Annotated in this window: 50 protein-coding genes, 2 pseudogenes and 1 riboswitch (2 of these 53 cut by a window edge); of the genes and pseudogenes, 38 read left to right on the top strand and 14 right to left on the bottom strand. The window is 63.8% G+C overall.

The genetic code is table 11. The features are described from left to right. The 6 genes from AC0ZZU_RS02660 to AC0ZZU_RS02685 all read left to right on the top strand — a co-directional run. On the top strand, nt 1-177 hold the final stretch of the coding sequence (locus AC0ZZU_RS02660; RefSeq protein WP_476338840.1) for a glycosyltransferase. The gene continues 954 nt to the left of window position 1, outside the view; the window shows 177 of its 1131 coding nt (coding positions 955-1131); the start codon falls outside the window, past its left edge; the stop codon is at nt 175-177. Next, nucleotides 177-1073, top strand: a complete 897-nt coding sequence (locus tag AC0ZZU_RS02665) for an antimicrobial resistance protein Mig-14 (RefSeq protein WP_476338841.1) — start codon at nt 177-179, stop codon at nt 1071-1073. Before AC0ZZU_RS02660 ends, AC0ZZU_RS02665 begins: the two co-directional genes overlap by 1 nt. Next, nucleotides 1070-2479 (top strand): PIG-L family deacetylase, encoded by a 1410-nt coding sequence (locus tag AC0ZZU_RS02670; RefSeq protein ID WP_476338843.1) that lies wholly within the window; start codon nt 1070-1072, stop codon nt 2477-2479. Before AC0ZZU_RS02665 ends, AC0ZZU_RS02670 begins: the two co-directional genes overlap by 4 nt. A gap of 48 nt (nt 2480-2527) precedes the next feature. Continuing rightward, nucleotides 2528-3484, top strand: a complete 957-nt coding sequence (locus AC0ZZU_RS02675; RefSeq protein ID WP_476338845.1) for a glycosyltransferase family protein — start codon at nt 2528-2530, stop codon at nt 3482-3484. A 65-nt stretch (nt 3485-3549) separates the two neighbouring features. Further along, on the top strand, nt 3550-4323 hold the full coding sequence (locus tag AC0ZZU_RS02680) for a glycosyltransferase family 2 protein (RefSeq protein WP_476338847.1): 774 nt from the start codon (nt 3550-3552) through the stop codon (nt 4321-4323). A gap of 47 nt (nt 4324-4370) precedes the next feature. Next, on the top strand, nt 4371-5510 hold the full coding sequence (locus tag AC0ZZU_RS02685) for a glycosyltransferase (RefSeq protein ID WP_476338849.1): 1140 nt from the start codon (nt 4371-4373) through the stop codon (nt 5508-5510). Here the strand turns inward: AC0ZZU_RS02685 and AC0ZZU_RS02690 are convergent. Further along, nucleotides 5465-6070: a toluene tolerance protein gene (locus tag AC0ZZU_RS02690; protein WP_476338850.1), complete on the bottom strand. Its 606-nt coding sequence runs from the start codon at nt 6068-6070 to the stop codon at nt 5465-5467. The two genes, AC0ZZU_RS02685 and AC0ZZU_RS02690, sit on opposite strands and share 46 nt — an antisense overlap. Before the next feature lie 619 nt (nt 6071-6689). Here AC0ZZU_RS02690 and AC0ZZU_RS02695 point away from each other — a divergent pair. From AC0ZZU_RS02695 to hldE, 3 genes and pseudogenes are all read left to right on the top strand, one after another. Continuing rightward, nucleotides 6690-7100: pseudogene (locus tag AC0ZZU_RS02695) on the top strand (O-antigen ligase family protein); the annotation flags it as partial. 264 nt (nt 7101-7364) lie between these two features. Continuing rightward, complete coding sequence (msbA, locus tag AC0ZZU_RS02700; protein WP_476339117.1) at nt 7365-9173, top strand: lipid A export permease/ATP-binding protein MsbA; 1809 nt, start codon at nt 7365-7367, stop codon at nt 9171-9173. A gap of 129 nt (nt 9174-9302) precedes the next feature. Next, nucleotides 9303-10724, top strand: coding sequence for a bifunctional D-glycero-beta-D-manno-heptose-7-phosphate kinase/D-glycero-beta-D-manno-heptose 1-phosphate adenylyltransferase HldE (gene hldE / locus AC0ZZU_RS02705; protein ID WP_476338852.1), 1422 nt, complete (start codon nt 9303-9305; stop codon nt 10722-10724). A gap of 72 nt (nt 10725-10796) precedes the next feature. Here the strand turns inward: hldE and AC0ZZU_RS02710 are convergent, their stop codons facing one another. Genes AC0ZZU_RS02710 through AC0ZZU_RS02725 form a run of 4 tightly spaced genes read right to left on the bottom strand, consistent with a single transcriptional unit; the run spans nt 10797 to nt 14160 of the window. Next, on the bottom strand, nt 10797-11750 hold the full coding sequence (locus tag AC0ZZU_RS02710) for a metal ABC transporter ATPase (protein WP_476338854.1): 954 nt from the start codon (nt 11748-11750) through the stop codon (nt 10797-10799). Nucleotides 11751-11789: 39 nt separating this feature from the next. Continuing rightward, on the bottom strand, nt 11790-12602 hold the full coding sequence (locus tag AC0ZZU_RS02715; RefSeq protein WP_476338856.1) for an aldo/keto reductase: 813 nt from the start codon (nt 12600-12602) through the stop codon (nt 11790-11792). Then, the gene (locus AC0ZZU_RS02720; protein ID WP_476338857.1) at nt 12599-13774 is read right to left on the bottom strand and encodes an NAD(P)/FAD-dependent oxidoreductase; all 1176 of its coding nucleotides are present in this window, start codon (nt 13772-13774) and stop codon (nt 12599-12601) included. Before AC0ZZU_RS02720 ends, AC0ZZU_RS02715 begins: the two co-directional genes overlap by 4 nt. A gap of 53 nt (nt 13775-13827) precedes the next feature. After that, nucleotides 13828-14160, bottom strand: coding sequence for an SMR family transporter (locus AC0ZZU_RS02725; protein WP_158458550.1), 333 nt, complete (start codon nt 14158-14160; stop codon nt 13828-13830). A gap of 80 nt (nt 14161-14240) precedes the next feature. On the opposite strand from AC0ZZU_RS02725, the gene waaA reads away from it, so the two are divergent. Beyond that, nucleotides 14241-15521 carry a lipid IV(A) 3-deoxy-D-manno-octulosonic acid transferase gene (waaA, locus tag AC0ZZU_RS02730; RefSeq protein ID WP_476338858.1) on the top strand — a complete coding sequence of 427 codons (1281 nt, stop codon included), beginning with the start codon at nt 14241-14243 and terminating at the stop codon, nt 15519-15521. A 30-nt stretch (nt 15522-15551) separates the two neighbouring features. Here waaA and AC0ZZU_RS02735 read toward each other — a convergent pair whose 3' ends face one another. Continuing rightward, complete coding sequence (locus AC0ZZU_RS02735) at nt 15552-16988, bottom strand: TolC family outer membrane protein (protein WP_476338859.1); 1437 nt, start codon at nt 16986-16988, stop codon at nt 15552-15554. 157 nt (nt 16989-17145) lie between these two features. Next, nucleotides 17146-17252: riboswitch (TPP riboswitch) on the top strand. 155 nt (nt 17253-17407) lie between these two features. On the opposite strand from AC0ZZU_RS02735, the gene thiC reads away from it, so the two are divergent. Continuing rightward, a complete protein-coding gene (gene thiC / locus AC0ZZU_RS02740) occupies nt 17408-19294 on the top strand; it encodes a phosphomethylpyrimidine synthase ThiC (RefSeq protein WP_476338861.1) in 1887 nt (628 codons plus the stop codon). Between the two features lie 184 nt (nt 19295-19478). Continuing rightward, nucleotides 19479-20762: a putative hydroxymethylpyrimidine transporter CytX gene (cytX, locus tag AC0ZZU_RS02745; protein ID WP_476338863.1), complete on the top strand. Its 1284-nt coding sequence runs from the start codon at nt 19479-19481 to the stop codon at nt 20760-20762. Here cytX and AC0ZZU_RS02750 read toward each other — a convergent pair. Beyond that, complete coding sequence (locus AC0ZZU_RS02750) at nt 20731-21477, bottom strand: RsiV family protein (RefSeq protein ID WP_476338864.1); 747 nt, start codon at nt 21475-21477, stop codon at nt 20731-20733. The two genes, cytX and AC0ZZU_RS02750, sit on opposite strands and share 32 nt — an antisense overlap. 183 nt (nt 21478-21660) lie before the next feature. Here AC0ZZU_RS02750 and AC0ZZU_RS02755 point away from each other — a divergent pair, with 183 nt between their 5' ends. The 9 genes from AC0ZZU_RS02755 to AC0ZZU_RS02795 all read left to right on the top strand — a co-directional run bounded on the left by AC0ZZU_RS02755 (nt 21661) and on the right by AC0ZZU_RS02795 (nt 30884). Continuing rightward, nucleotides 21661-22278: an NUDIX domain-containing protein gene (locus tag AC0ZZU_RS02755; RefSeq protein WP_476338866.1), complete on the top strand. Its 618-nt coding sequence runs from the start codon at nt 21661-21663 to the stop codon at nt 22276-22278. Further along, nucleotides 22269-22721, top strand: a complete 453-nt coding sequence (locus tag AC0ZZU_RS02760) for a DUF1249 domain-containing protein (RefSeq protein WP_476338868.1) — start codon at nt 22269-22271, stop codon at nt 22719-22721. The genes AC0ZZU_RS02755 and AC0ZZU_RS02760 overlap by 10 nt, the downstream gene beginning before the upstream one ends. Nucleotides 22722-22755: 34 nt before the next feature. Beyond that, the gene (gene cpdA, locus AC0ZZU_RS02765; RefSeq protein WP_476339119.1) at nt 22756-23559 is read left to right on the top strand and encodes a 3',5'-cyclic-AMP phosphodiesterase; all 804 of its coding nucleotides are present in this window, start codon (nt 22756-22758) and stop codon (nt 23557-23559) included. A gap of 128 nt (nt 23560-23687) precedes the next feature. Next, nucleotides 23688-24296, top strand: coding sequence for a YqiA/YcfP family alpha/beta fold hydrolase (locus AC0ZZU_RS02770; RefSeq protein WP_476338870.1), 609 nt, complete (start codon nt 23688-23690; stop codon nt 24294-24296). 35 nt (nt 24297-24331) lie between these two features. Then, on the top strand, nt 24332-26236 hold the full coding sequence (parE, locus tag AC0ZZU_RS02775; RefSeq protein WP_158458539.1) for a DNA topoisomerase IV subunit B: 1905 nt from the start codon (nt 24332-24334) through the stop codon (nt 26234-26236). Further along, nucleotides 26233-27219, top strand: coding sequence for an esterase-like activity of phytase family protein (locus tag AC0ZZU_RS02780; RefSeq protein WP_476338872.1), 987 nt, complete (start codon nt 26233-26235; stop codon nt 27217-27219). The genes parE and AC0ZZU_RS02780 overlap by 4 nt, the downstream gene beginning before the upstream one ends. Continuing rightward, entirely contained in the window at nt 27216-27734 is a 519-nt protein-coding gene (locus AC0ZZU_RS02785; RefSeq protein WP_476338874.1) for a retropepsin-like aspartic protease family protein, read from the top strand. The genes AC0ZZU_RS02780 and AC0ZZU_RS02785 overlap by 4 nt, the downstream gene beginning before the upstream one ends. 10 nt (nt 27735-27744) lie before the next feature. Continuing rightward, nucleotides 27745-30003: a DNA topoisomerase IV subunit A gene (gene parC / locus AC0ZZU_RS02790; RefSeq protein WP_476338875.1), complete on the top strand. Its 2259-nt coding sequence runs from the start codon at nt 27745-27747 to the stop codon at nt 30001-30003. Between the two features lie 173 nt (nt 30004-30176). Beyond that, nucleotides 30177-30884: a PqiC family protein gene (locus tag AC0ZZU_RS02795; protein WP_476338877.1), complete on the top strand. Its 708-nt coding sequence runs from the start codon at nt 30177-30179 to the stop codon at nt 30882-30884. Nucleotides 30885-30980: 96 nt separating this feature from the next. On the opposite strand, the gene AC0ZZU_RS02800 is transcribed toward AC0ZZU_RS02795, so the two are convergent. Next, on the bottom strand, nt 30981-32465 hold the full coding sequence (locus tag AC0ZZU_RS02800) for a histidine kinase (RefSeq protein ID WP_476338879.1): 1485 nt from the start codon (nt 32463-32465) through the stop codon (nt 30981-30983). Between the two features lie 133 nt (nt 32466-32598). Here AC0ZZU_RS02800 and serB point away from each other — a divergent pair, with 133 nt between their 5' ends. Beyond that, a complete protein-coding gene (serB, locus tag AC0ZZU_RS02805; RefSeq protein ID WP_476338881.1) occupies nt 32599-33822 on the top strand; it encodes a phosphoserine phosphatase SerB in 1224 nt (407 codons plus the stop codon). A 69-nt stretch (nt 33823-33891) separates the two neighbouring features. Here the strand turns inward: serB and asd are convergent, their stop codons facing one another. The 3 genes from asd to AC0ZZU_RS02820 are packed head-to-tail and all read right to left on the bottom strand — an operon-like array spanning nt 33892 to nt 37160. Further along, the gene (asd, locus tag AC0ZZU_RS02810; protein WP_476338883.1) at nt 33892-34755 is read right to left on the bottom strand and encodes an archaetidylserine decarboxylase; all 864 of its coding nucleotides are present in this window, start codon (nt 34753-34755) and stop codon (nt 33892-33894) included. A 13-nt stretch (nt 34756-34768) separates the two neighbouring features. Continuing rightward, the gene (locus tag AC0ZZU_RS02815) at nt 34769-35578 is read right to left on the bottom strand and encodes a rhodanese-like domain-containing protein (protein ID WP_476338885.1); all 810 of its coding nucleotides are present in this window, start codon (nt 35576-35578) and stop codon (nt 34769-34771) included. A 46-nt stretch (nt 35579-35624) separates the two neighbouring features. Beyond that, nucleotides 35625-37160 carry an HDOD domain-containing protein gene (locus AC0ZZU_RS02820; protein ID WP_476339120.1) on the bottom strand — a complete coding sequence of 512 codons (1536 nt, stop codon included), beginning with the start codon at nt 37158-37160 and terminating at the stop codon, nt 35625-35627. Nucleotides 37161-37291: 131 nt separating this feature from the next. Between AC0ZZU_RS02820 and motA the strand changes: the two genes are divergently transcribed. Then, a complete protein-coding gene (motA, locus tag AC0ZZU_RS02825; RefSeq protein ID WP_476338887.1) occupies nt 37292-38143 on the top strand; it encodes a flagellar motor stator protein MotA in 852 nt (283 codons plus the stop codon). A gap of 3 nt (nt 38144-38146) precedes the next feature. After that, entirely contained in the window at nt 38147-39172 is a 1026-nt protein-coding gene (gene motB / locus AC0ZZU_RS02830) for a flagellar motor protein MotB (RefSeq protein ID WP_476338889.1), read from the top strand. Between the two features lie 219 nt (nt 39173-39391). Here the strand turns inward: motB and AC0ZZU_RS02835 are convergent, their stop codons facing one another. Further along, the gene (locus tag AC0ZZU_RS02835; protein ID WP_476338891.1) at nt 39392-39874 is read right to left on the bottom strand and encodes a molecular chaperone Tir; all 483 of its coding nucleotides are present in this window, start codon (nt 39872-39874) and stop codon (nt 39392-39394) included. A gap of 139 nt (nt 39875-40013) precedes the next feature. After that, complete coding sequence (gene rsgA, locus AC0ZZU_RS02840; protein ID WP_476338892.1) at nt 40014-41045, bottom strand: small ribosomal subunit biogenesis GTPase RsgA; 1032 nt, start codon at nt 41043-41045, stop codon at nt 40014-40016. Nucleotides 41046-41129: 84 nt separating this feature from the next. On the opposite strand from rsgA, the gene orn reads away from it, so the two are divergent. Beyond that, nucleotides 41130-41672 carry an oligoribonuclease gene (gene orn / locus AC0ZZU_RS02845; protein ID WP_476338894.1) on the top strand — a complete coding sequence of 181 codons (543 nt, stop codon included), beginning with the start codon at nt 41130-41132 and terminating at the stop codon, nt 41670-41672. A 93-nt stretch (nt 41673-41765) separates the two neighbouring features. Continuing rightward, nucleotides 41766-42377, top strand: a complete 612-nt coding sequence (locus AC0ZZU_RS02850; RefSeq protein WP_476338896.1) for a trimeric intracellular cation channel family protein — start codon at nt 41766-41768, stop codon at nt 42375-42377. Nucleotides 42378-42382: 5 nt separating this feature from the next. Here the strand turns inward: AC0ZZU_RS02850 and queG are convergent, their stop codons facing one another. Further along, on the bottom strand, nt 42383-43441 hold the full coding sequence (queG, locus tag AC0ZZU_RS02855) for a tRNA epoxyqueuosine(34) reductase QueG (RefSeq protein ID WP_476339121.1): 1059 nt from the start codon (nt 43439-43441) through the stop codon (nt 42383-42385). A 65-nt stretch (nt 43442-43506) separates the two neighbouring features. On the opposite strand from queG, the gene AC0ZZU_RS02860 reads away from it, so the two are divergent. The 12 genes and pseudogenes from AC0ZZU_RS02860 to AC0ZZU_RS02915 form a co-directional block, all read left to right on the top strand. Then, nucleotides 43507-44367, top strand: coding sequence for an NAD(P)H-hydrate dehydratase (locus AC0ZZU_RS02860; RefSeq protein ID WP_476338898.1), 861 nt, complete (start codon nt 43507-43509; stop codon nt 44365-44367). Beyond that, entirely contained in the window at nt 44355-44828 is a 474-nt protein-coding gene (gene tsaE, locus AC0ZZU_RS02865) for a tRNA (adenosine(37)-N6)-threonylcarbamoyltransferase complex ATPase subunit type 1 TsaE (RefSeq protein WP_476338900.1), read from the top strand. Before AC0ZZU_RS02860 ends, tsaE begins: the two co-directional genes overlap by 13 nt. After that, entirely contained in the window at nt 44829-46262 is a 1434-nt protein-coding gene (locus AC0ZZU_RS02870) for an N-acetylmuramoyl-L-alanine amidase (protein WP_476338902.1), read from the top strand. Next, nucleotides 46259-48154, top strand: a complete 1896-nt coding sequence (gene mutL / locus AC0ZZU_RS02875; RefSeq protein WP_476338904.1) for a DNA mismatch repair endonuclease MutL — start codon at nt 46259-46261, stop codon at nt 48152-48154. The genes AC0ZZU_RS02870 and mutL overlap by 4 nt, the downstream gene beginning before the upstream one ends. Before the next feature lie 2 nt (nt 48155-48156). After that, nucleotides 48157-49128 (top strand): tRNA (adenosine(37)-N6)-dimethylallyltransferase MiaA, encoded by a 972-nt coding sequence (miaA, locus tag AC0ZZU_RS02880; RefSeq protein ID WP_476338906.1) that lies wholly within the window; start codon nt 48157-48159, stop codon nt 49126-49128. A 94-nt stretch (nt 49129-49222) separates the two neighbouring features. Then, on the top strand, nt 49223-49483 hold the full coding sequence (gene hfq, locus AC0ZZU_RS02885) for an RNA chaperone Hfq (RefSeq protein ID WP_476338908.1): 261 nt from the start codon (nt 49223-49225) through the stop codon (nt 49481-49483). 12 nt (nt 49484-49495) lie between these two features. Beyond that, nucleotides 49496-50797 carry a ribosome rescue GTPase HflX gene (gene hflX / locus AC0ZZU_RS02890; protein WP_476338910.1) on the top strand — a complete coding sequence of 434 codons (1302 nt, stop codon included), beginning with the start codon at nt 49496-49498 and terminating at the stop codon, nt 50795-50797. 96 nt (nt 50798-50893) lie between these two features. Beyond that, nucleotides 50894-52063: an FtsH protease activity modulator HflK gene (gene hflK, locus AC0ZZU_RS02895; protein WP_476338912.1), complete on the top strand. Its 1170-nt coding sequence runs from the start codon at nt 50894-50896 to the stop codon at nt 52061-52063. Beyond that, nucleotides 52063-52932: a protease modulator HflC gene (gene hflC / locus AC0ZZU_RS02900; protein ID WP_476338914.1), complete on the top strand. Its 870-nt coding sequence runs from the start codon at nt 52063-52065 to the stop codon at nt 52930-52932. Before hflK ends, hflC begins: the two co-directional genes overlap by 1 nt. 273 nt (nt 52933-53205) lie before the next feature. Next, nucleotides 53206-54393, top strand: a complete 1188-nt coding sequence (locus AC0ZZU_RS02905; RefSeq protein WP_476338916.1) for an ATP phosphoribosyltransferase regulatory subunit — start codon at nt 53206-53208, stop codon at nt 54391-54393. A gap of 55 nt (nt 54394-54448) precedes the next feature. Further along, on the top strand, nt 54449-55741 hold the full coding sequence (locus AC0ZZU_RS02910) for an adenylosuccinate synthase (RefSeq protein ID WP_476338918.1): 1293 nt from the start codon (nt 54449-54451) through the stop codon (nt 55739-55741). Between the two features lie 991 nt (nt 55742-56732). Then, nucleotides 56733-56943 (top strand): annotated as a pseudogene (locus AC0ZZU_RS02915) (methyl-accepting chemotaxis protein); its annotated part runs 2 nt beyond the window's last position; the annotation flags it as partial.

Raw genomic sequence — 56943 nt, forward strand, 5'->3', positions numbered from 1 at the left:
GGAGACGCCGCGCAGCTTGCCCAGGGCCTGCAGCACATGGCGGGGCTGGATCCGGCCCAGCGCCAGGCCTGCGCCGAACACATGCTTGGCCGCCTGCAGACGCGGTTCTCCGACCAGGCTGTGCGTGTTCACTTCTGGCAATTGCCTCAAGTGCGCGAACTGGTCGCGGAGGCCTGATGCTCAATCATCTCAAGGCCTGGCGCGAGCGGGGCTGGACCGTTATTGATGCGGCCGACTATGCCGGTGCCTGGCAGCAGTTTGGCGGCAGCGTCGCGACCCATCCCCTGGTGGTCGAGCAGTTGGCGGAGCTGGCCGGTATCCCGGTCCGCTACCTGGGCTGGCAGCAGGGCGGCGAGCTCAAGGCCGCAGTCCCGACCTGGGGTCGCCACCTGGCGCTGTCCAAGGACGTGCTCAAGCGCGCGGGCAAGAAAGGCCTGTTCGACCTCGGCAATGCCGAGCTGATCCTGCCGGCCGCGGCCAATGCCGCCGCGCCGTTGCGGCATGCCGGGCGTTACCTGTCCGAACTCAATCAGGGGCGCTTCGGTGGACTCAAGCCCCAGCGCGAGCAGTTGGCGATGGCGCGCGCCCACGAAGACCTGTCCAAGAAATTCCGCTACAACCAGCGCCGCGAACTGCGCCTGCTGGAAGAGGCGGGTGGCCAGGTGCGTGCGGTCAGCGAGTTCTCGGCTGCCGAGATGGCGGCCATGTATTGCGACCTGTTCGAGCGTCGATGGGGCTTCGCAGCGACCGGTGCGCCGCATATGGCCGAGGTGATCGAGCGTCTGCGCGAGCTGCTGATCGGCTCGGTGCTGTTTCTCAACGGCGCGCCTGTTGCCATCCAGCTGGTGTACCGGGTGGAGGCGCCGGAGTGGATCAGCGTCGAATACGTCAACGGTGGCGTCGATCCCCAGACCAAGGACTTCAGTCCAGGCAGCGTGCTGAGCTTCCTGAATACCCAGGCCGCCTGGGAAGATGCGCGTGCGCGCAGCAAGCCGCTGCGGTTCTCGTTTGGCCGTGCCGACCGCGAGTACAAGGACCGCTGGTGTAATCCTGTGCCGGTGTTCCAGGTGTGAGCCGCAAGCAGCAGTTGCTCAAGCGCCACCGGCGCAACAAGCGGCTCGGCTTGCTGGCGGGCTTGCTGCTGCTCGTCGTGCTCGGCCTGGTGGTGCAATGGTGGTTGCCGCTGCTCTTGTTGCCGCTGCTGTGGGCCGCGCATGAGGCCTGGTTCGCCGATCATCTGTTCTACTCCCCTGGCGAAGACTACGCCTACCGTTTTGGCGACGACACCCGCGCGCTGCCCGTGTCGTTGCAAAACGGTGCGCTGCTGCCTGAGGCGCCGATCGCGCTGGAGGGTGGCGAGACCTTGCTCGTGCAGGTCCGGGTTAAGGGCAGTTGGCTGGGTCGCTTCATGGATCCGGTGGTCGAGCTGTCCGACGGTCAACGGCGCGATCGGCAGACCTTCGAACGTGGCGTCGACGGGACTCGATTCCTCAACTTGACCGGCTTTGGCGAATCGCTGATGGCAGGCCGACTGCGCCTGAGCGGGCGCCATTGCCGCCTGGTGGGCGAGGCAACGTTGTGGGTTGCTCCACAGGTCGAGCTGCGCAAGCGCCGCACCATGGTGATCGCACCACACGCCGACGACGCCGAGCTTGCTGCCTATGGCCTCTACAGCCAGGCAGAAGAGGCATGGGTGGTGACCTTGACGGCTGGCGAGATCGAGGCCGAGCACTACCGTCAGATGGGCTTGGGCACCGCCGAGGCCGCTCGCCTGAAGGGCCGTCTGCGCGCCTGGGACAGTATCGCCGTGCCGCGTTGGGCGGGCGTGCCGGAATCACGGTGCGTGCAGTTGGGCTATTTCTGCCTGCAACTCCCTGCCATGCAGGCCGCACCCGGACAGCCAGCGGTTTCGCGCGAAGCCGACATGGCCGACATCCGCCCGTTCCGCTGCTTCAACCCCACACAGTTGCCTGCCGATACCGATGGCGCGCCGACCTGGAACAACCTGCTGGCCGATCTGCGCGCCCTGTTGCTGGAGGCGCGCCCGGAAGTACTGGTGATGCCGCATCCGCGCCTGGACCCGCACCCCGACCATGTCTGCGCTCAGGCAGCGGTGCTCGAAGCGTTGCAGGGCCTGGCCTGGCAGCCGAAGACCCTGCTCTGCTACGCCAACCACCTGCACGACAATGACCGTTGGCCCATGGGCGACAGTGGCGATGGCGTGGCCCTGCCTCCGCAGCTTGACGCGGACGAGGCCTGGACGCCGTGCAGCCTGTTGCTCGACCCGTCCGTCCAGCGCGACAAGGCGATGGCCCTGGGCATGATGCATGACCTGCAACCGCGAGCCCCGTTCAAGCGCCGCATGCGGCGTTGGTTGCAGCGCTGGCTGGCGGGTCGTAGTCCGTCGCCGTATGGTGAGAACGAGTTCTTCCGCAAGGCAATACGGCGTCATGAACTGTTCTGGCGCCGTGAGCTCTGACCGCATGAGTGACCACGCGCTGTGGCGCCATAGGCTCCAAGGAAAGCAATGAAAGTCCTATTTCTGGTGCAGAAGGAACAACGGGCGATTCTCGATCGTCTGTACGAAGGCGTCGCAGCCAATTGCGAATGTGACTTGCGCTGGCTGACCAGCGAGGACCAGCGCAACCTGCGCGGGTATTTCAAGCGCGAAGTGGACGTGCAGAAGTACGACCGGATCATTTTCTTCCTTCGTTTCAAGCAGGAGATCCGCCAGGCCGGGTTCATCCGTACCGTGCCCAACCTGGTGATCCTCGAGCACGACGCCTACCAGAACTACATCCCTTGCAAGTACACCGGCAAGTTCAGTGAGCACTACCGCCGGATGCCGTGGGCGCGGGTCATCAGTTCGGGCTTCCGGGTCAGCGAGCAGCTTCGCGAAGAAGGTTTCGACGCAGTATTCGTGCCCAAGGGCTACGATGAACAATTGCTCAGCGACCAAGGGCGCGAGCGGGACATCGAACTTGCGTTCGTCGGCAGCACCAAAAGTGTCGCCTACAGTGGCCGCAAGGCGCTGCTCGACGAGTTGGGGCGCGTTGAAAGCCTGGTCGTTACCCGCACCAAGTCGGGTGAGGACTACTGCAACACACTTAACCGGATCCGTTTCTTCGTCAGTGCCGACGTTGGCATGGGCGAATACATGATCAAGAATTTCGAGGCCATGGCCTGCGGCTGCGTGCTGCTGGCCTATGACCAGGGCGAGGCGGAAAACCGAGCCCTGGGGCTGGTGGACATGCACAACGTGGTGCTTTACAACAGCATTCCCCAGCTACAGGAAAAACTGCTGGTGCTGCGCGCGGACCCGGCACTGGCTCAGCGCATCGCTGCCAGTGGTCGTGAGCTGGCGGTCTCGGGCTTCAGCTTCGCGCAGGTAGGCCGCAGCATCGTCGAGCACATGCGGGCTCCACTGCGTACCCGTCCGGCCCTGACCGCCTGGCAACGCCTGCGCGCGAGGCTTGGGCTTTGACTCACTCACCTGTGTCCCATGGATGGGGCATGAACAGTTGAACACTTTCAAGCGGAGGGAGCCCGGTGCGCTTCTCTGATAGCAGTGACATTACCCTGGTGGTGACCAGTTGCGGGCGCTTCGACCTGCTCAAGGACACCCTGGAAAGCTTCGACCGGTTCAATACCGCAGCGATTCGCGAGGTCTTCATCACCGAGGACTCGGGCGATGATGCCGTGCACCAGGCGGTTCCAGAGCATTGGAAGCCCCATTGCAAGGTCTTCGTCAACCGGCCGAAGCTGGGCCAGCTGGCCTCGATCGACCTGGCCTACGGGCAGGTAAGGACGCCGTACATCTTCCATTGCGAAGATGACTGGCAGTTCTATCGCCAGGGTTTCGTCGAGGACTCGCAAGCCGTACTCGAAGTCAGTCCGCAACTGCTGCAGGTCTGGCTGCGCAGCCATGCCCACGACCTGGCTATCCACAGCCCCTACATCCACCTGGGCGACCGCCAGGTGATCGCAGGCGTGCCGTGCTATCCATTGCTCTCTGAGAAGGCCGAATGGCAGAGTTTCTCGCTCAACCCCGGCCTGCGGCGGCTGAGTGATTATCAGCGATGCGCACCGTTTAGTGCCTATGCTGGTGAAAAGGCCCTGTCGCGCCGCTATGCGGAACTTGAACTGACCGCTGTCACGCTCGAAGGCGATGCTGTGATGCATACAGGCTTCGGCAGTCACGTGACGTTGCCTGAAGAGCGCCAACGCAAGGAACGTCGGCGTCAGCGGGATAAATTGAAACTGCTCCTGGTGCTGGGACTGGGCGTGGTGATCGGCGCGGTTATCGGCCTGTTAGCAAGTTGAAACACTCTCCCTTTGAGCAAACAGCCGGGAAAAGGGGACAATTCCCCATGAATATCGTCAATGTTATGTGGGCCGGTGGGTCAGCTTATGCGTCTGTCCATAAAGTCCATCAGCTGATTCTTTCCCAGGCCGAGGAAAATTCCTCAATCTCTACTTGGTTGCTCCAAGGAGATGGCTGTTGCAGCTCTTTGGGAAATGTTCTCGAGTGGAAATTGTCCCATCGCGTGTTGAAAGGCAGGCACTTGTGGAAGCTCGCTCAACCTCTGTTGAGGGCGCGTATGCGTGCCGCTCTGCTTGACGGTGATACCCAGGTGCTGCTGCTCGACGGGATCGGTGTCGCGCGCCTGATGCTGCCACTTCTGCGAACCATGCCGCACGCCAGGGCGACCGTACTGTTCCATGGCTCGACCAAACTGCGCAGCAGCGACATCAAGCTGCTGCGCGGCATTCCCGAGCAACAACTCCAATTGACCGCCGTCTCTTCCACGCTCGCTTGTGCGCTTCAGAACGCCTTGGGCAGACCTGTCCAGGCGCTGAGAATCGCGATGGACCCGCAGGCGTTTCGTACCAACCTGCAGTCGATGGCCCAAGCCAGGCAGTCGATCGGGCTTCCTGAGTCCGCCGGGCGGGTGCTGGGTGCTGTCGGTCGTCTGGTCGAGAGCAAGGGCTTCGACTTCCTGCTTGATGCATTTGCCAAGGCCTGCATCACTGAGCCAGGCCTGAGCCTGGTAATCCTGGGCGAAGGTGAGCTGCGTGCGCACCTGGAGACGCGTATCCAGTCGCTTGGATTGACTGGGCGGGTATTGATGCCAGGCCACCTGAAGAACCTTGCGCAGCTGTATCGCGCATTCGATTGCCTGCTGGTGCCATCGCGCTCCGAGGGCCTGGGACTGGTGGTGCAAGAGGCCGTTCTCGCCGATGTGCCGGTGCTGTGCAGCGACTTGCCGGTTTTCCGGGAGCAGCTGGGGGATGTTCCCTGCTACCTCCCGGTCGGTGACGTCGCGGCTTGGTCACGGGCCATAGGGCAGTGCCGGAAGGATACCCTTCACGCGTTGGCTCAAGCCCAGCAGGGGGGATTGGCTCCCGCCTTGTCGTGGGACGCGTTTCGCCGCGGAACGGCCGGCATGCTGGCCGGCCGGGATCAGCCCCCCAGCAGCGAGTGCTCGAGCTCGGCGAGAGGGAACTGATCGCCGAGGCGCTCCCTTTCGATATAACGGGAAAAATGCTGGACGTTGCGGCGGACCATCCTCGGAGGCAAGGGGGCGCGCATGAAGCGCATGTCGGCAACGTCGATAAGCCCGAGCAGGCCTTCGGGGGTCACAACGACATTGCCAAGGTGCAGGGAGCGGAAATAGATCCCGCACTGATGCAAGTGGCGAATCAGCCCGATCAGGTCAGGCAGGTTTTTTTGCCAGCTGAAACCCGGTTCGCGCGAGATCTGCAGCAAGGTTTTGCCAGGAAGAGGGCAGTAGAGCACGGCGGTCTTGCCTGGCTCATCCAGCTTGTGATGACTGATCACGCGCAAGGTGGGAATGCCGAGCTCGGCCAGGCGCTGGGCGTTGTCGATGAAGCGCTGCGAGTACGGTCGGAATAATGCGGAAGAAATCAGGCGCTTGCGACGAAAAACCTTCAGGATATTTCCATCGCCGAGCAGGTAGACTTTGGCGCCGTAGCTGTCCGCCTCAAGAACCTTGGCGCCGTGTGTCAGCTTCTGGAAATCGTCATGGTTCAGTCGGGAATAGTGCATCGAGTGGGCCTTGTGGTCAGCTCAGGCAAAATGACCGGCAATAATGCCGAAAAAATAATCGCTTCACCATGGCAGCGTGTCGTGAAAAGTCGAGGGGATAGCAATGCTTTTTGAGAGGAACTGGGCCAAGGGGTGGCTCGCCATTGGATTTCTATGGTTTCTGGTCGCGGTAGCCCTGGCGCCCAGCAACAAGATCTACCAACAAGGGACGGTGCTTTTCCTGTGGCTGCCAACGCTCGTCCTGGCCTGGTCCGCGCGCAATGTCCTTCTCCAGGCGTGGCGGCGCCAACCCGCGCTGTGGATCTCGCTAGCGCTGCTCATGGCATGGAGCGCACTGACCCTGAAGTGGTCCGGCACCGATGACACTTCCCGCGAGGTCAAGCGCCTGCTCTACGTCGTTGTGTTCCTGCTGTTCTTCCCGCTGCTGGCTCAGCAGGGCCAGGACCGCATGATCCGGTTGTTGCGCTGGGGAGGGGTAGGTCTCGGGCTCGCCGCGCTGGTCTCGATCGTGCGCTACTACCCGATTTTGGGAAACAGCGTTTTCACCCGGCTGGAAGGCATCGGTGAGGTTTCCCATCCGATTCTCGGCGCTTACGTGATAGGCGCGGGGCTTGTCTGGATGTTGCATCTCTGGCCGCGTGAACGTTGGTCGCTGCTGGCCTGGGCAATTGCATTGGGCTGCCTGGGCGCGTTCGTGGCGCTGTGCCAGAGCCGAGGTGCGGGCATGGCGGTGGTGCTCACCGTGCTGGTAACGCCTTTCTGGGCGCGGGACAAACGCAGCATCGCGTTGGCAATGCTGGCGCTGATAGCCAGCATCTGTGCGTTTTTCATCTTCCGCGACCTTATTCTCTCAAGAGGGGTGTCATACCGGCCGGCCATCTTCAGTGCCTCCTTGCACATGGTCGCCGACCATCCCTTTGGAGGACTGGGCCTGGGAGCCCCCTACACGGTGACGGCCACCGGTGTGGAGTTTGATCACACCCACAACATGTTCACGCACGCCGCAGTGATTCTGGGATTGCCTGGAGCCATGCTCTGGATCGCGGTCTGGCTGCTGACCCTGAGCGAGATCTGGAAGCACCGCGCTTCCCAGCTCGGCAAGGCTGCGCTCGGTCTCTGGGTGTTTTCCTCGCTCAGCATGCAATCCGACGCCGCCAGCCTGTTCGGCACTCCACGCGCGGAGTGGTTCGTCAGTTGGCTGCCGATCGGCCTGGCGCTTCTGCTGCCCTGGTCGCAGGGGGCCATTGCGGGGTGTGGTAAAATCGCCCGTCATACCGTCAAAGCGAGTTTTTCAATGGTTGCCCCCTCCGTAAAGTCGGAGCCCAACTCCAGCCTGAAGATCTATTTCCGGCTGTTGAGCTACGTGAAACCCTACCTGGGCATCTTTCTGCTGAGTATCGTGGGTTTCGTCATCTTCGCCTCGACCCAGCCAATGCTGGCCGGGATTCTCAAGTACTTCGTCGACGGCCTGAGCAACCCGCAAGCGGTGCTGTTCCCCTCTGTGCCCTATCTTCGGGACCTGCAACTGCTGCAGGCCGTGCCGCTGCTGATCATTCTGATCGCGGCGTGGCAAGGCCTGGGCTCGTTTCTGGGTAACTACTTCCTGGCCAAGGTTTCCCTCGGCCTGGTGCATGACCTGCGCGTCGAGCTGTTCAACAAGCTGCTGGTACTGCCCAACCGCTATTTCGACAACCACAACTCGGGGCACCTGATCTCGCGGATCACGTTCAACGTGACCATGGTCACCGGCGCCGCCACCGACGCGATCAAGGTTGTCATCCGCGAAGGTCTTACGGTGGTCTTCCTCTTCGCCTACCTGTTGTGGATGAACTGGAAGCTGACCCTGGTGATGCTGGCGATCCTGCCGGTCATCGCCTTGATGGTGGGCACCGCGAGCAAGAAATTCCGCAAGCAGAGCAAGAAGATCCAGGTGGCCATGGGAGACGTCACCCATGTCGCTTCCGAGACTATCCAGGGTTATCGAGTGGTGCGCAGCTTTGGTGGCGAAAGCTACGAAGAACAGCGTTTTCGCGCGGCCAGCCAGGGCAATACCGACAAACAGCTGCGCATGACCAAGACGGGCGCGGTGTACACGCCAATGCTGCAACTGGTGATCTACAGCGCCATGGCGGCGTTGATGTTCCTGGTGCTGTTCCTGCGTGGCGAAGCCTCGGCCGGTGACCTGGTGGCCTATATCACTGCCGCAGGCCTGCTGCCCAAGCCGATCCGCCAGCTGTCCGAAGTCAGCTCGACCATCCAGAAAGGCCTGGCAGGTGCCGAAAGCATCTTCGAGCAGCTGGACGAGCCCGCCGAGGTCGATTCCGGCACCGTCGAGAAGGCGCGTGTCGAAGGCCGCCTGGAAGTGCGCAACCTGAGCTTCACCTATCCCGGCACCGACCGGCAGGTACTCAGCGACATCAGCTTCACTGCCGAGCCCGGGCAGATGATTGCCCTGGTTGGCCGCTCTGGCAGCGGCAAGTCCACGCTTGCGGCGCTGATCCCGCGGTTCTACCACCATAACGAGGGGCAGATCCTTCTCGATGGCGTTGAAATCGAGACGTACCGCCTGCGTAACCTGCGTCGTCATGTCGCCCAGGTCACCCAGCACGTCACGCTGTTCAACGACACGGTAGCCAACAACATCGCCTACGGTGACCTGGCCGGTGCCCCGCGCGAAGCCATCAAGGCTGCGGCCGCCGATGCCTACGCGCTGGACTTCATCGAGCAACTGCCCAAGGGTTTCGACACCGAGGTCGGCGAGAATGGCGTGCTGCTGTCCGGTGGCCAGCGCCAGCGCCTTGCGATCGCCCGGGCACTGCTCAAGAATGCGCCGTTGCTGATTCTCGACGAAGCGACCTCGGCCCTGGACACCGAGTCGGAGCGGCATATCCAGGCTGCGCTGGATCATGTGATGCAAGGACGCACCACCCTGGTGATCGCTCACCGCCTCTCGACCATCGAGAAGGCCGACATGATCCTGGTGATGGACCACGGTCGCCTGGTGGAGCGCGGCACCCACGCCGAGCTGCTTGCGGCCAATGGCTATTATGCCCGGCTGCACGCCATGGGCCTCGACGAGCCGGTCCACGACAACATCACCTGAGATACGGTGGATCGGGGCCCATCGTGCCCCGATCGTTACTGTCGATTGCAAAGGTACAGGTGGCAACAAAGCCGTCGCCTGGCCTGTGCTAATATCCCGCCCTTGTTAATTTTTTCATATGGGTTGCCCATGAAGTTATCCATGCCGCTTTTCAATCAAGCCCCGGTTCTGGTGGTCGGCGATGTCATGCTCGACCGCTACTGGCATGGTGGTACCTCGCGGATTTCACCCGAGGCGCCCGTGCCGGTGGTCAGGGTCGAGCAGATCGAAGACCGTCCGGGCGGCGCCGCCAACGTTGCGCTCAACATCGCAGCGCTGGGCGCGCCCGCTTCACTGGTTGGCGTCACCGGCCAGGACGAGGCGGCCGAAAGCCTGGCCAACAGCTTGCAGGCTGCTGGCGTGCGTTCGATCTTCCAGCGCATCGCGCACCAGCCGACCATCGTCAAGCTGCGGGTCATGAGCCGTCACCAGCAGTTGCTGCGCATCGACTTCGAAGAACCCTTCGCCACCGATGCGTTGTCGCTGGGTGCCGAAGTGGATGCCTTGCTCGACGGTGTAAAGGTGCTAGTCCTGTCGGACTACGGCAAGGGGGCGCTGCGTAATCATCAGGATCTGATCCAGGCTGCCACGGCCAGGGGTATCCCGGTGCTGGCCGATCCCAAGGGCAAGGATTTCTCGGTCTACCGGGGCGCCAGCCTGATCACCCCGAACCTCAGCGAATTCGAGGCCGTTGTCGGCCGCTGCGCCGATGAATCGGAGCTCGTTGCCAAGGGCCTGCAGCTGATGCTGGAACTCGACCTGGGCGCCTTGCTGGTAACCCGGGGCGAGCACGGCATGACCTTGCTGCGTGCCGATCACCCGGCGATGCACCTGCCAGCACGTGCCCGCGAGGTATTCGATGTCACGGGTGCGGGCGATACGGTGATTTCCACCCTGGCTGCGGCGATTGCCGCGGGCGAGGACCTGCCGCAGGCCGTGGGCCTTGCGAATCTCGCGGCGGGTATCGTGGTGGGCAAACTGGGTACGGCCGCGATCAGCGCCCCGGAGCTGCGCCGGGCCATCCAGCGCGAAGAAGGCTCCGAGCGGGGCGTGCTGAGTCTCGACCAGCTGCTGCTGGCTATCGACGATGCCCGTGCGCACAAGGAAAGAATCGTCTTCACCAATGGCTGTTTCGATATCCTTCACGCAGGTCATGTGACCTACCTGGAACAGGCGCGCGCCCAAGGCGATCGCCTGATCGTCGCGGTCAACGACGATGCTTCGGTCAGTCGGCTGAAGGGGCCGGGCCGGCCGATCAACAGCGTCGATCGGCGGATGGCTGTACTGGCTGGGCTTGGCGCGGTGGACTGGGTCATCAGCTTCCCCGAAGGCACCCCTGAAAACCTGCTGAGCCAGGTCAAGCCTGATGTTCTGGTCAAGGGGGGCGATTATGGGATCGATCAGGTGGTTGGTGCCGACATCGTCACCGGCTACGGCGGTACCGTGAAGGTGCTGGGGCTGGTCGAGAACAGCTCGACCACGGCCATTGTCGAGAAGATTCGCAAGAATTGAGAAGGGCTGGTCTGCCTTGTGCTGCCTGTGAGGGCCTCACCGCGACTTGCACGCGATGAGGCCCTCAAGGCGCTACTTGTTCAACGCCATCCGCAACAGATCCCGCGCCTTGCCCTTCAACCGCTGCAACCCTGACGCCCGTTTCGGCGCCACCAGCCCTTGCTGGCGCAGCCAGTCTTTCCAGCGTATCCGCTCCTCCCTGACTACCCACCCGTCCTGCGCCGCGAAGCTTTCGGCCAGGTACAGTCCGCGTGTGCCGGCAGCCTGCAGCTGGCCTTTCCTCAAGGTGTACAGCTCCGCCGTCGGCTCGCCATCGTCCAACGGCATCAGGTACAGGTCCGGACGCTTGCGGTTAAGCCTTGCCACCAGCTGATCGCCTTCCAATCGCTCGTCCACATGAAACAGGCTCAGCGACTTCGCCTCTCTCGGCACTTGTAGCCGCAGGTCATAGATCAGCTGCAACGATGCCGTGGGCAGATGCACATAGGCCCGCGGGCGCTCCAGCAGGGTGAGCGTACCGCAGTGCACCGGCCGCGCGGCGCCCGACTGTGGGGTAAGCACAAACGGCAGGGCTTCGCGGTAATGCAGCGCGGCCGAGTAGGGCGCTGGCAGCCAGGTCTCGTTGAAGCGTCCGCCAAGCCAGCCCTCCGGCGTTTCCAGCAGGCACTCCTCGGCCACTTCCTGGATGGCGGTGTGCAGCGGCAGGTTGAGCTCGCGCGCAGGTACGTAGCCGGATATCAGCTTGAGCACCACGTCGCCACGGTCCTGCCGGCGCTGGCGTACCAGAACCCAGTAGTCACGGTTTTGCCAGGTCAGGGTGAGGCGCACCGAAACACCGAGATTCGCCAGCTCGGCCACGAAACGCTGGGTGTCGGCCACCTGAATCGGCTTGCGCCGCTGCAGGGTCTGGGCAAAGTTCAAGGGCATGCCTACCCCCTGGTAGTGCAAGGCATCGGGGGTGGCTTCGACGTGCAGCGGCAGAGTCTTGAAGTTGCTGGGGTTCTTGCGGATCAGCGTTCGCGCCACGAGGCTCCTCCTTGCGTTGGGGGCGGCCGCGCGGGCGGCTCAGTGCTGGCTGAGGATGCGGGCGACTGTCGCGACGTTGTGCGCCAGGTGCAACGGATTGATGGTGCCGACAATAGCACTGCACACCCCAGGGTGAGCAAACAGCAATTCGAAGCTGGCGCGCACCGGATCGGTGCCCGGCGCCAGGCATACATGACCGCTGGCAAGCGCCTTTTTCACCAGGATTGCCTTGCCATGTTCGGCAGCGTAGTCCAGCACGGGACGCTCCGCCTGCTCCGTCAGGTTGTAGGTGACCATGGCGCAGTCCCCGTGTTCCAAGGCCTTCAGTCCCCCGGCCGCCGTCTTGCCGGAAAACCCGTAGCCCCTGATCTTGCCTTCCTGCTTGAGTGCGGCGAGGGTCTGGTAGACCTCCTGCTCCTCGAGAATTGCCAGATCGTTGCCGTCCGAGTGCACCAGAACAAGATCGATACAATCTGTTTCAAGGCGCTTCAGGCTGCGCTCCACGGACAGGCGCGTGTGGGCGGCGCTGAAGTCGTGATGGGACTGGCCGTCTTCGAATTCCTCGCCGACCTTGCTGACGATCACCCAGTCATGGCGCTGGCCGCGCAACAGCGGGCCGAGGCGCTCTTCACTGTTGCCGTAGGCCGGGGCGGTATCGATCAGGTTGATGCCCAGTTGGCGCGCCTGGGCCAGCAGCATGCGTGCCTGGTCATCGTTCGGGATGGTGAACCCGGCGGGGTACTTGACCCCCTGGTCACGGCCAAGCTTGACGGTGCCCAGGCCCAGGGGAGAAACCTTGAGGCCAGTGCTGCCCAGAGGCCGGTGGAAGTCATGCAGGGTCGGTAGGCTCATGGCAGCAGTTGCTCCCAGGCAGGGATGCCGATGGAGGGTCGGGGGAGGTCGCTCAGGTCTGGGCGCTCTACAGGCCGGATGCCGTCGCGCTCAAGGCTGTTCAGCACACGATCGGCGAAGTCTGGCGCAAGGGCCAATTTGGTCGGCCAGCCCACCAGCAGCCGCTGCTGCTCGGCAAGGAAGGCGTTGTCGGGACGTACAAGCCCCGACTGCGCAGGCTCGGCGCGGTCAATGCGCACGGTAGCCCAGCGCACCTGGCTCAGGTCGACCCAGGGCAGCAGGCCGGCGATTTCCTTCTGTGCCGCAGCAATCTGTGCGGCTGGCTCGCGGGCCACGCCGTCGGCTTCGGCCAGGTCGCCGCCGAGATACCAGACCCACTGGCCATCACTGGCGGGATGGCTGGTCACGGTGACCCTGGGCTTGGGGCCGCCGCCCAGGCAATGGGCATACAGCGGTTTTAGCGCTGCTCCCTTGGCCATGACCATATGCAGCGGGCGGCGCTGCATCGCGGGCTGATCCAGGCCAAGTGCCTGCAGCAGGTCGGCAGTACCGGCGCCGGCGCTGAGCACGATGCGCTGGGCACGGATCTCACGCCCGTCGACCCGCAGGCCGACGAGGGTTTCACCCTGGTGCAGCGGCTCGATCCGCTCACCGGCCAGCAGGCTGTCTCCGGCAAGCCCGGCCAACGCCTTCAACAGGCTCGGGACATCGACCACCAGCTCGGCCAGGCGATATACCTTGCCCTTGAAGCCACGGTCCTGGAGGGCAGGGGGCAGTTGATCACCCTTTACCTGATCGACCCGGCCACGTACCGCCTTGCTGGCGAAAAAGCTGGTCAGGTTGCCAGCCAGGGTACCCGGCGACCACAGGTAATGGGCCTCCGACAGCAGGCGGACAGCAGACAGGTCCAGTTCACCATCGCCCGCCAGCGCCTCGCGCCAGCGGCGCGGCATGTCGGCGATGGCTTCCGAGGCACCGGTCAGCGCCCCATGCAAGGCGTACTTGGCGCCGCCATGGATGATGCCCTGGGACTTGATGGTCTGCTCGCCACCCAGGCTCGCGCGTTCCACCAGTACCGTCGAGTAGCCCAGGCGCCGCAAGCGGGCGTTGAGCCAGAGGCCCGCGACCCCGGCGCCAACGATCAGGACGTCAGTGGAAATGGCAGATGACATGCGCAAACCTCACAAGCAGGGACAGGCGCCCAGTATACAGACTGGGCGAGGGATCAATGCCCGGTGGTTTTCGAGAAGACCTGGATCACCACCACGCCCGCCACGATCATGGCCATGCCGAGCATCGCCGGCATGTCCAGCTTCTGCCCGTAGATCACCAGCGCCGCCACGCTGATCAGCACGATGCCCAGCCCGGACCAGATCGCATACGCGATCCCGACCGGCACGCTGCGCACTACCAGGGTCAGCATCCAGAACGCTACCGCGTAGCCGCAGATCATCAGCATCAGCGGCAGCGGCGTGCTCAGGCCCTTTACCGCCTTCATGGAGGCGGTGGCGATGACTTCGGCGACGATGGCAATGGCCAGGTAGGTGTAGGCGTTCATGAGTCGTTCCTTGAGGGGGCTGGCTGTGCATTCTAGGCATTCGTGCACTTGCGGGCCATGTGCTAGTAAACTTCGCCGCCATGAACAGAACCCTTTATACCCTGCTGTTTCACCTGGGCCTGCCGCTGGTAGCGCTGCGCCTGTTCCTGCGTGGGCGCAAGGCCCCGGCCTACCGCCAGCGGATCGCCGAGCGCTTTGCCTTCAGGCTGCCGGCCCTGCGTCAGGGCGGGTTGTGGGTGCATGCCGTGTCGGTCGGCGAGAGCATCGCCGCAGCGCCCATGGTGCGCGCGCTGCTCCAGGCCTACCCGGACCTGCCGGTCACCATTACCTGCATGACGCCCACAGGTTCCGAGCGTATTCGCGTCCTGTTCGCCGACGAACCCCGTATCCAGCACTGCTATCTCCCCTATGACCTGCCTTGGGCGGCGGGGCGCTTCCTGGATCATGTCCGGCCCCGGCTGGGCATCATCATGGAGACCGAGCTGTGGCCCAACCATATTCACCAGTGCGCGAAACGCGGCATCCCGGTCGCCCTGGCCAATGCACGGCTCTCGGCACGATCGGCGCGGGGCTATGCACGTTTTGCCAGGCTGACCCGGCCAATGCTCGCCGAGATGAGCCTGATCGCCGTGCAGACCGAAACCGAGGCCGAGCGCTTTCGCAGTCTCGGCGCGCGCACCGAGTGCGTGCAGGTCACCGGCTCGATCAAGTTCGACCTTGAGATCGACGAGCAGCTACCCGCCCGCGCCCTGGAGCTGCGCACCCGATGGAACGCCCGGCAGCGACCCGTATGGATCGCCGCCAGCACCCATGAAGGTGAAGACCAGATAATCCTCGATGCTCACCGGCAGTTGCTCGGGGTGCATGGTGACGCACTGCTGATCCTCGTTCCACGTCACCCGGAGCGGTTCAACGCCGTGAACGAGCTATGCAGCGCACAGTTCGCCACGGTGCGGCGCTCCCAGGGCACGCCAGTCGAAGCGCACACCCAGGTGATGATGGGCGACACCATGGGCGAATTGCTGTTTCTCTATGCGCTGGCCGATATCGCCTTCGTGGGCGGCAGCCTGGTCGCCAATGGCGGGCACAATCCGCTCGAGCCTGCGGCACTGTCGCTGCCGGTACTCATGGGACCGCACGTGTTCAACTTCCTGGAGATCAGCGCAATGCTGAGCGAGGCGGGGGCGTTGCAGCAGGTCGATGATGCCCAAGGGCTGAGTGCCGCAGTACAGCGGCTGATCGAACTGCCCCAGGATGCCCGGCGCATGGGTGCGGCGGGCAGGGCGGTCATGGTGGCCAACCAAGGGGCGCTGCAGCGGTTGCTGGATGCGCTGGACCGGCTAACGCGTCAAGACGTCTGACGCGAATCCTCCAGAGAAACTTGCCAGCCCCTACGGCGTGCGCTCGAAATTCTTCGCCGCTGCCGCCGCCAGGTCCGGTGGGAGGAAATCCCGGTCCGGGTTGTAGTCAGCCTTGAGGAAGCGCCCCAGGTCCTGCAGGTCCTGCGGGCTCAAGGTGCCGGCGGACTGCTTGAGGCGCAGGTTGTCGAGGATGTAGTCGTAGCGGCTGTTGTTGTAGTCGCGCACCGAGGTGTACAACTGGCGCTGGGCGTCGAGCACGTCCACGATATTGCGGGTGCCGACCTGGTAGCCGATCTCGGTGGCCTCGAGCGCGCTCTGGTTGGAGATGATCGACTGCTTGCGGGCCTGCACCTGCTCGACGTCGGTGTTCACCGCACGGTGCAGGTTGCGGGTGTTTTCCACGACTTGGCGGCGCAGGCTTTCGCGCTGCTGCTCGGCCTGGTTCAGGCGCTGGTAGGCTTCGCGGACTTGCGAGCTGGTAAGGCCACCGCTGTAGATCGGGATGTTCAGCTGCAGGCCGATACTGGTCTGCTCGACGTCTCCGCCATAGCGCACTCCGGCCTGCGGCGCCGGGTTGGTAAAGCCGAGGCTGTCGTTGTCGCCTTTCTGGTAGCGCGCCACCGCGTCCACCGTCGGCGCATGTCCGGCCTTGCGCTGGCGCAGGGTCTCCTCGGCGGCATCGACGGCGTGGTTGGTGGCCAGCAAATTGAGGTTCTGCCGCGCTGCAGTGTCGACCCAGGTCCTGGCGTCGTTGGGCGTCGGCACCAGTACCGGCAGGGTGTGCACCACGCCCTGCAAGGATCCGTACTCGCGGTTGGTCAGGGTGACCAGCGCTTCGAAAGCGTCCTGCACATCACGCTCGGCAATGATCCGGTTGGCCCGTGCAGTGTCATAGCTGGCCTGGGATTGCAGCACATCGGTCTTGTCCGACAAGCCCACATCAAACCGTTCGTTGGACTGGTCGAGCTGGCGCCGGAAGGCGGCCTCCTCGGCCTTGGTCGCGGCCAGGTTGTCCTGGGCACGCAATACCGCGAAGTAATTCTCGGCGGTCTGCAGGATCAGGTTCTGCTCGGTCGCCGAGAGCTCGAGCGCCGCCTGCTCGTTGACCGCCTCGGCCGCCTGCAGCTGGAACCAGCGGTCGGCGCGGAATACCGGCTGCGACAAGGTCGCGCTCCAGACGTTGCCGCTGCGGTTGGCGGTAATCGCCGGCTCGTCGAGCTTGGTGCGGGTGTTGGCCATCTCGGCACCGGCCGACAGGTTCGGCAGCAAGCCGGCCCGGGCCTGGGGCACGATTTCGCGGCGGGCGCCGTAGTCGGCGCGGGCGGCCGCCAGGTCAGCGTTGTTGCTCGCCGCTTCCTGGTAGACGCTGACCAGGTCGGTCTTCACCGTGGTGGGCACGTCCGCTGCCCAGGCCAGGCCATTCGACGCACAAGACACGGCAATGGCCAGTGAAAGTTTGCGCAGCATAGGGCGATCCTTGAACGTTTGAATTTCTGAACTGTTGAGTATCGGATGCCAGGCAGTGTAGTGGCGTGCGCATTTGGCAACAATCTGCCATTTGCGCCATTTATCCATCCTGTGCATGCAAGCTTGGCTTTGGTGTTCAGACCAGTCTAGACTGGGCGCGTTCTTGTCGGGGTGCCTTGAAGCAGAGGCTGAGATCGGAAGTATCCGGATCCCGTTGAACCTGATCAGGTTAGCGCCTGCGTAGGGAACAAGATTTCTCGCTTTCCCGGCGAGTCTCTTGTGCCAGGTCCGGGATTTGTCGAGCAGCTGCAAAGCGCCGCATACCCGCATCCGGCACTGCACCTTTACAGGGTGCGTCCGCGTCTTTTTCAGGTTCTCCCCGACATTCCACCGCTAGGAAGCTGTCTGGAGAGCCTGTGATGAGCAAACAAGAAAAAACGATCAACCTGAGTGAGTCGGCCCAAGTCGACCAGCAGTCCGTGCAGCCCTTTACCCGGTCGCGCAAGATCCATGTCGAGGGTTCGCGCCCGGACATCCGCGTGCCGATGCGCGAGATCAGCCTCGATGACACCCCCACGGACTTCGGCGGCGAAAGCAACGCGCCAGTGCTGGTCTACGATACCTCCGGCCCCTACACCGACCCCGAGGTCGTCATCGATGTGCGCAAAGGCCTTGGCGATGTGCGCTCGGCCTGGATCGACGACCGTGGTGACACCGAGCGCCTCGACGGCCTGAGCTCGAACTTCGGCCAGCAGCGGCTCAATGACGCCGAACTCGCCAAGCTGCGCTTTGCCCACGTGCGCAACCCGCGCCGCGCCAAGGCCGGCGTCAACGTCAGCCAGATGCACTACGCGCGCAAGGGCATCATCACTGCCGAGATGGAATACGTCGCCATCCGCGAGAACATGAAGCTGCAGGAAGCCCGCGCCGCCGGCCTGCTGGAGCAGCAGCACCCAGGCCACAGCTTTGGGGCCAGCATCCCCAAGGAGATCACCCCTGAGTTCGTGCGCGACGAAGTTGCCCGCGGCCGAGCGATCATCCCCGCCAACATCAACCACACCGAGCTTGAGCCGATGATCATCGGCCGCAACTTCCTGGTGAAGATCAACGGCAATATCGGCAACAGCGCCCTTGGCTCCTCGATCGAGGAAGAAGTGGCCAAGCTGACCTGGGGCATCCGCTGGGGGTCGGACACCGTGATGGACTTGTCCACCGGCAAGCACATCCACGAGACCCGCGAGTGGATCATCCGCAACTCGCCAGTGCCGATCGGCACCGTGCCGATCTACCAGGCGCTGGAAAAGGTCAACGGCGTGGCCGAGGACCTGACCTGGGAGTTGTTCCGCGACACCCTGATCGAACAGGCCGAGCAGGGCGTGGACTACTTCACCATCCACGCAGGCGTGCTGCTGCGCTATGTACCGCTGACGGCCAAGCGGGTCACCGGCATCGTCAGCCGTGGCGGCTCGATCATGGCCAAGTGGTGCCTGGCACATCACAAGGAGAACTTCCTCTACACGCATTTCGACGAGATCTGCGAAATCATGAAGGCCTACGACGTCAGCTTCTCGCTGGGCGATGGGCTGCGTCCGGGCTCGATCGCCGACGCCAACGACGAAGCCCAGTTCGGCGAGCTCGAAACCCTTGGCGAACTGACCAAGATCGCCTGGAAGCACGATGTGCAGTGCATGATCGAAGGCCCTGGCCATGTGCCGATGCAGCTGATCAAGGAGAACATGGACAAGCAGCTGGAGTGCTGCGACGAAGCGCCGTTCTACACCCTTGGCCCGCTGACTACCGACATCGCGCCGGGCTACGACCACATTACCTCCGGGATCGGGGCGGCGATGATCGGCTGGTTCGGTTGCGCCATGCTCTGCTACGTGACGCCCAAGGAACACCTTGGCCTGCCGAACAAGGACGACGTCAAGACCGGCATCATTACCTACAAGATCGCCGCCCACGCCGCCGACCTCGCCAAGGGGCATCCAGGCGCCCAGATCCGCGACAATGCCTTGTCCAAGGCCCGCTTCGAGTTTCGCTGGCAGGACCAGTTCAACCTTGGCCTTGACCCGGACACCGCGCGCGCCTTCCATGACGAGACGCTGCCCAAGGAGTCGGCCAAGGTCGCGCACTTCTGCTCGATGTGCGGACCGAAGTTCTGCTCGATGAAGATCACCCAGGAAGTGCGCGAATACGCCGCCAACCAGCGCATCGCGGCGGTGGACGTGGCGGTGGAGGATGGGATGCGCGAGCAGGCCGAGCGGTTCCGGCAGGAAGGTAGCCAGTTGTATCAGAAAGTTTGAAGGAGGGGAGCGGGGCGGCGCAGCGTGCGCTTGAATGTTGCAGCGCCGCGTGAATCGAGCGCCGCCCGCGCGGCGCATCGCGGCACAAGGCCGCTCCCACATTTGTTGCAACGTGCCATGGCCTGGCGGATTTGGGTTGTCAGCCTTGGTGCATGACTGGGTATTGGATAGGGGCTGTTTTGACATGAGTGGCTTTGACGAGTTTTCGCCTGATCGGCCTGTTCCTGCCGCGCAGCAGGTGTTCGGGGCGCGGGATCTGTTTGTGCTCTGGTTTTCGCTGGGGACGGGATTGATGGTGCTGCAGGTGGGCGCGATGCTGGCGCCTGGACTGGGGCTGGCGGGCGCGATGTTGGCGATCTTCCTCGGCACCGCCGTCGGCGTGCTGCTGCTGGCTGCGGTCGGGGTGATCGGCAGCGATACCGGTCTTTCGGCCATGGCTACCCTGCGCTTGACGCTCGGCGGGCACGGCGTGCGGTTGCCGTCTGTGCTCAACCTGCTGCAACTGATCGGCTGGGGCTCGTTCGAGATCATCGTCATGCGGGATGCCGCGAGCCTGCTGGGTGCGCGCGCATTCGGCGAGGGCGGCGCGCTGACCAGTCCGCTGCTCTGGACACTCTGCTTCGGCGCACTGGCGACCCTGCTGGCAATCTGCGGCCCACTGGCCTTCGTGCGCAAGATCCTGCGCAAGTGGGGCATCTGGCTGCTGATCGGTGCCTGCCTGTGGCTGACCTGGAACCTGTTCGCCAAGGCCGATCTGGCCGCGATCTGGGCCCGCGCCGGAGATGGCTCGATGTCGCTGGCGGTCGGCTTCGACATTGCGATCGCCATGCCGCTGTCATGGTTGCCACTGATTGCCGACTACTCGCGTTTCGCCCGGCGCGCCAACCGGGTGTTCGCCGGCACCGCGCTGGGCTACTTCATCGGCAACACCTGGCTGATGAGCCTGGGCGTGGCCTATACCCTGGCGTTCGCGCCAAGCGGTGAGGCAAACGCGCTATTGCTGGCGCTGGCGGGTGCCGGCCTGGGCATTCCACTCCTGCTGATCCTGCTGGACGAGACCGAGAACGCCTTCGCCGATATCCATTCGGCCGCGGTCACCACCGGGCTGCTGGTGCGCATCAAGATCGAGCATCTGGCCCTCGCGATCGGCGCGCTCTGCACGCTCATCGCCTGCCTGGCGCCGCTGGCGCAGTACGAGAATTTCCTGCTGCTGATCGGCTCCGTGTTCGCGCCGCTGTTCGGCGTGGTGCTGATGGACCACTTCGTCGTTCGCAGGCGGCGTCTGCCTGCAGTCGTCGGCAGCTTGCACTGGGGAGCATTGCTGGCCTGGGCGGTGGGCGTGGCGGCCTATCATCTGATGGCCAGCCTGGCGCCGGACGTCGGGGCAACCCTGCCGGCATTGCTGCTGGCAGGGGTGTTGCACGGTTTGCTGAGCCTCAGCCGCGGCCGGGAAACAGCTCTGGCTTGAGCACGCCGTTCAGGCGCGGGTAGGGAATCTTCAGCTCGATGTGGCCCATGGAGTAGGGCGCGATGGCATAGACTTCGTACTTGAGCACCACGGCGCCGTAGGTCAGGGCGATGTGCGGGGTCTGGCGGAAGGGCCAGGTCTTGACGAACTCGGGGTCCTTGTCCATGCCGGTGCTGATCATCCAGGCGCGGTGGGATTCCTTGGCGGTCTTCCAGAAGGTCGCCTCTTGCCCTGGCACCAGCATGTCTTGCAGGGTCAACACCTTGTCCAGCTTGCGCGAGTAGTTGATGAAGCCGCGCCCCGGCATGCCGTGCGCGCCGCCGCTGTCCAGGTAGCTCGACAGCTCGATGATCACCAGTCCGTCATGCTGCTCGCGTACCTTGGCCTGCAGATAGCTGCTGTTGCGCTTCTCGGCGCTTTGCAGGTATTGCTCCTCGTAGGCCTTGAGCGTCGCGGGCGGCGTGGTGCGCTGGTTGTCCTCGGTCAGCTGCAGCAGACGTTTTTCGACAATGCCGTCGAGCTTGGGCAGGGCGGGGAAGTGAATCATGTCGATGTTCACCAGCGGGCAGTCGCTTTCGCTGCAGCCGGGCTTGATGTGTTCCCAGGCATCGCGCTTGACCTCGAGCGGTGCGCGCATGCTGGGTGTGAACAGGCTCTGGCAGGCGCCCAGGGCCAGTGCCAACACGGCCACGGAAGTCAGTTTGACTAGCGTCATGATGATCCTTGCAACTGAAAGTTATCGGCCTTGGACCGTCGGCGAAGCCTTCGGTTCGCCACTAAGCTGAACAGACCAGCAGTGCCCTATCCTCGCAGCCTGAGCGCTATCTTTAAAGGGGTGAAACGCGGCGATTCGCGGAGTAGGATGGCCGGAGCTGTAAATGAGGTAACGAGGATTTCCATGTCAGATTCGTTGAATACGGTGCCCCAGGCGGTCGAGATCGTCGAGCGGGCCAATTGTTTCCAGGGCTTCTACAAGCTCGACCGGGTGCATCTGCGCCATGAACTGTTCGCGGGCGGCATGAGCCGCGAGATCAGCCGCGAGCTGTTCGTGCGGCATGACGCGGTCTGCGTACTGCCTTATGACGCCCAGCGCGACGAAGTCGTACTCATCGAGCAGTTTCGCGTGGGTGCGTTGGGCAAAGTCGAGAATCCCTGGCTGATCGAACTGGTCGCCGGGCTGATCGACAAGGACGAACAGCCCGAGGAAGTTGCTCACCGCGAGGCGCAAGAGGAAGCCGGGCTGGCCATCGCCACCTTGTGGCCGATGACCCGCTACTTCCCTTCGCCCGGCGGCAGCGATGAGTTCGTGCATCTGTATCTGGGGCGTTGCAGCAGCGAAGCAGCTGGCGGGCTGCATGGGCTCGAAGAAGAGGGCGAGGACATCCGAGTGAGGGTCTGGCCGTTCGAAGATGCCCTGCAGGCTGTACGTGATGGCCGTATCACCAACGCGGCGACGATCATCGCGCTGCAATGGCTGGCGCTCAACCGTGCCGAAGTCAGGGGGTTGTGGTCGTGAACCTGTTGCGCGAACGTTATCGGGTCGACCTGGCCGGGCTGCAAGCGGCCTGCGAGGCCAACTACGCGCGGCTGATGCGGCTGCTGCCCGACATGCGCAGCGCCCAGAGTTCGCGGCGCATAGGCATGACCCAGGGCGACCAGATGGTGGGCGTGCTGGTGCTCGATGTGGTGCTGGCCTGCCCATATACCACGACCTTGCGGGTTCGCCAGGAGCACAGCCTGCCTTGGTTGCCGGTACCGCAGCTCGAAGTGCAGGTCTATCACGATGCGCGCATGGCCGAGGTAGTCAGCTCCGAGCATACTCGGCGTTTTCGCAGCATCTATCCCTATCCTAACGCCGCCATGCACCAGCCAGACGAAAAGGCCCAGCTCAACCTGTTCCTCGGGGAATGGCTGAGCCACTGCCTGGCCTGCGGTCATGAGCTGGCGGTAGTACGCTGAACTGTCAACGAGGAGACGGCCGTTGCCGCAGCCCATCCAGCCACCAGATCCATCCCCTGTACATGTGCTGCAGCTCACCGACAGCCATCTGTTCGCCGACGCCCAGGGCAGCCTGTTCGGCCTGAATACCCGCGACAGCCTGCGGCATGTGATCGCCCAGGCGCGCCGCGAACACCCGCGCGTCGACGTGTTGCTGGCCACCGGCGACCTGTCCCAGGATGGCAGCGAGGCCTCCTACGCCTGGTTTCGCGAGTTGACCGAGCCGTTCGGCGCGCAGGCGCGCTGGTTGCCGGGCAATCACGACGACCGTGGCGCGATGGCCAGGACAGCGCAGGATGCGGACCTGCTCAAGGAGGTGACCGACATCGGCCACTGGCGGATCATCATGCTGAACTCGCAAGTCGTCGGAGCGACCTTCGGGTGGCTCGAAGAAGGGCAGCTCGCCAGTCTCGACGAGGCCTTGCGAGAGGCGCCCGATCGGCATTGCCTGATAGCCATGCACCATCAGCCGGTGCCGATCGACTGCGCCTGGATGGCGTCCATCGGACTGCGCAATGCCGATGCGCTGTTCAAGGTGCTCGAGGGTTATCCACAGGTACGGGCGTTATTGTGGGGGCATATTCACCAGGAGTGGGATCAGCAGCGCGGCGGTGTGCGGCTGCTGGCGTCGCCGTCGACCTGCATCCAGTTCGCCCCTGGTCGCGAGGACTTCACGGTCAGCGAGCAGAAGCCCGGCTATCGCTGGTTGCGCCTGCATGCGGACGGGCGGATGGAGACCGGGGTATCGCGGGCGGTAGATTATGAGGTGCGTCTGGACTTCAACGGTCCGGGTTATTAAGGTCCAGTCACTGGCTCGTGAAATTGTTGCGAAAATCCCTGCCGCGCGCCTTTGCCCCTCGAACAGGCTACACTGCGCGTCCTTGCGCCCGCTTCGAAGGGTGCGCAACCGCAGTTTCCGGGGGCAGCATGTCGGGTTCCATCCTCTATATACATGGCTTGAACAGCTCGCCGCTGTCACGCAAGGCGCAGCAGGTGAGCGCCGTGATGCAGCACCTGGGCCTGACCAGCCAGTTGCGGGTCCCGGCCCTGCATCACCATCCGCGCCATGCCATGGTCCAGCTCGAAGCCGCCATCGCCGAGCTGGGCACGCCCTTGCTGGTCGGCAGTTCGCTTGGCGGCTACTATGCCACCTGCCTGGCCGAGCGCCAGGGGCTCAAGGCCTTGCTGATCAACCCGGCCGTCAGCCCGCACCGCTTGTTCGACGGTCATCTCGGCCCCCAGCAGAACTTCTACAGCGGCGAGTCCTGGGACCTGACCCACGACCATGTCCACGCCCTGGCCGAGCTTGAAGTACCGCCGCCGCAGGATGCAGGCCGCTATCAGGTGTGGTTGCAGACCGGCGATGAAACCCTCGATTATCGCCACGCCGAGCGCTACTACCGGGCCTGTTCCTTGCGTATCCAGGCCGGTGGTGACCACGGCTTCCAGGGTTTTGCCGAGCACCTGCCGGCATTGCTGGCCCATGCCGGCATAGCCCGCGCGACGTATGACGCGCTTGATTTTTCCGTATTCTGATTTTTTGCATTCACAACGACTGATGACGAGAACCCATGGCCAATCCCAGCGCTAGCGCCTATAACGCAGACGCCATCGAAGTCCTCTCCGGCCTTGATCCGGTCCGCAAGCGGCCGGGCATGTACACCGACACCAGCCGGCCGAACCACCTGGCCCAGGAAGTGATCGACAACAGTGTCGACGAAGCCCTGGCAGGTCACGCGCGTTCCATCCAGGTGATCCTGCACGCCGACCATTCCCTCGAAGTGAGCGATGACGGTCGCGGCATGCCGGTGGATATCCACCCAGAAGAGGGCGTCTCCGGTGTCGAGCTGATCCTGACCAAGCTGCATGCCGGCGGCAAGTTCTCCAACAAGAACTACCAGTTTTCCGGCGGCCTGCACGGGGTGGGCATCTCGGTGGTCAATGCGCTGTCGAATCAGGTCCGCGTGCGGGTCAAGCGCGATGGCAACGAATACCAGATGACCTTCGCCGACGGCTTCAAGTCCACCGAGCTGGAAGTGATCGGCACCGTGGGCAAGCGCAACACCGGTACCAGCGTGTACTTCGCGCCCGATCCCAAGTACTTCGACTCACCCAAGTTCTCTATCAGCCGCCTCAAGCACGTGCTCAAGGCCAAGGCCGTGTTGTGCCCGGGGCTGCTGGTCAGCTTCGAGGACAAGGGCACCGGCGAAAAGGTCGAATGGCATTACGAAGACGGGCTACGCTCGTACCTGGTCGACTCGGTCAGCGAGTACCAACGCCTGCCGGACGAGCCGTTCTGCGGCAGCCTCGCGGGCAACAAGGAAGCCGTCGACTGGGCGCTGCTGTGGTTGCCCGAAGGCGGTGACAGTGTCCAGGAAAGCTACGTCAACCTGATCCCCACGGCCCAGGGTGGCACCCACGTCAATGGCCTGCGCCAGGGCCTGCTCGATGCCATGCGCGAGTTCTGCGAGTTCCGCAACCTGCTCCCACGCGGGGTCAAGCTGGCCCCCGAGGATGTCTGGGAGCGCATTACCTTCGTGCTGTCGATGAAGATGCAGGACGCGCAGTTCTCCGGGCAGACCAAGGAGCGCCTGTCATCGCGCGAGGCCGCGGCATTCGTGTCGGGGGTGGTCAAGGATGCCTTCAGCCTGTGGCTCAACGCCCATCCCGAACTGGGCATGCAGCTGGCGGAACTGGCCATCAGCAACGCCGGGCGCCGCCTCAAGGCGAGCAAGAAGGTCGAGCGCAAGCGTATTACCCAAGGGCCGGCGCTTCCTGGCAAGCTGGCGGACTGCGCCGGGCAGGACCCGATGCGCGCCGAGCTGTTCCTGGTCGAGGGCGATTCGGCCGGCGGCTCGGCCAAACAGGCGCGAGACAAGGAGTTTCAGGCGATCCTGCCGCTGCGCGGCAAGATCCTCAATACCTGGGAGGTCGACGGCGGCGAAGTCCTGGCCAGCCAGGAAGTGCACAACATCGCCGTGGCCATCGGTGTCGACCCCGGTGCCACCGACCTCAGCCAGCTGCGCTATGGCAAGGTCTGCATCCTTGCCGACGCCGACTCCGACGGCCTGCATATCGCAACTCTGCTGTGCGCATTGTTCGTGCAGCATTTCCGCCCGTTGGTGGAAGCGGGGCATGTCTATGTGGCCATGCCGCCGCTGTACCGCATCGACCTTGGCAAGGAAATCTACTATGCCCTGGACGAGGCCGAACGCGACGGCATCCTCGACCGCCTGGTGGCGGAGAAGAAGCGCGGCAAGCCACAGGTCACCCGATTCAAGGGCCTGGGCGAGATGAACCCGCCGCAGCTGCGCGAGACCACCATGGACCCGAACACCCGCCGTCTGGTGCAGCTGACCCTGGAAGACCTGGAGCAAACCCGCGAGATCATGGACATGCTGCTGGCCAAGAAGCGCGCCAGCGACCGCAAGAGCTGGCTTGAAACAAAAGGAAACCTGGCCGAGGTCCTGACTTGATTCGTTGGGTACTGGCAGCCTGTCTGGCGCTGTGTACGGTTCCCATCCTGGCGGATACCTGGCCCGAACTGAAACTGACCGCCGAGCACCCGGTCGAGGGCATGCGTGGCGGCAACCTGTCGGGCCTGGCCGAGTGCCGAGGAGGGTTGTGGGCGGTGTCCGACCGCGACGACGACCGCATCTATCGCCTGGACCAGCGAGACCGGACCTGGCAGAGCCAGCCCCTGGCCTTCAGCGCGCCCCCAGTGCCGGAAAGCGGGCTCCCGTGGGGGCTGCGCTCGGGTAACTGGGCAGCTTCCTTCATACGGGGCGGCGAGCTGGATTTCGAAGGCATCAGCTGCGACGATGCGGGCAATTTCTTCGTGGTCAGCGAGGCGCATGCCGCCGTGCTCGAAATCCCGCTGAAGGGAGACCCCGACTGGCTGAGGATCGACCCGGCGATGATTCGCCAGGCCCGCGCCAGCGGCATGCTCCTGCACTTCAACGCCTTGTTCGAAGGCCTGGCGATCAGCCCCTCGGGTGACCGCCTGTGGCTAGCTGCCGAGCGCGAGCGGCGCGGCCTGATCTCGGTCAGGCGTCAGCAGTCGGTGTGGGCCTGCTCCGGCGGCTGCGTATTGCTCAGCGAAGCCGGGGTCGAGATGCGCCCTGCGCAGATGCATCGCTCCCGGCCGGTGTCGCGGGATTTCGCCGACCTTTCGCTCCATGAGGGCAAGCTGTTCACCCTCGAGCGCAATGCCTTCCGCATCTGCCGCCGGGACGCCGATACCGGCAAGGTCGAGCGGTGCTGGTCGTTCGCTGCCGGTGCCATGGCCGACGAGCGGCGCTACGACCAGCCATTCGGTCTCGCCGAGGCGTTGGTGATCGATGCCAAGGGCGCATGGGTCGGCCTCGACAACAACGGTGCGACCCGCGCGGACGGTGAGTCGCGGCCGGTGGTCTGGCGCTTCGAGGCGCCGCAGGGCGGCTGGAGCGCCAAACCGTGAGCCAGCCGCCGGGCAAGCGTGCGGGCAGGCTGCTGATGATGGTTGCCTGGGCAGGCGCGCTGTTCCTGGCCACGCGCTTTTTTGGCCAGTGGGAAGAGCGTCAGCACAATCCCAACACCGTGGTGCAGTCCGAGCACGGTGCAGGTTTCATCGAAGTGCGTCTGCTGAGCAACGGCCAGGGGCACTTCGTGGCCGACGGGGCAATCAACGGCCAGACCGTGCGCTTCATGCTCGATACAGGTGCGACCGACGTCGCGGTGCCCGAGGCCCTGGCGCGAAGATTCGGCCTTGAGCAGGGTGCGCCGGTCATGCTGAGCACCGCCAATGGCCGGACCCAAGGCTACCGCACCCGCCTGGACAGCTTGAGGCTCGGCGAGATCCACCTGCGCAACGTACGTGCCCTGGTCGTGCCCGGGCTCGACGGCGAGCAGGTCCTGCTCGGGATGAGCGCCCTGAAACAACTTGAATTTACCCAGCGCAGTGGCACCTTGCTGTTGCGCCAGAACCTGAAATGACGAGGCCCGCATGAGCGACTCACTCGAACTCAGTCTCGACGGCGTCGAGCGCCGTTCCCTGGCTGACTTCACCGAACAGGCCTACCTCAACTACTCCATGTACGTGATCATGGACCGAGCCTTGCCGCACATCGGCGACGGCCTGAAACCGGTACAGCGCCGCATCGTCTACGCCATGAGCGAGCTGGGCCTGGATGCCGACTCAAAGCACAAGAAATCCGCGCGTACCGTGGGTGACGTGCTCGGCAAGTTCCACCCCCACGGCGACTCGGCCTGCTACGAAGCCATGGTGCTGATGGCGCAGCCTTTCAGCTATCGCTATACCCTGGTCGACGGGCAGGGCAACTGGGGTGCGCCGGACGATCCGAAGTCGTTCGCCGCGATGCGTTATACCGAGGCGCGCCTGTCGCGCTACTCCGAAGTGCTGCTCAGCGAACTGGGCCAGGGCACGTCGGACTGGGTGCCCAACTTCGACGGCACCTTGCAGGAGCCTGCGGTGCTGCCGGCGCGCCTGCCGAACATTCTGCTCAACGGCACCACCGGCATCGCCGTGGGCATGGCCACCGATGTGCCGCCGCACAACCTGCGCGAAGTCGCCAGCGCCTGCGTGCGCCTGCTTGATGAGCCCAAGGCCACCATCGAGCAGCTTTGCGAGCATATCCAAGGGCCTGACTACCCCACTGAAGCCGAGATCATCACCCCTCGCGCCGAGCTGCAGAAAATCTACGAAAGCGGCAAGGGCTCGATTCGCATGCGCGCCGTGTTTCGGATCGAGGACGGCGATATCGTTGTCACGGCTCTGCCGCACCAGGTCTCCGGTGCCAAGGTGCTGGAACAGATCGCCGCGCAGATGCAGGCCAAGAAGCTGCCGATGGTCGCCGACCTGCGTGACGAGTCCGACCACGAGAACCCATGCCGCATCGTCATCATTCCGCGCTCGAATCGCATTGATGCCGACGAGCTGATGCAGCACCTGTTCGCCACCACGGACCTTGAAAGTACCTACCGGGTCAACATCAACATCATCGGCCTGGACGGCCGCCCGCAGCTGAAGAACCTGCGCATGCTGCTGGTGGAGTGGCTGCAGTACCGCACCGAAACCGTCCGTCGCCGGTTGCGCTTCCGCCTGGACAAGGTCGAGCGCCGCCTGCACCTGCTCGACGGTTTGCTGGTTGCCTTCCTCAACCTGGATGAAGTGATCCACATCATCCGTACCGAGGACCAGCCCAAGGCCGCACTGATCGCCCGCTTCGAACTCACCGAGATCCAGGCCGACTACATCCTTGAAACACGCTTGCGGCAGCTGGCGCGCCTTGAGGAGATGAAGATTCGTGGCGAACAGGAAGAGCTGCGCAAGGAACAGACCAAGCTGACCTCCCTGCTCGGCAGCGAAGCCAAGTTGCGCAAACTGGTGCGTACCGAGCTGATCAAGGATGCCGAGACCTATGGTGACGACCGTCGCTCGCCGATCGTTGCACGGTCTGAAGCGAAGGCACTTTCGGAAAACGAGCTGATGCCGACCGAGCCAGTCACGGTGGTGCTGTCGGAAAAAGGCTGGGTGCGCTGCGCCAAGGGCCATGACATCGATGCCACAGGGCTTTCCTACAAAGCAGGCGACGGTTTCCGCGCCGCGGCGGCGGGGCGTTCGAACCAGTTTGCCGTGTTCATCGACTCTACCGGGCGCAGCTACTCGCTGGCAGCCCACAGCCTGCCGTCGGCGCGTGGGCAGGGCGAACCGCTCACCGGCCGTCTCACTCCGCCGCCAGGCGCCGCCTTCGAATGCGTGCTCTTGCCCGAGGACGACGCGCTCTACGTGGTGGCCTCCGACGCCGGTTACGGCTTCGTGGTCAAGGGTGAGGACCTGCAGGCAAAGAACAAGGCCGGCAAGGCGTTGCTCAGTCTGCCTAACGGGGCCAAGGTGATTTCCCCGCGTCCTGTCGCCAATCGCGAGCAGGACTGGCTTGGCGCGGTAACCAGCGAGGGGCGCCTGCTGGTGTTCAAGGTCAGCGACCTGCCGCAGCTGGGCAAGGGCAAGGGCAACAAGATCATCGGCGTACCCGGTGAGCGCGTTGCCAGCCGTGAAGAGTTCGTGACTGATCTGGCGGTGATTGCCGAGGGTTCCACGCTGGTATTGCAGGCCGGCAAGCGCACTTTGTCGCTCAAGCCGGACGACCTGGAACACTATAAAGGTGAGCGCGGCCGCCGTGGCAACAAGCTGCCACGCGGCTTCCAGCGGGTGGACAGCCTGACGGTCGACGGGCCGGTGTGAATTCGGACCTGCCTTGAGGGGTGATTTCAACGCCGTTCAGGGCAGAAACGCTGGAGTCGGACGGTTATTTCGCGGATGATAGGCCCCTCGCGGCGCCAGCGTGGCTGTGTGCGCGTTCGAATCTACACATGTATCGCTGCGGTTGGCCTTGAGGCGACCGCCTGGATGGGATGATGAAATTTCTGCGCCTTCCATTTGTTCTGCTGATGACTGGCGTCCTCGGTCTGACTGGTTGCAGCATGCACCAGCCGGTATCTCTGTACCAGCTCGACAGCGGTGATCCCGCGCTGCCCAAGCAAGCGTCGGGAATGGCAGTGGTGCTCGGCCCGGTATCGGTAGCCGACTACCTGCAACGCGAAACCTTTCTGCAACGTCAGAGCGATGGCAGCCTGACCGCGGCCACTGACGGCCGGTGGGCAGGTAGCCTGTCTTCGGATATCGACCAGTTGCTGGTGCGCCAGCTTGCCTCGCACCTGGACAGCCAGCGCGTGGTCCTGGCCCCTGCCAGCACGGGCTTCAGCCCGGACGTGCAGGTACTGCTGTCCATCACCCGGCTCGACTCGGGCACCAACCAGCCGGCGATCCTCGATGCCCAGTGGCGGTTGCTCGACCGCCGTGGCCATGTGCGGGACAACCGCATTGTTCACCTGGAGCAGCAGCACCAGGGTACCGAGGCCTCGCAGGTCCAGGCCCAGGGGCAGTTGCTGCAAAAGCTCGCCGAGCAGTTGAGCACGGCGCTCAAGCCACTGGCGAACCAGCCGGCTATCGTTGAAGAGGCGCCCAGGAAAGCGGCACCTGCTCAGGTACGTAAAGAGCCGGAGAAGTCGAGGATACCGATGGCCTCGCCGATTCGTACCGATATGGAAGTATTCAGGTTCTGAACCTTTCATCCATGAAAAAGCCCGCAGCGATGCGGGCTTTTTTATTATCAATGTCCCATTTGGAATGGAGCATTGCGGCAGGCCGGCCTGGAGCAGTCAGGCCTGGCGTTCAGCCATCCGTGCCAGCTGGCGCTCCAGCATCGACGGGTACGGCTCGAGCAACCGTTCCACGCAACTGGCGCCTTCAGGACTTGCGATCGGGCGGATGCGCGCACGCTGGCGAATCAGGCTGTCGTCGCTGATCTTGCGCTCGACCAGCAGCAGGTTACGGCTGTGCTGGGACAGCGCCAGGGCATCCTGTGCCTTGTCGGTCAGCAGCAGATCGACCTGGCTCAGGCCGTGGAGGCCATCCCCCAGGGCCAGCCCAAGTTGCAGCTGCAGCGTTATACCACTGTCAGCCACTTCGACCTGCAGGGCGTGGCCCAAGGCACGCAGCAGTTCGCCGCAGCAGATTGCGTTGGTGAGGTAGTCCTCGCCACTGTCACCGCTGTGGAACAGCAGCAACGTACTGCCGTCATTGAGCGTATACATCTGCCCTTCATACAGAGAGGCAGCCTGATCAAGGCAGTCCCGATAGCGCTCAAGCAATTCGGTCAGGCGCGCCCGCGGCAGGCGGCGCAGCTGTTCTTGCGAACCAAGCTGCACGGCAAGCACTGCGGTGGTCTGGGGTTCTGTGCTGGCGGGAGCACTCGGCTTGGCCGGAGCATCTTCTTCGTCCATCAGGCCGGCGAAGGCCTCGTCGTCTTCGTCTTCGCCTGCCGTGCCTTCGAGCCTGGCCGGGCGCTTGGCCGCAGGCGGCTCGATGAACTCGGCGTCGTGCAGGTCATGGACGTCGAAGGCTTCGTCTTCTTCCTCAACGTACTCTTCGGGCTCTGGCTCAGGCGGCGGCTCGGGCGCCAGGCGCGCGTGCAGCTGGCGGGCCAGGTCGCCAATCTCGTCCTGGCGGTCGGTCGCCGGCGTGTAGTGATGCGGATCGCGCAGCCACACTCGCAGTTGCAGCAGCGGTGTGGAGATGTACCGCCCCAGGCGCAGGCTCAAGGCCAGGGCCAGCGCCAGGAGGATTGCCGCCAGGATGCCCATGCTCTGCAGGCTGATGGTCAGCGGCTGCTGGAACTGGGTCATGTCCAGGCTGATGCGCAATTGCCCGGCGGTGACGTCCTGGAAGGTGATCTTGGTCTGGTAGAGACCCTCGGCCTCGCCCAGCAACCCGTTTTTCGGGCGCTGGCCAGCTTCGGCAAGGATCCGGTTGTCGACGCTGTAGATCGCCGCGTGGGCCACCAGCGGGTTTTTCACCAGGTTGCCCAGCAGCACATTGAGGCTGAGGATGTCGTTGGACACCAATAGCTCGGTCGCCGAGGTCGCGGTCTGGGTGGTCAGGCTCTGGCCAAGCGCATCGGCCTGGTCGTGCATGGCCTGCTTGAACTGCAAACCCATGACGCAGGCGTAGATCACCAGTGCCAGGGCCACCAGGAAGATGTTGTAGCTGGCGATCCGCAGGGCCAGCGAAATGCGGCGCTGACTCAGGGCACGGTAGATCATGATGAAGAAGTTGTCAGTCTTGACGGGCGTGGGCCGGATCACAGAGCGCGGCTCTTTATGGCGGAAAAGTGCTGCGCAGTATAGCGAGCACTCCGGGGTCGGCAAAGCATCGACTGCGCCCGATGATCATCGAAAGTCGGTAGAATGCGCTTTTTTCATCGAGCCGGAGCCCGTCTTGCGCGAAATCGTCCTGATCAACATCACCGGTGAAGACCGTCCAGGTCTAACCGCAGCCATCACCGGCGTCCTGCTCCAGGGCGGTGTGAACATACTCGACATCGGTCTGGCGGTGATGCACGGCACGCTGTCGTTCGGCATCCTGGTCGACATTGCGGACAACGAAGCCGCCTCGACCCTGCTGCAAAGCGTACAGAGCAAAGCGCATCAGTTGCATCTGCAGGCGCGCTACACGCCAGTCACCGAGGCCGATTACCAGCACTGGATCGACAGCCAGGGTGAGCCTCGCCACATCGTGACGCTGCTCAGCCGCAAGATCACCCCTGCGCAGTTGCAGCAAGTCAGCGAAGTCATTTCCCGGTACAGCCTGACCATCGAGCGTATCGAGCGGCTCTCGTCGCGGGTTGCGCTGGACGCCTCGACCGGCAAGGGCAAAGCCTGCCTGGAGATCTCCGTGCGCGGCGAGCCGAGCGATGCAGAGGCCATGCGTGCCGACTTCTTTGCCATGGCGCAGGCGCTGGACGTCGACGTTGCCTTCCAGCAAGACAACCTGTTCCGCCGCAATCGCCGCCTGGCCGTGTTCGACATGGACTCGACGCTGATCGAAGCCGAAGTCATCGATGAGCTGGCCAAGGCGGCAGGCGTGGGCGAGCAGGTCTCGGCCATCACGGAGCGGGCCATGCGCGGGGAGCTGGATTTTCGCGCCAGCTTCAAGGAGCGCATGGCGCTGCTCAAGGGTCTGGATGTCGGCGTACTGGACGAGATCGGTGCTTCGCTGCGCCTGACCGAAGGCGCCGAGAACCTGTTTGCCGAACTCAAGCGCATGGGCTACAAGACCGCCATCCTCTCGGGCGGCTTCACCTATTTCGCCAAGCAGGTGCAGGCGCGCCTGGGCATCGACTATGTGTTCGCCAACGAGCTTGAAGTGGTGGACGGCAAGGTCACCGGGGTCGCGGTCGAGCCGATTGTCGATGCCCAGCGCAAGGCCGACCTGCTCAAGGAACTGGCGCACAAGGAAGGCTTGCAGCTTGAGCAGACCATTGCCGTGGGTGACGGCGCCAACGACCTGCCGATGCTGGCGCTGGCCGGTCTGGGTGTAGCATTCAGGGCCAAGCCGCTGGTGAAACAGTCGGCCAGGCAGGCGATCTCCACACTTGGCCTGGATGGCGTGCTGTACCTGCTGGGCATGCGCGACCGCGACGGCCGCGGCCAGGCCCAGTAGCCGCGCGGCGAGGCATGAAAAAGGCCCTGCATGATCACATCATGCAGGGCCTTTTTCATGGCATGTGGATCAAGCCTGCGCAGGCAGCGCCAACTTCTGTCCCATGCTCACGGCCGACCCTGCGCCCAGGTTTTCGGCCCATTTGACCTGCTCTGGCCCGAACAGCACCACGGCGGTCGAACCCAGCTTGAAACGGCCCAGCTCGGCGCCCTTTTCCAGGTGGATCGGCGCGCGGCTGGCTTCGTCATAGCGGAACGTCTTGAGTTCGCGCTTGGGCGGCGTCACCAGGCCTGCCCACACGGTCTCGACCGAGGCCACGATCATCGCGCCAACCAGCACCACGGCCATCGGGCCGCGCTCGGTGTCGAACAGACAGACCACCCGCTCGTTGCGCGCGAACAGCTCCGGCACGTTTTCAGCGGTGGTCTGGTTGACCGAGAACAGCCGGCCGGGGACGTAGATCATCTCGCGCAGGGTGCCGGCCAGCGGCATGTGCACGCGATGGTAGTCCTTGGGCGAAAGGTAGACAGTGGCGAACTCGCCGCCCATGAACGGCGCGGCGTTGGCCGGATCGCCACCCAGCAGCTCGAGGGCGCTGAAACTGTGGCCCTTGGCCTGGAAGATGCGGCCATGCTCGATCGGGCCGAGCTGGCTGACCGCGCCGTCGGCCGGGCAGAGGATGGCGCCCGGCGTTTCATCCAGAGGGCGGGCACCTGGTTTCAGGGCGCGGGTGAAGAAGGCGTTGAAGTGCTCATAGGCAGTCAGGTCTTCGACCACGGCCTGGGACATGTCGACCTGGTAGCGCTTGGCGAACCAGGCGGTGAAGGCGTTCTTGAACCAGCGCACGCGGCATTCGGCGATGCAGCCGGCCAGTCGGGACAACAGGTGGTGCGGCAGCAGGTACTGGCTGATGATGAAAAGGCGGGATTTCATTGAGTAGTTTTCCTTAAACCTCTACAGGCGTGTCCGGGTGGTTGCCCCATTCGCCCCAGGAGCCGGCGTAAGCCTTGACCCTTGGATAGCCCAGGGCCTTGGCCACCAGGTAGGTAAAGCCGGAGCGGTGGTGGGTCTGGCAGTGGGTGACCACTTCCTTGTCCCTGGTGATGCCCAGTTGGGCGAGGATTTCGGGCATGTCCTGGCGGATGCGCAGGTTATCGTTCAGGTCCATGCCAGCGGTCCACTCGAAGTTGACCGCGCCGGGGATGTGCCCGCCCTTGGCGGCCAGGACTTTCTCGCCCCGGTATTCGCCCGGGCTGCGCGCGTCCCAGATGGCCAGGTCGGCGGCGCCCAGGCGGCTTTGCAGGTATTCGCGGGTGGCGGTGGGCTCGTCATGCAGCTGGAGACTCACCGGACTTCCCGCACTGGCGGGCGTCTCGGTGGACAGCTGGTCTGCCGGCCACGCCTGGATTCCGCCGTTGAGATAGTGGTACCTGGAGTGGCCGATCACGTCGAGCAGCCAGATGAAGCGCCCGGCCCAGCCGCCGCCCTCGTCGTCGTAGACCACATAGACCGCATCGCTGCGATGACCAAGCTCGCCGAACAGCTTTTCGAGATCGGTACGGCCTGGCATCAGCCCCGGTGCAGGTGGTTGGCCCAGCTGGGTACGTTTGGGGTCGACGAATCGGGCACCCGGCACATGGCCGCTGCCATAGCGATTGGCGCTGGTCAGGTCGACCACGATCAGCTGTGGCGAATCCAGGCGCGGCACCAGGTCGGCCGGCTCGATCACCAGGGGCAAACCAGAAAAGTCAGTCATCCACAGTCTCCAGGGTGGAACAGAGGGGGCGATTGTAGCGCATGGGTCAGGCGTTGCGATTGCCGAAAGCGGCGAGGGCGCGCTCGATACATTGCACCGTCTTGCCAAAGGCCTGCACGCTGATATCGGACAGCGGCCTGCCGTCCTGGTCGGCGAGTACCAGCATCAATACCTGGCCATTGACTGCCAGCGAACGCAACAGCAGGTGCTGACTGTCGAGCAGCGCGCGCAGCGGCTCAGGCATCAGTGCCGAGAACTGGACGTGATTGTCAGGGGTAAGACGCAACTGCGCGGGCTGGCTCATGAGCCGTTGCAGCAGTTTGCTCTGTTCGATCGGCAGATTCAGGCGCAGGGCTTCCTTGGGCAGGCCCGCGGTCTGCTGTACGCGCAGGCAGTTGTTGGCGCGGTCGAGCATGAGCAGCATCAAGCGCTGCATGCCGCAGGCGAGCAAGGCTTCGCGGGCCTGGGTACTGAGGTGGATGGCGTTGCTGAACGGGCTTGGCTGGACCAGCAGCTCGCCGCACAGCTTGCGCCACGCGTCCAGGTCGTGGGCCGAGGGTGGTGGAGCGGTGATCATGCCGGGGTGCGGACGGCGCTGGCTCCATGGCCATATCAATGCCTCGGCCGGATGGAACAGGGCCATGCTGGCATGTTGGCGCGCACTGGCGGCCGCCTGCTGGTGAACCTGCTGCTGCACATCGTCGAGCGAAGTCTGAAGATACAGGCTGGAAAGCAGCTGCCAGCGTAGAAGATGCGGGTTGACCCAGCCGACCTGGGCGGCCAGGGCCAGGCCGTTGGCCAGCAGCACGGTATTGGCCGGCTGGTTGAACCAGCGGCGCAGGCCTGGTTCGTCGTCGAGGCGCTGCTGTTGCAGGAGTGCGTCCTGCTCGCGGGCGATGTTCAGCACCTTGGCCAACTGGTCCCGCTCGTCCTGAAGCAGACGATAGCCTTGGGTGACCCATTCCGGGAGCCGCCAGTGCTCGGCCACGGCCTGGCACAACTGCATGATGCGCACGCCGAACAGCTCAATCTCCACGGTGCTGGCGTCCTCTGCCTTGTGTATGACCCGCAGCTCCCAGGCGTCCAGCAAGGTGGGGTGGGTCACTGCCAGCGGCCACAAGGGCGAGAGAAACAGCAGGCTGCCCCAGTGGATTTCCTGCCACAGCCGCGCCAGGCGGCTGGCGAACAGGCCACTGGCCTGCTGGCTGGCGTGCTGGCTGATCAGCTGGAACTGCCTCAGCACCGGAGGAATATCCTCCACCAGTACGGCGGGCAGGCGAGCCAGCAGGCTGCCGGTACGCACCATGCCCAGCCGGTTGAGTGCGATCTCGAGGCTCTCGGCCGGTTCCGCAAGACTGGCATTGACCGGGTGATTGGCCTCGCGCATGACGCTGAGTACCAGCGCGGGACTGCCCTGCATCAGCTCGGCGATGTCGCGCATGGATCGGCGGCTGTCATTGATGGCGGCCTGCACGCGTTCATGGCTGGCCTTGGGGACAGGGAGGCGCACGCCATCGAGCAAGCTTACCCACGCTTCCAGCGTTGGAGGGATCTGACCTTGTGCACCGGGGACAACTGGCATCATGACATCAGCTCTGACTGGCTTTTCGTTTTGACGGGCTTTAGTCTGGCGCAGTTCTGCCGATAAGTAGAAGAAGAGTTTTACAAGCTCCCGCCCCCGACCCTGACCACGACTGCAAGTGCTTTGAATCTATGGCTAAAATTATCGGCATCATCGTCGTATTCGCGAGCGTCCTCGGCGGATACGTCCTATCTCACGGCAAGATTGCGGCGCTGATCCAGCCTTTCGAGGTCCTGATCATCGGTGGCGCGGCATTCGGTGCGTTCCTCCAGGCCAACCCTGGCTACATGACCATGCATGTGGTCAAGAAGTCGATGAAGATGTTCGGCTCTCGCTTCAGCCACGCCTTCTATCTTGAGGTACTGGGCCTGGTCTACGAGATCCTCAACAAGAGCCGCCGCGAAGGCATGATGGCGATCGAGGCTGATATCGAAGACGCCTCGGCCAGTCCGATCTTCGCCAAATACCCGGCTGTGCTCGGCGATGAGCGCATGACCGCGTACATCTGCGATTACCTGCGCATCATGTCCACCGGCAACATGGCCCCTCATGAGCTCGAAGGCCTGTTCGACATGGAGCTGATGAGCATGAAGGAGGAGCTCGAGCATCCTTCCCACGCAGTAACCGGCATCGCCGACGGCATGCCTGGCTTCGGGATCGTGGCCGCAGTACTGGGTATCGTGGTGACGATGGCCTCGCTGGGCGAGGGCGACCAGGCGGCGATCGGCATGCACGTGGGTGCGGCGCTGGTCGGTACCTTCTTCGGTATTCTGGCGGCGTACGGTTTCTTCGGTCCGTTGGCCAACTGCCTGGCCCACGATGCCAAGGAAGAGGTCAACCTCTACGAAGCCATCAAGGCCTCGCTCGTGGCATCTGCCTCGGGCATGCCGCCGTCGCTGGCCGTGGAATTCGGGCGCAAGGTACTGTATCCCAAGCATCGCCCGAGCTTCTCCGAGCTGGAACAAGCAGTTCGCGGTCGCTGAGTCATGGAAAACAATCAGCCGATTATCATCAAGCGCGTCAAGCGCTTCGCTGCCGGGCACCACGGGGGCGCCTGGAAGATCGCCTTCGCCGACTTCGCCACGGCGATGATGGCCTTCTTCCTGGTGCTGTGGTTGATGTCCACCGCGACGCCCGAGCAGAAGATATCCATCGCGGGCTACTTCAAGGACCCGATCGGCTTTTCAGAGAGCGGCACGCCCTACGTCATCGACCTGGGCGGCTCGCCCGAGCTTGCCCCGGACAAGACCATCAACCCCGAAGTGAAGTCCGAGCCGACGCCTGAGACCAGCATTCAGATCGACAAGGAAAATGTCGAGAGCATGGCTGAACAGGTCGAGCACGAGCGGCTCGAATTGCTGCTGCAGGAGTTGCAGAACAAGGTCGAGGAAAATCCCGAGCTGCAGAAATTCAAGGATCAGATCCTGTTCGAGATTACCCAGGATGGCTTGCGTATCCAGATCATGGATGCCGAGAACCGGCCGATGTTCGACCTGGGCAGCGCGCGGCTGCAGCCGTACTTCGAGGACATCCTGCTGGCCATGGCCGACACCATCAAGGCGGTACCGAACAAGATCAGCGTCAGCGGCCACACCGATGCCAAGCCCTTTGCCGGCAGTGGTGGCTTCGGCAACTGGGAGCTGTCGGCCAGCCGCGCCAACGCCGCGCGGCGTGCCTTGGTCGCTGGTGGCTATCCCGAAGATCAAGTGGCGCGGGTGGTGGGTTACGCATCGTCTTCGCTGTTTGACCGCAAGGACCCGTTCAACCCGGTCAACCGGCGCATCGACATCATCGTGCTGACCAAGAAGGCCCAGCGGTCGATCGAAGGCGAGCAGAACACGCCTGACGCACCAGCCCCGCCCTCGACCGAGAACCCGGGCAGTTCTGCCGCGCCGTCGCCAGGGACGCCCAGGGTGGCCCAGGATGCGGCCCCCCTGCAGCCTCGCGAGCTGCGGCAGAAGCTGAACATCTTCGAGGACGGTGTGTTGAAGATGGACGAACCAAAAGAGTAAGCAACGCGTTGTTTCGCCATGCCCCAGGCTCCCAACCCAAATCCCACAGGCCATGGCACGTTGCAACAAATGTAAGAGCGGCCTTGTGTCGCGATGCGCCGCGCGGGCGGCGCTCGTTTTGCGCGGCGCCAAGCGCACGCTTCGCGCGGGCGGCGCTCGATCTCATGGCCGCCACAAAGCCTCAACCGCACGACCCGCGATACCCCCCCGCGGCCGGCGCTAGAAACCGCGGCGGATCTTCGACCTCAGGTCGGCGTGGAAAAAGTCGGCATTGGATCGATTGATCACCGGCGCATTGCGCTGCCCGGCCACCATGGCGCGGCAGAACGTCCCTTCATCGTGATAGGCGCGCACGAACAGCTCGATGTGCTCGCGGTCATGCATGCGCGGCCACTTCTTCTGGTAGCACGGCAGGCAACCCGAGCCGCTCTGGTACAGCGTGATACGCCGATGCAAGGCCGTGGCCGCGCCCAGCTGCCAGGGCAGCCACCAGTCTGCCGCGGTGACGGGCGAGACTACGGCGATCAAGTGCGTGGCATCCATCAGGTGGTGGCACAGGCTGGTGCAGGTGTCATCCGGATTGTGCTCGGCGCTGGCGTCGAACAGTTCCAGGTGCGTGGCGATTCCTTCCAGCAGCAGGCGTTCATTGATGATGAATGCATCCAGGCGTTCGCTGTGGCGATAACTGATGAACACTGGCATCGGTGCAACCCTCCCTGTTGAGACGCGTCTGGTTACATGACCATTGGCGAAAAGGGAGGGGGCAGCAAGGGATGACAGCGAAAATAGAAATTTCCTACAGCTTGGGGTAACTCTTCCTACAAGTGCAGCCAGCGGCGCCTCAGTAACTGTCTTCCGGCAAGCTGGCGATGATCGAGCGGTAGCTGTTCATGCGTTGTTGCTGAACCCGCCCATCTTCGAGCGCCAGCAGCAGGGCGCAACCGGGTTCGCGGTCATGCTTGCAGTCACGGAAGCGGCAGGTGCCGAGCAGGTCCCGAAACTCGATGAAGCCAGCCTCCACGTCGTGACGGCTGACATGACCTAGGCCGAACTCACGGATACCTGGGGAGTCGATCAACTCGCCGCCACCCGGGAAGTGATAGAGGCGGGCGGTCGTGGTGGTGTGGGTGCCCTGGCCCGACCATTCGGACAGATCACCGACGCGGCTCTGGGCATCGGGCAACAGGCTGTTGACCAGCGACGACTTGCCCACCCCGGACTGACCGACGAACACGCTGATGTGCCCGTCGAGCATCTCCTGCAGTCGCTGCATGCCGTCGCCCTGATGCGCGGACACCTCGAGCAGGGGGTAGCCCAGCTGCCGATACACCGCCAGCAGCGCATTGAGGGCCGGGGCGTTCTGCTCGTCGATCAAGTCTGCCTTGTTGAGCAGCAGCAATGGGTGGATGCCAGCGTGCTCCGCGGCCACCAGGTAGCGGTCGATCAGGTTGGCCTGGGGTTCGGGCGCCGGGGCGAAGACGATCACGATCAGGTCGACGTTGGCCGCCACCGGCTTGAGCTGGCCGTGGTTGTTGGGCCGGCACAGCTCGGTGTTGCGCGGCATCTGCGCGACGATCACGCCAATGCCCTGGTTACCCGCGCGCCATACCACGCGATCGCCTGTCACCAGCGCCGGCAGGTTGGCGCGCAGGTGGCAGCGGAACACCTGGCCAGCAACATCGCCGTCCTGTGCCTCGACCTCGACCTGCACGCCAAAGTGCGCGATCACCAGCCCCAGTTGCTCTGGGCCCAGGTCGCCGCCTTCGAGTTCATGCAGTGCATGCTGTTCGCGTTTGGCGGCGCGAGCGGCGCGTTCGTTCTGGATTTTTTCGATGCGCCAGTTCTGGCGTCGATTGAGCTGGCGTTTGGCCATGAAGGTTCCGAGGTTGCGGGACGATTGAAAACGGCGAGCAGTTTAGCACTACGCTAATATGTCGGCCTAATCGAGGAGCTTCACATGCAGAATCCACAGAACCTGATCTGGATCGACCTGGAAATGACCGGCCTGGATCCCGACACCGATGTGATCATCGAGATGGCCACCATCGTCACCGACAGCGAGCTCAACACCCTGGCCGAAGGCCCGGTGATCGCCATCCACCACAGCGACGAAGTGCTGGCGCGCATGGACGAGTGGAACACCCGCACCCATGGCGGCTCCGGGCTGACCCAGCGAGTGCGGGAGAGCCGGCTCAGCATGGCCGAGGCCGAGGCCGAGACGGTCAGGTTCCTCGAACAATGGGTTCCGAAGGGCAAGTCGCCGATCTGCGGCAACAGCATCTGCCAGGACCGCCGTTTTCTCTATCGGCACATGAAGACTCTGGAAAGCTACTTCCATTACCGCAACCTGGATGTCTCCACCGTCAAGGAACTGGCCGCGCGCTGGGCGCCGCATGTGCGTGACAGCTTCGTCAAGGGCGGCACCCATCTGGCATTGGACGATATCCGCGAGTCCATCGCCGAGCTGCGTCACTACCGCGAGCACTTCATCAAGGTCTGAGCGTGCAACAGGTAGCATGAAGGCTGCGCAGCCCCCTTTTGGTGCGTAGAGCAACTGAGTAGACTGCGCGCCTTTCCTGCACGGACCCGCACCATGTTGCTGATGCTCTACCTCATTGCGATCACCGCCGAAGCCATGACCGGCGCGCTGTCTGCCGGGCGTCGCGGCATGGACTGGTTCGGCGTGGTGCTGATCGCCTGCGTCACCGCCCTGGGGGGCGGCTCCGTGCGTGACGTGCTGCTCGGGCACTACCCGTTGACGTGGGTCAAGCATCCGGAATACCTGGTGCTCACCAGCTTCGCCGCGCTGATGACCATCTTCATCGCGCCCTTGATGCGCCGCCTGCGCTCGCTGTTTCTGGTGCTCGATGCGCTGGGACTGGTGGCGTTTACCCTGATTGGGTGCATGACGGCGCTGGAGATGGGGCAGGGTTTGCTGGTGGCATCCATCAGTGGGGTGATCACCGGGGTGTTCGGCGGGATCCTGCGGGATATCTTCTGCAACGATATTCCCTTGGTATTCCGGCGGGAGCTATACGCCAGCGTTTCGTTTGCCGCTGCCTGGTTCTATCTGGGCTGCGTGCATTTCGAAGTGCCGGCCGGGCAGGCCATGCTGCTGACCTTGTTTGGTGGTTTCCTGGTGCGGTTGCTGGCGATCCGGTTTCACTGGGAAATGCCGAAGTTTCACTACAACGACCAACAGTGACTGACTCAGCGGTGACGCTCCAGCGCCCATTCGACGTGCTCGCGCACCAGCTCCGAAGGATGATCCTGGCGCGCCTTCAATGCCTCGATTACCGGGATGGTAGATGGCGCATTCCCCAGCCCCACCGCCAGGTTGCGCAGCCAGCGCTCATACCCTGCGCGCCGTAGCGGCGAGCCTTCGGTGTTGGAAAGGAAGGTCGACTCGTCCCACAGGAACAATTGCGCCAGGTCTGCGTTATCGAGGTTGTGACGAGGCTTGAAGTCGCCTTCGCCGGTCGGGCGGGCAAAGCGGTTCCAGGGGCAGACGATCTGGCAGTCATCGCACCCGAAGACACGATTTCCGATCAGTGGACGCAGCTCCACCGGAATGGCGCTCTTGAGTTCGATGGTCAGGTACGAGATGCAGCGCCGGGCGTCCAGCACATACGGCCCGACGAAAGCTCCGGTGGGGCAGATGTCCAGGCACGCCTGGCAGCGCCCGCAATGCTCGCTGGCCTGGGCCGGATCCACCGGCAGCGGCAGGTCGACGAACAGCTCGGCCAGGAAAAAATAGCTGCCGGCCTTACGGTTGAGCAGCAGGGTGTTCTTGCCGATCCAGCCCAGGCCGGCTTCCTGGGCAATGGCTTTTTCCAGCACCGGGGCGCTGTCGACGAAAGCGCGGAAGCCGAACGGGCCGATGGCCTGCTGGATACGATCGGCCAGATGCTGCACACGCTTGCGGATCAGCTTGTGATAGTCGCGGCCCAGGGCATAGCGCGAAACATAGGCCTTCTCCGGCTGCGCCAGGCGCTGGGCCATCTGGGTGTCGCCCGGCAGGTAGTCCATGCGCAGGGAGACCACGCGCAAGGTGCCCGGGACCAGTTCGTCGGGGTGCGAGCGCTTGCTGCCGTGGGCTCCCATGTATTCCATTTCGCCGTGATAGCCCGCCTCCAGCCAGCGCTGCAGGTGTTGTTCGTGCTCGCCAAGCTCCACACCGGCGATACCGACGTGGGCAAAACCGAGTTCTCGGCCCCAATCCTTGATCGATTGGGTCAGTGTGGTGAGGTCTGGGGTGACGGCGGACATGGGGAAATAAGGCATTACGGGCTCAGGTGCGTATAATTCTGCCAGACATCGGAGCCTTTGACCCCATGCCCCAGACCAAACACCCTGCAAACGCACCACAAACCCTGAGCAGCCTCACCCTGGCAAAGCTGGCGCCCAGGCGCCCGAGCGCGCACAAGGGCGATTTCGGCCATGTACTGGTGGTCGGTGGCGATCTTGGCACCGGCGGCTCCGTGCTGCTGAGCGCTGAAGCAGCGCTGCGCTGCGGCGCAGGACTGGTATCGTTGGCCACCCGGCCCGAACATGTTGGCGCGGCCTTGACCCGACTGCCCGAAACCATGGCCTTGGGCGTCAGTTCGGCCAACCAGCTGATGAGTGTGCTGGAACGCGCTTCGGTGGCGGTGGTCGGCCCCGGTCTTGGCCAGGCCTCGTGGGGGCGCAGCTTGCTCTCGGCGGTAGCCAACGCGCAGATGCCGCAGGTGTGGGACGCCGATGCGCTCAATCTGCTCGCCAGCACACCCTTGGCCTTGCCAAGCGGCAGCGTGATCACGCCGCATCCTGGCGAGGCTGCGCGCTTGCTGGGCGTGTCCACCGAGGCGGTGCAGGCCGATCGTCCAGGCGCCGCGCGCAAGCTGGCACGCAAGTACGCCAGCGTGTGCGTGCTCAAGGGCGCCGGCACACTGGTGGCTGATCCCGCGGGCCAGCTGGCGCTGTGCAGCCGCGGCCACCCGGCGATGGCCGGGGCAGGGCTGGGCGATGTGCTGACCGGCGTGCTGGCGGCGCTGCTCGCGCAAGGGCTGGAAAGTTGGGATGCCGCCTGCCTTGGCGTATGGCTGCACGCGTGCGCTGGTGAACGGTTGGGCGTGAAAGGGCGCGGCCTCGCGGCCGGTGATCTGATTCCTGTTATTCGTGAATTGTTGGAGGAGCATTCAGCGTGTCAGGCATAACCCTGTTTCTGGCCGACGAGCAGGCCATGGTCGAGTTGGGTGCGCGCCTGGCGCGCATCACTGCGGGCCATGGTGTGATTTTTCTCGAAGGTGACCTGGGGGCGGGCAAGACCACCTTGTCCCGCGGCCTGGTCCGTGGCCTGGGGCATACCGGCGCGGTAAAAAGTCCGACCTTCACCGTGGTTGAGCCTTACGAGATTGGCGAGATCCGCGCCTTCCATTTCGACCTCTACCGGCTGGTCGATCCCGAGGAGCTGGAATACATGGGCATACGTGATTACTTCGAGGGCGACCCCTTGTGCCTGTTCGAATGGCCCCAGAATGGGGCAGGCGTTTTGCCAAAGCCCGACCTGACCATTACCATAAGCCCCCAGGCGAGCGGACGCTCGCTGACCCTGTCGCCGCAGGGCTCGCGCGGCGAAGCCTGGTGTGCCGCTCTGGCCGTCGAATTCAAACTGTAAATGGGGATAGGTATGCGCATACGCGCGCTGGTCGCTGTCGTTGGACTGTTATTGACGGCAGTGACCGTTGACGCTCTGGCCGTCACTCAAGTCAAGAGCATGCGTTTATGGCGTGCTCCGGACAATACGCGGCTGGTCTTCGACCTGTCGGGCCCTGTGCAGCACAGCGTGTTCACGCTGAGTGCTCCCGACCGGCTGGTGATCGACATCAACGGCGCGACCCTCGGCGCACCGCTGACGGTCTCGACCTCGAACACCCCGATCAGCAGCGTGCGCTCGGCGCAGCGCACGCCCAGTGACTTGCGGGTGGTGATCGACCTGAAAAAGGCCGTGACGCCCAAAAGCTTCGTGCTGGCGCCTAATGCCCAGTATGGCAACCGCCTGGTGGTCGATCTGTATGACCAGGAGGCCGATGCCATCGCCGCTACCGCGCCCCCGCCGACGCCTGCTCCCCCAGCCACCACCCCGGCCGTGCCGGTCACTCCTGCACAGCCGGCGATCAAGCTGACGCCAGTGCCCAGCGGCAAGCGCGATATCGTCGTCGCCATCGATGCGGGTCACGGCGGCGAGGACCCGGGCGCCTCGGGCTCCCGCGGTCAGCATGAAAAAGACATCGTGCTGCAGATCGCCAAGGAGCTGCAGCGCCAGATCAACACCGAGAAGGGCTTCCGCGCCGAGCTGACCCGTACCGGCGACTACTTCATTCCGCTGCGCAAACGCACCGAGATCGCCCGCAAGAAAGGCGCCGACCTTTTCATCTCGATTCATGCCGACGCCGCGCCGTCCAGGGCCGCATTCGGTGCCTCGGTCTTCGCTCTGTCAGATCGCGGCGCCACCTCGGAAACCGCGCGTTGGCTGGCCGACAGCGAAAACCGTTCCGACCTGATCGGCGGTGCCGGCAATGTCAGCCTTGACGACAAGGACCGCATGCTCGCGGGCGTGCTGCTCGACCTGTCGATGACCGCGACCCTGAGTTCGAGCCTCAATGTCGGGCAGAAGGTGCTCGGCAACATGGGCCGGATCACCTCGCTGCACAAGCGCCGGGTGGAGCAGGCAGGCTTCATGGTGCTCAAGTCGCCGGACATCCCGTCGATCCTGGTCGAAACCGGGTTCATCTCCAACGCCAACGAGGCTGCCAAGCTGGCCACCGCCAGCCATCAGCAGGCGCTGGCGCGTTCGATTCACAGCGGCGTACGCCAGTTCTTCCAGCAGAACCCGCCACCGGGTACTTACATCGCCTGGCTGCGTGACAGCGGCAAGATCGCCCAGGGCCCGCGCGAGCACACCGTGCGCCCGGGCGAGACACTGGCGATGCTCGCCGTGCGCTATCAGGTCAGCGTGGCGAGCCTGCGTTCGAGCAACCAGCTCAAGACCGACGAACTCAAGGTCGGCCAACAGCTTGATATCCCGACTACCGCACTGGCCTCCCAATGAGTGGTGGTTCGCGAATAGAGCTGCTCAGCCCGCGGCTCGCCAACCAGATCGCCGCTGGCGAGGTGGTCGAGCGGCCGGCTTCGGTAATCAAGGAGCTACTGGAGAACAGCCTGGATTCGGGCGCCCGGCGCATCGATGTGGACGTCGAGCAGGGCGGGGTCAAGCTGCTGCGGGTGCGTGACGACGGCAGCGGGATCGCCGCCGACGACCTGCCATTGGCCTTGGCGCGCCATGCCACCAGCAAGATCCGCGAACTCGAAGATCTTGAAGGCGTGCTCAGCCTGGGCTTTCGCGGCGAGGCGCTGGCGTCGATCAGTTCGGTCGCCCGCCTGACCCTGACCTCGCGCACCGCGAGCGCCAGCGAGGCCTGGCAGGTCGAGACCGAAGGACGTGACATGAGTCCGCGGGTGCAGCCTGCGGCGCATCCGATCGGCACCTCGGTCGAAGTGCGGGACCTGTTTTTCAATACCCCGGCCCGGCGCAAGTTTCTCAAGACCGAAAAGACCGAGTTCGATCACCTTCAAGAAGTGATCCGCCGCCTGGCGCTGGCTCGTTTCGACGTCGCGTTCCATCTTCGCCACAACGGCAAGAGCATTCTCAGCCTGCACGATGCGGCGGACGAAACATCTCGCGCCCGGCGCGTTGGCGCCATCTGCGGTCCGGGCTTCCTGGAGCAGGCACTGCCTGTCGAGATCGAGCGCAATGGCTTGCGCCTGTGGGGCTGGGTCGGATTGCCGACGTTTTCGCGCAGCCAGGCCGACCTCCAGTATTTCTTCGTGAATGGCCGTGCCGTACGCGACAAGCTGGTGGCCCATGCGGTGCGCCAGGCTTACCGCGATGTGCTGTTCAACGGACGTCATCCGACGTTCGTGCTGTTCCTCGAGCTCGACCCGACCGGGGTCGACGTGAATGTGCATCCGACCAAGCATGAAGTGCGTTTTCGTGACGGGCGCATGGTGCACGATTTTCTCTACGGCACGCTGCACCGCGCCCTGGCCGATGTGCGTCCCGAAGACCAGCTGGCGGCGCCTGCCGCGGCCGCCGAGATCGTACGGCCCGGCGGCCAGCAGGCCGGAGAGTTCGGGCCCCAGGGCGAGATGCGCCTGGCCACGCCGGTGTTCGAGCAGCCCCAGGCCGCACCCCATCAGCCGGGCAGCGGTGCGGGCGCGGGTTACCAGTACCAGTACACCCCGCGCCCGGCCCAGGCCCTGCCGGTGGCTGAGGCGCAGAACGTCTACCGCGAGTTTTTCGCGCCGCTGGATCCCGCCGCGCCCGCACCCGCAGCGCTGCCCGAGAGCCAGGGTGACATTCCCCCGCTGGGCTATGCATTGGCCCAGCTCAAGGGTATCTATATCCTTGCCGAAAATGCCGTCGGCCTGGTGCTGGTGGACATGCACGCGGCTCACGAACGCATCATGTACGAGCGGCTCAAGGTGGCCATGGCCAGCGAAGGCCTCAGCGGTCAGCCGCTGCTGGTCCCCGAGTCCCTCGCCATGAGCCAGCGCGAGGCCGATTGCGCCGAGGAGCATGCCTCCTGGTTCCAGAAGCTGGGCTTCGAGCTGCAGCGCCTGGGGCCGGAAACCCTGGCCATCCGGCAGATTCCGGCACTGCTCAAGCAGGCCGAGGCCAACCGTTTGGTGCAGGATGTACTCGCCGACTTGATGGAATATGGCACCAGTGACCGGATTCAGGCCCATCTGAACGAGCTTCTTGGCACCATGGCCTGCCACGGCGCCGTGCGCGCCAATCGGCGTCTGGCCATCCCCGAAATGAACGGCCTGCTGCGCGACATGGAAAACACCGAGCGCAGCGGCCAGTGCAACCACGGCCGACCGACCTGGACCCAGATGGGCCTGGACGACCTGGACAAACTTTTCCTGCGCGGTCGATAGAGATGAGCGGCAAGCCCCCTGCGATATTCCTCATGGGCCCGACGGCGGCCGGCAAGACCGACCTCGCCATCGAGCTGACACGAGTGCTGCCGTGCGAGCTGATCAGCGTCGACTCGGCACTGGTCTACCGCGGCATGGACATTGGTACAGCCAAGCCCTCCAGAGAGGTGCTCGCGGCCCATCCGCACCGGCTGATCGACATCCTCGACCCGGCCGAGAGCTACTCGGCCGCAGACTTTCGCCGTGACGCCCTGCAGGCGATGGCCGAGATCACCGCGCGCGGCAAGATCCCCCTGCTGGTCGGCGGCACCATGTTGTATTACAAGGCTTTGATCGACGGCCTGGCTGACATGCCCGCTGCGGACGCCCAGGTCCGCGGGGAGCTCGAAGCGCAGGCCAGCATGCTGGGCCTGGCCGAACTGCACCGCCAGCTGGCCGAGGTCGACCCGGAATCGGCGGCGCGTATCCACCCCAATGACCCGCAGCGGCTCATTCGCGCACTCGAGGTGTACCGGGTCAGTGGCGAAAGCATGACGGCACATCGCCAGCGTCAATTCGCTGAAAGTCTTGCCGCAGACGCAGGCGGGCAAGGACATTTGCCCTATACTGTCGCCAGTTTGGCTATCGCTCCCACGGATCGTCACATTCTGCATCAGCGAATTGCGTCACGATTTTCGCAAATGTTGGAACAGGGGTTCGTGGACGAGGTCCGAGAGCTGCGGGCCAGAAGTGACTTGCACGCGGGGTTGCCCTCTATACGGGCAGTGGGTTATCGACAGGTATGGGAGCATCTCGACGGCAAGCTCAGCGAAGCCGAGATGCGCGAGCGGGGTATCATCGCCACTCGACAGCTCGCCAAGCGGCAGTTCACCTGGTTACGCGGCTGGTCCGACGTGCACTGGCTGGATAGCCTGGCCTGCGACAATCTGTCCCGCACCTTGCAATACCTTCGGACCGTCTCCATATTGAGCTGAGTCCTTGCAATTGCCGTCTACTCTTCGGTTCGGACGGCTTGAAGCACCAAATTCTATTGTTTTCCTACTATTTATCCTTACAGGAGTGCGGCACATGTCAAAAGGGCATTCGCTACAAGACCCTTACTTGAACACTTTGAGAAAAGAAAAAGTTCCGGTTTCAATCTATCTGGTCAACGGCATCAAACTGCAAGGCTCGATCGAATCGTTCGACCAGTTTGTCGTTCTGCTGAAAAACACCGTCAGCCAGATGGTCTACAAACACGCCATCTCCACGGTGGTACCTGCCCGCCCGGTTCGCCTGCCTAGCCCGACTGATGCCGAGCAGGGCGACGCTGAACCAGGTAACGCCTGATAGGAGTCTGCTTTGTTCTTTGAGCGCCACGGTGGTGGTGAGCGGGCGCTGCTCGTTCACTTGGAAGGTCAGAACCCTGAGGCGCGCGAAGACCCGCAGGAGTTTCAGGAGCTGGCATTATCGGCCGGAGCCGATATCGTCGTGTTCGTCAATGTGACGCGGCATCAGCCCTCGGCCAAATATCTGATCGGTAGCGGCAAGGTCGAAGAGTTGCGCGACCTGGTCAGGGCCGAACAGGCAGATCTGGTGATTTTCAATCACACTCTCACGCCCAGTCAGGAACGTAACCTCGAACGCGTCTTCGAGTGTCGCGTGCTGGACCGTACCGGGCTGATCCTCGATATCTTCGCCCAGCGGGCGCGTACCCATGAAGGCAAGCTGCAGGTCGAACTGGCCCAGCTCGAGCACATGAGCACGCGGCTGGTTCGCGGCTGGACCCACCTTGAACGGCAGAAGGGCGGTATCGGCCTTCGCGGCCCGGGTGAAACCCAGCTCGAGACCGACCGGCGCCTGTTGCGGGTTCGCCTGCGGCAGATCAAGGCCCGGCTTGAAAAGGTCCGCAGCCAGCGCGAGCAAGCTCGCCGCGGCCGTCGCCGCGCGGATATCCCGTCGGTTTCCCTGGTGGGCTATACCAACGCCGGCAAGTCGACCCTGTTCAATGCGCTGACCTCCTCCGAGGTGTATGCCGCCGACCAGCTGTTCGCCACTCTGGATCCGACCTTGCGCCGGCTGCAGCTCGATGACATCGGGCCGATCGTGCTGGCCGACACGGTGGGTTTCATTCGCCACCTGCCGCACAAGCTGGTCGAGGCATTCCGGGCTACGCTCGAAGAGTCGAGCAACTCCGACCTGCTGCTGCACGTGATCGACGCCCATGAGCCAGAGCGCATGGAGCAGATCGAGCAAGTGATGGCGGTGCTGGGCGAGATCGGTGCCGAAGGCTTGCCGATCCTCGAGGTCTATAACAAACTCGACCTGCTCGAAGATGTCGAGCCGCAGATCCAGCGCGATGCCGACGGCAAGCCGCAACGGGTCTGGGTATCGGCACGTGATGGACGCGGTCTGGAACTGGTGGGCCAGGCGGTGGCCGAACTGCTGGGGAATGATCTGTTTGTCGCTACCCTGCGCCTGGACCAGCGTTTTGCCCGCTTGCGCGCGCAATTCTTCGAGATGGGCGCGGTGCAGGGCGAAGAGCATGATGAAGAAGGCAGCAGCCTGCTGAGCGTTCGTTTGCCCAGGGTCGATCTCAATCGCCTGGTCAGCCGCGAAGGCATGGAACCGCAGGTGTTTATCGAGCAACATACTTTGCAATAAATGGCCGGTGACGTTGCCGGGCAGCCGTAACAGGCATTCTGTAGCATTGGACGGCGCGCCGTGGGTGCGTCTTTGCTTTATCAGATGGAGAGCGCTATGGCTTGGAATGAGCCGGGTGGCAACTCGAACAATCAGGACCCCTGGGGCGGCCGCCGTGGTGGCGGTGGCGACAAGAAGGGTCCACCCGATCTGGACGAGGCCTTCCGCAAGCTGCAGGACAGCCTGAACGGCATGTTTGGCGGTGGCAAGAAACGCGGAGACAGGAATATCGGCAGGGGCGGCGGTCTTGGCCTGCTCGGTATCGGCCTGGCCGTGCTTGCAGCCATCTGGCTGTACAGCGCCGTGTACGTGGTCGATGAACAGGAGCAGGCCGTTGTCCTGCGTTTCGGCAAATACTACGAAACCGTAGGGCCGGGCCTGAACATCTACTTCCCGCCGATCGATCGCAAGTACATGGAAAACGTGACGCGCGAACGGGCTTATACCAAGCAGGGGCAGATGCTCACCGAAGACGAGAACATCGTCGAAGTGCCGCTGACCGTGCAGTACAAGATCACCAACCTGCAGGACTTCGTGCTCAACGTCGACCAGCCTGAGGTCAGCCTGCAACACGCGACCGACAGTGCCTTGCGCCATGTGGTGGGCTCTACCTCGATGGACCAGGTGCTGACCGAAGGCCGCGAGCAGATGGCCGTGGATATCCGCGAACGCCTGCAGCGCTTCCTCGACACCTACCGTACCGGTATCACCGTGACCCAGGTCAACGTGCAGAGCGCGGCAGCCCCGCGTGAAGTACAGGAAGCCTTCGACGACGTGATCCGCGCCCGCGAAGACGAGCAGCGTGCCCGCAACCAGGCCGAGTCCTACGCCAATGGCGTGGTGCCCGAAGCCCGCGGTCAGGCCCAGCGCATCATCGAGGACGCCAACGGTTACCGCGACGAAGTCGTTTCCCGCGCCAAGGGTGAGGCCGACCGCTTCGTCAAGCTGGTCACCGAGTACCGCAAGGCGCCGGAGGTTACCCGCCAGCGTCTGTACCTGGAGACCATGCAGCAGGTGTACAGCAATTCGAGCAAAGTCATGGTGGCGACCAAGGACGGGCAGAACAATCTGCTCTACCTGCCACTGGACAAGATGGTCGAAGGCAGCCGCAACAATGCGGCACCGATCAGCAGCGGTGTGTCGGCGTCGGCCAACGACGCGGCTGCCCGTTCGCAATCGGAGCTGCAATCGCAACAACAGCCGCCGCGCACTAGGGAGAGCCGCTGATGAGCAACAGATCGCTGATCACCCTGATCGTGGCCGTGGTGCTGGCCATCGTGGCCTGGAACAGCTTCTACATCGTGTCCCAGACCGAGCGTGCAGTCATGCTGCGCTTCGGCCGTGTGGTCCAGGCCGATGTCCAGCCGGGCCTGCATGTGAAGATCCCGTACGTCAACCAGGTGCGCAAGTTCGACGCCCGCCTGATGACCCTGGATGCACCGACCCAGCGCTTCCTGACCCTGGAAAAGAAAGCCGTGATGGTCGATGCCTACGCCAAGTGGCGGGTCAAGGACGCCGAGCGCTTCTACACCGCGACTTCCGGTCTGAAGCAGATCGCCGACGAGCGCCTGTCGCGGCGTCTGGAGAGCGGCCTGCGTGACCAGTTCGGCAAGCGCACCCTGCACGAGGTGGTCTCTGGTGAGCGTGACGCGCTGATGTCTGACATCACCGCTTCGCTGAACCGCATGGCCAACAAGGAGCTGGGTATCGAGGTCATCGACGTTCGCGTCAAGGCCATCGACCTGCCGAAGGAAGTGAACCGCAGCGTGTTCGATCGCATGAGCACCGAGCGTGAGCGTGAAGCCCGCGAGCACCGCGCCAAGGGTAACGAGCTGGCAGAAGGTATCCGTGCGGATGCCGACCGTCAGCGCCGTGTACTGGTGGCCGAGGCTTATCGCGAATCGGAAGAGACCCGCGGTGACGGCGACGCGCAAGCGGCGTCCATCTACGCGGCGGCGTACAATCAGGACCCTGATTTCTACGCCTTCTACCGTAGCCTGCAGGCTTACCGTGAAAGCTTCTCGAGCAAGAGCGACGTGTTGGTCCTGGATCCGAAGAACGAGTTCTTCCGCTTCCTGGACAAGAGCAAGCCCTGACCAGACACCCCGCCGGGCGGCTAAAAAGCCTGGTGGGGTGATTTCTGTCTGAAAACGGGTGTATGATTCGGCAGCCGGGAAATTCCCGGCTTTTTTGCGTCTGCAAGGTTGATTGGCTGCAACACGGCCGCGACGCAAGCTTTTCAAAGGATTAGAGGGTGTTGGCACGGCGGCGGCGCTGGGATCGGTGCTGCCTGTTGCTGTCTGCCTACACCTGCTCCACTCAAGGCTCGCCCATGGGCAGGCCGCCCGGACCAAAGGGGAAATGGCGTCATGGCAACGGTAGACCGCTGGCTCTTGCCAGATGGCATCGAGGAAGTACTGCCACCTGAGGCTGCGCGCATCGAGATCGCGCGCCGCCAGGTGTTGGACCTGTTCCAGAGTTGGGGTTACGAACTGGTCGTCACTCCGCATATCGAGTACCTGGAATCGCTGCTGACCGGTGCCGGCCAGGACCTCGACCTGCGCACGTTCAAGGTCGTCGATCCGCAGTCCGGTCGCCTCATGGGCTTTCGCGCCGACTTCACGCCGCAGGTCGCGCGTATCGACGCGCACACTCTGCGGCGTGAAGGCCCCAGCCGCCTGTGCTACGCCGGCAGCGTGCTGCACGCCCAGCCGCGCGCACTGTCGACCTCGCGCAGCCCGATCCAGCTCGGCGCCGAGCTGTACGGCGATGCCAGCCCGGTCAGCGACGTCGAGGTGATCAGCCTGATGCTTGCCATGCTGCAACTGGCCGATGTGCCGGACGTGCACATGGACCTCGGTCATGTGGGTATCTACCGTGGCCTGGCCCGTGCGGCGGGCCTGTCCGGTGCGGCCGAGCAGCAGCTGTTCGACGCGCTGCAGCGCAAGGCCCGCGACGAGGTGGACGCGCTTACCGCCGACCTGCCGACGGACCTGGGCAACATGCTGCGCGCCCTGAGCGACCTGTGCGGTGGCCGTGAAGTGCTGAACGAAGCCCGCGTACGCCTGGGCCGTGCCCCGGCCAGCGTGCTGGCCGCGCTGGATGACCTGCTGGCGATCGCCGATCGCCTGGCAGCGCGTTATCCGGACCTGCCGCTGTATTTCGACCTGGGCGAGCTGCGCGGCTACAACTATCACACCGGCGTCGTGTTCGCAGTGTTCGTGCCTGGCATCGGTCAATCGATCGCCCAGGGCGGTCGCTACGATGACATCGGCGCCGACTTTGGCCGGGCGCGTCCGGCCACCGGTTTCTCCACGGATTTGAAGACCCTGGTCACACTGGGGCGAGCGGAGGTCGTTTTGCCGTCTGGCGGGATCTGGATTCCCGACAGCAGCGATGCGGCCCTCTGGCAGTTGGTCTGCCAGTTGCGCAACGAGGGCCAGCGAGTGGTCCAGGCCCTGCCTGGCCAACCGCTGAGTGCTGCTCTTGAGGCGGATTGTGATCGGCAATTGATTCAGCAAGACGGGCGCTGGCAGGTTCTGCCGCTGACCCAGTGAGTTTTTCCGCCGGCAGTTGCCGGCACCCAAGATTGCGTGAATGAGGACAAGTGTTATGGGTAAGAATGTCGTCGTCCTGGGCACCCAGTGGGGTGATGAGGGCAAAGGCAAGATCGTCGATCTGCTGACCGAACATGCTGCCGCCGTAGTGCGCTACCAAGGTGGTCACAACGCTGGCCACACGCTGGTCATCGACGGTGAGAAGACCGTGCTGCACCTGATTCCCTCGGGCATCCTGCGTGAAGGCGTGCAGTGCCTGATCGGCAACGGCGTAGTCGTTGCACCTGACGCCCTGTTGCGCGAGATCGTCAAGCTGGAAGAGAAAGGCGTACCGGTGCGCGAGCGTCTGCGCATCAGCCCATCCTGCCCGCTGATCCTGTCCTACCACGTCGCCCTCGACCAGGCGCGTGAAAAGGCCCGTGGCGAGCAGAAGATCGGCACCACCGGCCGTGGTATCGGCCCGGCCTACGAAGACAAGGTCGCTCGCCGCGGCCTGCGCATCGGCGACCTGTTCCATCGCGAGCGCTTCGCTGCCAAGCTGGGTGAGCTGCTGGACTACCACAACTTCCAGCTGGTGAACTACTACAAAGAGCCTGCGATCGACTTCCAGAAGACCCTGGACGAGTGCATGGAATACGCCGAGCTGCTCAAGCCGATGATGCAAGACGTCACCGCCGAGCTGCACAACCTGCGTCGCGCCGGCAAGGACATCATGTTCGAAGGCGCCCAGGGTTCGCTGCTGGACATCGACCACGGCACCTACCCGTACGTCACCAGCTCGAACACCACTGCCGGCGGCATCGCTACCGGTTCCGGCGTTGGCCCGATGTACATCGACTACATCCTCGGTATCACCAAGGCCTACACCACTCGCGTGGGTGCCGGCCCGTTCCCGACCGAGCTGTTCGATGACGTCGGCGCGTTCCTGGCCAAGCGTGGCCACGAGTTCGGCGCCACCACCGGCCGCGCTCGCCGTTGCGGCTGGTTCGATGCCGTGATCCTGCGTCGCGCCATCGACGTTAACAGCATCTCGGGCCTGTGCCTGACCAAGCTGGACGTGCTCGACGGTCTTGAGACCATTCGCATCTGCGTGGGTTACAAGAACGAGAACGGTGCCGTCATCGACGCTCCGACCGACGCCGACAGCTACATCGGCCTTGAGCCGGTGTACGAAGAGCTGCCGGGCTGGACCGACTCCACTGTCGGCGCCAAGTCGCTCGAAGAGCTGCCAGCCAACGCCCGCGCCTATATCAAGCGCGTCGAAGAGCTGGTCGGTGCTCCGATCGACATCATCTCCACCGGCCCGGACCGCAACGAGACCATCGTGCTGCGTCATCCGTTTGCCTGATTCAGCCCTGTAGGGCTGAGCAAACGCCGCGCTTCCGCAGGGAGGCGCGGCGTTTTTTTTGGCCTGCAACACGAGGGTTTGGCCATTTTGCCTCTCTCTCGGCACAGCCTTTGCTGTAAGAATCGTTCCAGAGTGCCATCAATTTAGTGGCGCCAGTAGGACGAGGGTTTACACCGTGTCTGCCGTTCTCTCATTGTTACAAAGCCGCCTGTTGCGCCCAGTATTTGTGGCCTTGGGTATCGCTCTTCTGGTGCAGGTGCTGGTCGCCGTTGCGCTGACCCGGAGCACGGTCACCGCGTTGGAGGCTGACCTGGGCGAGCGGCTGGGTGTGGACAGCCGTAAATTGTCAGGGGAGCTGGAGCAGGCAGGGCAGGAAGTCCGATCCAGCCTCGAAAACCTGTCGGCCAGTACCCGTCAACGGCTGACCAGTGGGCTGTCATCGCGCCTGGCAGATGAACAGCAGCAATTGCGCGCGACGCTCGAAAAGAATCTAAGGGATTCGGCCAATGACATGGCCGAACTGCTTGCCTCGGTGGCGCCACGGGCCATGTGGGACAACGACGTGCCCACGCTTTCGGAGTTCGCCCGGCGTGCGCAGCGCAATCCCAATGTGCTGTTCGTGGTCTACGACGACGCCCAGGGCCAGCACCTGACCCGATACCTGAACCGCCAGAGCCCGATCAACCAGGCCCTGATTGCCAAAGGCCAGGGTGAGCGTGCCTTGGACAGAGTGTTGGATGGTGCGCGCAACGATCCATCGGTGTACTTCATCGAGGCATCGATCAGCCCGAATGGTGTCGAGATCGGCAAGGTGCTCATGGGCGTGTCCACTGCTGCGGTCGACCAGCAGCTGAGCGCCCTGGACCAGCGCTTCTCGGCGCTGATTGCCAGTGGTGATCAATTGGTGGGGGACAGTCTCGTCGGTGCTGCCGCAGACAGTGGCAAGGCGCTGAGGGCGCGGCTGGAGACGGCGCAGTCCAGCGCTGCCGCGATGCAGGCCAACACCGCACAGAGCGTGCGGGATGCGGCGTCGGGATTGCGCTGGCGGATCGGTCTGGGCCTGGCGGTGGTAGGCCTCGGGGTGTTGTTGCTGGTGGCTGTCGTGCTTGGCCGCCGGGTGCTGAGCAAGTTGCGCCTGTTGATCGCCGCGCTCGATGACCTGGCTGCGGGTGAAGGTGACCTGACCCGGCGAGTGTCCTTGA

The sequence above is a fragment of the Pseudomonas sp. JE3303 genome (genome assembly GCF_056312565.1).

What these genes read in the sequence shown, in the direction of transcription:
- AC0ZZU_RS02715 (WP_476338856.1), bottom strand. Translation starts at nt 12,602, where the DNA reads ATGAGCCTACCGACCCTGCATGACTTCCACCGGCCTCTGGGCAGCACT.
- AC0ZZU_RS02735 (WP_476338859.1), bottom strand. Translation starts at nt 16,988, where the DNA reads ATGCTGCGCAAACTTTCACTGGCCATTGCCGTGTCTTGTGCGTCGAAT.
- hflC (WP_476338914.1), top strand. Translation starts at nt 52,063, where the DNA reads ATGAGCAACAGATCGCTGATCACCCTGATCGTGGCCGTGGTGCTGGCC.
- AC0ZZU_RS02795 (WP_476338877.1), top strand. Translation starts at nt 30,177, where the DNA reads ATGAAATTTCTGCGCCTTCCATTTGTTCTGCTGATGACTGGCGTCCTC.
- mutL (WP_476338904.1), top strand. Translation starts at nt 46,259, where the DNA reads ATGAGTGGTGGTTCGCGAATAGAGCTGCTCAGCCCGCGGCTCGCCAAC.
- AC0ZZU_RS02755 (WP_476338866.1), top strand. Translation starts at nt 21,661, where the DNA reads ATGTCAGATTCGTTGAATACGGTGCCCCAGGCGGTCGAGATCGTCGAG.
- hfq (WP_476338908.1), top strand. Translation starts at nt 49,223, where the DNA reads ATGTCAAAAGGGCATTCGCTACAAGACCCTTACTTGAACACTTTGAGA.
- AC0ZZU_RS02815 (WP_476338885.1), bottom strand. Translation starts at nt 35,578, where the DNA reads ATGACTGACTTTTCTGGTTTGCCCCTGGTGATCGAGCCGGCCGACCTG.
- msbA (WP_476339117.1), top strand. Translation starts at nt 7,365, where the DNA reads ATGGTTGCCCCCTCCGTAAAGTCGGAGCCCAACTCCAGCCTGAAGATC.
- orn (WP_476338894.1), top strand. Translation starts at nt 41,130, where the DNA reads ATGCAGAATCCACAGAACCTGATCTGGATCGACCTGGAAATGACCGGC.
- waaA (WP_476338858.1), top strand. Translation starts at nt 14,241, where the DNA reads ATGAACAGAACCCTTTATACCCTGCTGTTTCACCTGGGCCTGCCGCTG.
- parC (WP_476338875.1), top strand. Translation starts at nt 27,745, where the DNA reads ATGAGCGACTCACTCGAACTCAGTCTCGACGGCGTCGAGCGCCGTTCC.
- motB (WP_476338889.1), top strand. Translation starts at nt 38,147, where the DNA reads ATGGAAAACAATCAGCCGATTATCATCAAGCGCGTCAAGCGCTTCGCT.
- hldE (WP_476338852.1), top strand. Translation starts at nt 9,303, where the DNA reads ATGAAGTTATCCATGCCGCTTTTCAATCAAGCCCCGGTTCTGGTGGTC.
- cytX (WP_476338863.1), top strand. Translation starts at nt 19,479, where the DNA reads ATGAGTGGCTTTGACGAGTTTTCGCCTGATCGGCCTGTTCCTGCCGCG.
- AC0ZZU_RS02770 (WP_476338870.1), top strand. Translation starts at nt 23,688, where the DNA reads ATGTCGGGTTCCATCCTCTATATACATGGCTTGAACAGCTCGCCGCTG.
- rsgA (WP_476338892.1), bottom strand. Translation starts at nt 41,045, where the DNA reads ATGGCCAAACGCCAGCTCAATCGACGCCAGAACTGGCGCATCGAAAAA.
- AC0ZZU_RS02675 (WP_476338845.1), top strand. Translation starts at nt 2,528, where the DNA reads ATGAAAGTCCTATTTCTGGTGCAGAAGGAACAACGGGCGATTCTCGAT.
- AC0ZZU_RS02820 (WP_476339120.1), bottom strand. Translation starts at nt 37,160, where the DNA reads ATGCCAGTTGTCCCCGGTGCACAAGGTCAGATCCCTCCAACGCTGGAA.
- AC0ZZU_RS02725 (WP_158458550.1), bottom strand. Translation starts at nt 14,160, where the DNA reads ATGAACGCCTACACCTACCTGGCCATTGCCATCGTCGCCGAAGTCATC.
- motA (WP_476338887.1), top strand. Translation starts at nt 37,292, where the DNA reads ATGGCTAAAATTATCGGCATCATCGTCGTATTCGCGAGCGTCCTCGGC.
- AC0ZZU_RS02910 (WP_476338918.1), top strand. Translation starts at nt 54,449, where the DNA reads ATGGGTAAGAATGTCGTCGTCCTGGGCACCCAGTGGGGTGATGAGGGC.
- AC0ZZU_RS02750 (WP_476338864.1), bottom strand. Translation starts at nt 21,477, where the DNA reads ATGACGCTAGTCAAACTGACTTCCGTGGCCGTGTTGGCACTGGCCCTG.
- AC0ZZU_RS02690 (WP_476338850.1), bottom strand. Translation starts at nt 6,070, where the DNA reads ATGCACTATTCCCGACTGAACCATGACGATTTCCAGAAGCTGACACAC.
- AC0ZZU_RS02870 (WP_476338902.1), top strand. Translation starts at nt 44,829, where the DNA reads ATGGGGATAGGTATGCGCATACGCGCGCTGGTCGCTGTCGTTGGACTG.
- AC0ZZU_RS02685 (WP_476338849.1), top strand. Translation starts at nt 4,371, where the DNA reads ATGAATATCGTCAATGTTATGTGGGCCGGTGGGTCAGCTTATGCGTCT.
- miaA (WP_476338906.1), top strand. Translation starts at nt 48,157, where the DNA reads ATGAGCGGCAAGCCCCCTGCGATATTCCTCATGGGCCCGACGGCGGCC.
- AC0ZZU_RS02850 (WP_476338896.1), top strand. Translation starts at nt 41,766, where the DNA reads ATGTTGCTGATGCTCTACCTCATTGCGATCACCGCCGAAGCCATGACC.
- AC0ZZU_RS02905 (WP_476338916.1), top strand. Translation starts at nt 53,206, where the DNA reads ATGGCAACGGTAGACCGCTGGCTCTTGCCAGATGGCATCGAGGAAGTA.
- hflK (WP_476338912.1), top strand. Translation starts at nt 50,894, where the DNA reads ATGGCTTGGAATGAGCCGGGTGGCAACTCGAACAATCAGGACCCCTGG.
- thiC (WP_476338861.1), top strand. Translation starts at nt 17,408, where the DNA reads ATGAGCAAACAAGAAAAAACGATCAACCTGAGTGAGTCGGCCCAAGTC.
- AC0ZZU_RS02835 (WP_476338891.1), bottom strand. Translation starts at nt 39,874, where the DNA reads ATGCCAGTGTTCATCAGTTATCGCCACAGCGAACGCCTGGATGCATTC.
- AC0ZZU_RS02860 (WP_476338898.1), top strand. Translation starts at nt 43,507, where the DNA reads ATGCCCCAGACCAAACACCCTGCAAACGCACCACAAACCCTGAGCAGC.
- AC0ZZU_RS02720 (WP_476338857.1), bottom strand. Translation starts at nt 13,774, where the DNA reads ATGTCATCTGCCATTTCCACTGACGTCCTGATCGTTGGCGCCGGGGTC.
- parE (WP_158458539.1), top strand. Translation starts at nt 24,332, where the DNA reads ATGGCCAATCCCAGCGCTAGCGCCTATAACGCAGACGCCATCGAAGTC.
- AC0ZZU_RS02665 (WP_476338841.1), top strand. Translation starts at nt 177, where the DNA reads ATGCTCAATCATCTCAAGGCCTGGCGCGAGCGGGGCTGGACCGTTATT.
- queG (WP_476339121.1), bottom strand. Translation starts at nt 43,441, where the DNA reads ATGTCCGCCGTCACCCCAGACCTCACCACACTGACCCAATCGATCAAG.
- asd (WP_476338883.1), bottom strand. Translation starts at nt 34,755, where the DNA reads ATGAAATCCCGCCTTTTCATCATCAGCCAGTACCTGCTGCCGCACCAC.